General features: G+C 44.8%; 53 protein-coding genes (2 of these 53 running past the window's edge). 30 read left to right on the top strand and 23 right to left on the bottom strand.

Features of this window, described 5'->3' with window-relative positions; genetic code table 11:
• Positions 1-9, top strand: the final stretch of a protein-coding gene (locus tag NST58_RS05860) for a carbohydrate ABC transporter permease (RefSeq protein ID WP_038574152.1). 810 nt of this gene lie to the left of the window's left edge; the window shows 9 of its 819 coding nt (coding positions 811-819); its start codon lies off the left edge, out of view; the stop codon is at positions 7-9.
• Positions 10-43: 34 nt separating this feature from the next.
• Entirely contained in the window at positions 44-1,732 is a 1,689-nt protein-coding gene (locus NST58_RS05855; protein WP_076309567.1) for an alpha-glucosidase, read from the top strand.
• A 48-nt stretch (positions 1,733-1,780) separates the two neighbouring features.
• Here the strand turns inward: NST58_RS05855 and NST58_RS05850 are convergent, their stop codons facing one another.
• Entirely contained in the window at positions 1,781-2,311 is a 531-nt protein-coding gene (locus NST58_RS05850; protein ID WP_339246690.1) for an NUDIX domain-containing protein, read from the bottom strand.
• Positions 2,312-2,347: 36 nt separating this feature from the next.
• Positions 2,348-3,823, bottom strand: a complete 1,476-nt coding sequence (locus tag NST58_RS05845; protein ID WP_339246689.1) for an amidase family protein — start codon at positions 3,821-3,823, stop codon at positions 2,348-2,350.
• Between the two features lie 169 nt (positions 3,824-3,992).
• Here NST58_RS05845 and NST58_RS05840 point away from each other — a divergent pair, with 169 nt between their 5' ends.
• The 7 genes from NST58_RS05840 (at position 3,993) to NST58_RS05810 (ending at position 11,239) form a co-directional block, all read left to right on the top strand.
• Positions 3,993-4,838, top strand: coding sequence for an STM4015 family protein (locus NST58_RS05840; RefSeq protein ID WP_076129565.1), 846 nt, complete (start codon positions 3,993-3,995; stop codon positions 4,836-4,838).
• Positions 4,774-6,135, top strand: coding sequence for an STM4014 family protein (locus tag NST58_RS05835; protein WP_339246686.1), 1,362 nt, complete (start codon positions 4,774-4,776; stop codon positions 6,133-6,135). The genes NST58_RS05840 and NST58_RS05835 overlap by 65 nt, the downstream gene beginning before the upstream one ends.
• Positions 6,135-6,917 carry an STM4013/SEN3800 family hydrolase gene (locus NST58_RS05830; protein ID WP_076129567.1) on the top strand — a complete coding sequence of 261 codons (783 nt, stop codon included), beginning with the start codon at positions 6,135-6,137 and terminating at the stop codon, positions 6,915-6,917. The genes NST58_RS05835 and NST58_RS05830 overlap by 1 nt, the downstream gene beginning before the upstream one ends.
• Before the next feature lie 32 nt (positions 6,918-6,949).
• Complete coding sequence (locus tag NST58_RS05825) at positions 6,950-8,299, top strand: STM4012 family radical SAM protein (RefSeq protein WP_076305647.1); 1,350 nt, start codon at positions 6,950-6,952, stop codon at positions 8,297-8,299.
• Positions 8,296-9,162: an STM4011 family radical SAM protein gene (locus NST58_RS05820; RefSeq protein ID WP_339246682.1), complete on the top strand. Its 867-nt coding sequence runs from the start codon at positions 8,296-8,298 to the stop codon at positions 9,160-9,162. Before NST58_RS05825 ends, NST58_RS05820 begins: the two co-directional genes overlap by 4 nt.
• Before the next feature lie 102 nt (positions 9,163-9,264).
• Entirely contained in the window at positions 9,265-10,002 is a 738-nt protein-coding gene (locus tag NST58_RS05815; protein ID WP_076129570.1) for a glycerophosphodiester phosphodiesterase, read from the top strand.
• Between the two features lie 4 nt (positions 10,003-10,006).
• Positions 10,007-11,239, top strand: coding sequence for an SLC45 family MFS transporter (locus NST58_RS05810; RefSeq protein ID WP_339246679.1), 1,233 nt, complete (start codon positions 10,007-10,009; stop codon positions 11,237-11,239).
• A 67-nt stretch (positions 11,240-11,306) separates the two neighbouring features.
• Here the strand turns inward: NST58_RS05810 and NST58_RS05805 are convergent, their stop codons facing one another.
• Together NST58_RS05805 and NST58_RS05800 are read right to left on the bottom strand one after the other, a co-directional pair.
• Positions 11,307-12,125, bottom strand: coding sequence for a GGDEF domain-containing protein (locus NST58_RS05805; protein ID WP_081387703.1), 819 nt, complete (start codon positions 12,123-12,125; stop codon positions 11,307-11,309).
• Between the two features lie 80 nt (positions 12,126-12,205).
• Positions 12,206-12,793 carry a histidine phosphatase family protein gene (locus NST58_RS05800; protein WP_038568983.1) on the bottom strand — a complete coding sequence of 196 codons (588 nt, stop codon included), beginning with the start codon at positions 12,791-12,793 and terminating at the stop codon, positions 12,206-12,208.
• Positions 12,794-13,027: 234 nt separating this feature from the next.
• On the opposite strand from NST58_RS05800, the gene NST58_RS05795 reads away from it, so the two are divergent.
• The gene (locus NST58_RS05795; protein WP_076195197.1) at positions 13,028-14,182 is read left to right on the top strand and encodes a phosphodiester glycosidase family protein; all 1,155 of its coding nucleotides are present in this window, start codon (positions 13,028-13,030) and stop codon (positions 14,180-14,182) included.
• A 6-nt stretch (positions 14,183-14,188) separates the two neighbouring features.
• Complete coding sequence (locus NST58_RS05790; protein ID WP_339246674.1) at positions 14,189-14,323, top strand: hypothetical protein; 135 nt, start codon at positions 14,189-14,191, stop codon at positions 14,321-14,323.
• Between the two features lie 217 nt (positions 14,324-14,540).
• On the opposite strand, the gene NST58_RS05785 is transcribed toward NST58_RS05790, so the two are convergent.
• Positions 14,541-15,446: a GNAT family N-acetyltransferase gene (locus NST58_RS05785; protein WP_076195194.1), complete on the bottom strand. Its 906-nt coding sequence runs from the start codon at positions 15,444-15,446 to the stop codon at positions 14,541-14,543.
• Between the two features lie 1,748 nt (positions 15,447-17,194).
• Here NST58_RS05785 and NST58_RS05780 point away from each other — a divergent pair.
• The 9 genes from NST58_RS05780 to NST58_RS05740 all read left to right on the top strand — a co-directional run bounded on the left by NST58_RS05780 (position 17,195) and on the right by NST58_RS05740 (position 26,083).
• Positions 17,195-17,893 (top strand): response regulator transcription factor, encoded by a 699-nt coding sequence (locus NST58_RS05780; protein ID WP_339246673.1) that lies wholly within the window; start codon positions 17,195-17,197, stop codon positions 17,891-17,893.
• Positions 17,890-18,888, top strand: coding sequence for a sensor histidine kinase (locus tag NST58_RS05775; RefSeq protein ID WP_076309217.1), 999 nt, complete (start codon positions 17,890-17,892; stop codon positions 18,886-18,888). The genes NST58_RS05780 and NST58_RS05775 overlap by 4 nt, the downstream gene beginning before the upstream one ends.
• A gap of 239 nt (positions 18,889-19,127) precedes the next feature.
• On the top strand, positions 19,128-19,898 hold the full coding sequence (locus NST58_RS05770; protein ID WP_036679832.1) for an ABC transporter ATP-binding protein: 771 nt from the start codon (positions 19,128-19,130) through the stop codon (positions 19,896-19,898).
• The gene (locus NST58_RS05765) at positions 19,873-21,819 is read left to right on the top strand and encodes an ABC transporter permease (RefSeq protein WP_339246670.1); all 1,947 of its coding nucleotides are present in this window, start codon (positions 19,873-19,875) and stop codon (positions 21,817-21,819) included. Before NST58_RS05770 ends, NST58_RS05765 begins: the two co-directional genes overlap by 26 nt.
• Positions 21,820-21,966: 147 nt before the next feature.
• The gene (locus tag NST58_RS05760; RefSeq protein WP_076280460.1) at positions 21,967-22,923 is read left to right on the top strand and encodes a YafY family protein; all 957 of its coding nucleotides are present in this window, start codon (positions 21,967-21,969) and stop codon (positions 22,921-22,923) included.
• Between the two features lie 105 nt (positions 22,924-23,028).
• Positions 23,029-23,487: an SRPBCC domain-containing protein gene (locus NST58_RS05755; RefSeq protein ID WP_076303437.1), complete on the top strand. Its 459-nt coding sequence runs from the start codon at positions 23,029-23,031 to the stop codon at positions 23,485-23,487.
• A 226-nt stretch (positions 23,488-23,713) separates the two neighbouring features.
• On the top strand, positions 23,714-23,968 hold the full coding sequence (locus NST58_RS05750; protein WP_036679839.1) for a FeoA family protein: 255 nt from the start codon (positions 23,714-23,716) through the stop codon (positions 23,966-23,968).
• Positions 23,965-24,696: a FeoB small GTPase domain-containing protein gene (locus NST58_RS05745; RefSeq protein WP_076130631.1), complete on the top strand. Its 732-nt coding sequence runs from the start codon at positions 23,965-23,967 to the stop codon at positions 24,694-24,696. Before NST58_RS05750 ends, NST58_RS05745 begins: the two co-directional genes overlap by 4 nt.
• Positions 24,674-26,083, top strand: coding sequence for a nucleoside recognition domain-containing protein (locus NST58_RS05740; protein ID WP_076220490.1), 1,410 nt, complete (start codon positions 24,674-24,676; stop codon positions 26,081-26,083). The genes NST58_RS05745 and NST58_RS05740 overlap by 23 nt, the downstream gene beginning before the upstream one ends.
• Positions 26,084-26,849: 766 nt before the next feature.
• On the opposite strand, the gene NST58_RS05735 is transcribed toward NST58_RS05740, so the two are convergent.
• Together NST58_RS05735 and NST58_RS05730 are read right to left on the bottom strand one after the other, a co-directional pair.
• On the bottom strand, positions 26,850-27,545 hold the full coding sequence (locus tag NST58_RS05735; RefSeq protein ID WP_076305595.1) for a hypothetical protein: 696 nt from the start codon (positions 27,543-27,545) through the stop codon (positions 26,850-26,852).
• A gap of 179 nt (positions 27,546-27,724) precedes the next feature.
• Positions 27,725-29,134: a PLP-dependent aminotransferase family protein gene (locus NST58_RS05730; RefSeq protein WP_076305594.1), complete on the bottom strand. Its 1,410-nt coding sequence runs from the start codon at positions 29,132-29,134 to the stop codon at positions 27,725-27,727.
• Positions 29,135-29,302: 168 nt separating this feature from the next.
• Between NST58_RS05730 and NST58_RS05725 the strand changes: the two genes are divergently transcribed.
• The 4 genes from NST58_RS05725 (at position 29,303) to glpX (ending at position 32,894) form a co-directional block, all read left to right on the top strand.
• Positions 29,303-30,235, top strand: coding sequence for an EamA family transporter (locus NST58_RS05725; RefSeq protein ID WP_076130627.1), 933 nt, complete (start codon positions 29,303-29,305; stop codon positions 30,233-30,235).
• Between the two features lie 155 nt (positions 30,236-30,390).
• Entirely contained in the window at positions 30,391-31,035 is a 645-nt protein-coding gene (locus tag NST58_RS05720) for a helix-turn-helix transcriptional regulator (protein ID WP_081383827.1), read from the top strand.
• A gap of 18 nt (positions 31,036-31,053) precedes the next feature.
• A complete protein-coding gene (locus tag NST58_RS05715; protein ID WP_081391994.1) occupies positions 31,054-31,854 on the top strand; it encodes a pyruvate, water dikinase regulatory protein in 801 nt (266 codons plus the stop codon).
• A gap of 44 nt (positions 31,855-31,898) precedes the next feature.
• Positions 31,899-32,894 (top strand): class II fructose-bisphosphatase, encoded by a 996-nt coding sequence (gene glpX, locus NST58_RS05710; RefSeq protein WP_076278048.1) that lies wholly within the window; start codon positions 31,899-31,901, stop codon positions 32,892-32,894.
• Between the two features lie 89 nt (positions 32,895-32,983).
• Here glpX and NST58_RS05705 read toward each other — a convergent pair whose 3' ends face one another.
• Positions 32,984-33,535: a general stress protein gene (locus tag NST58_RS05705; protein WP_076220788.1), complete on the bottom strand. Its 552-nt coding sequence runs from the start codon at positions 33,533-33,535 to the stop codon at positions 32,984-32,986.
• 200 nt (positions 33,536-33,735) lie between these two features.
• Between NST58_RS05705 and NST58_RS05700 the strand changes: the two genes are divergently transcribed.
• Together NST58_RS05700 and NST58_RS05695 are read left to right on the top strand one after the other, a co-directional pair.
• Entirely contained in the window at positions 33,736-34,584 is an 849-nt protein-coding gene (locus NST58_RS05700; RefSeq protein WP_076220789.1) for an AraC family transcriptional regulator, read from the top strand.
• A 91-nt stretch (positions 34,585-34,675) separates the two neighbouring features.
• Positions 34,676-35,668, top strand: a complete 993-nt coding sequence (locus NST58_RS05695; protein WP_339248751.1) for an aldo/keto reductase — start codon at positions 34,676-34,678, stop codon at positions 35,666-35,668.
• Between the two features lie 96 nt (positions 35,669-35,764).
• Here the strand turns inward: NST58_RS05695 and NST58_RS05690 are convergent, their stop codons facing one another.
• The 5 genes from NST58_RS05690 to NST58_RS05670 all read right to left on the bottom strand — a co-directional run bounded on the left by NST58_RS05690 (position 35,765) and on the right by NST58_RS05670 (position 40,160).
• Positions 35,765-36,496 carry a ZIP family metal transporter gene (locus NST58_RS05690; RefSeq protein WP_076309221.1) on the bottom strand — a complete coding sequence of 244 codons (732 nt, stop codon included), beginning with the start codon at positions 36,494-36,496 and terminating at the stop codon, positions 35,765-35,767.
• Between the two features lie 181 nt (positions 36,497-36,677).
• Positions 36,678-37,481, bottom strand: coding sequence for a phosphonate ABC transporter, permease protein PhnE (gene phnE, locus NST58_RS05685; RefSeq protein WP_036676480.1), 804 nt, complete (start codon positions 37,479-37,481; stop codon positions 36,678-36,680).
• On the bottom strand, positions 37,478-38,269 hold the full coding sequence (phnE, locus tag NST58_RS05680) for a phosphonate ABC transporter, permease protein PhnE (protein WP_036676482.1): 792 nt from the start codon (positions 38,267-38,269) through the stop codon (positions 37,478-37,480). Before phnE (NST58_RS05680) ends, phnE (NST58_RS05685) begins: the two co-directional genes overlap by 4 nt.
• Position 38,270: 1 nt before the next feature.
• Positions 38,271-39,053, bottom strand: coding sequence for a phosphonate ABC transporter ATP-binding protein (phnC, locus tag NST58_RS05675; RefSeq protein ID WP_038568965.1), 783 nt, complete (start codon positions 39,051-39,053; stop codon positions 38,271-38,273).
• Between the two features lie 129 nt (positions 39,054-39,182).
• Complete coding sequence (locus NST58_RS05670; protein ID WP_038568963.1) at positions 39,183-40,160, bottom strand: phosphate/phosphite/phosphonate ABC transporter substrate-binding protein; 978 nt, start codon at positions 40,158-40,160, stop codon at positions 39,183-39,185.
• A 177-nt stretch (positions 40,161-40,337) separates the two neighbouring features.
• On the opposite strand from NST58_RS05670, the gene NST58_RS05665 reads away from it, so the two are divergent.
• On the top strand, positions 40,338-41,915 hold the full coding sequence (locus tag NST58_RS05665) for a bifunctional UDP-sugar hydrolase/5'-nucleotidase (RefSeq protein ID WP_339246663.1): 1,578 nt from the start codon (positions 40,338-40,340) through the stop codon (positions 41,913-41,915).
• Here NST58_RS05665 and NST58_RS05660 read toward each other — a convergent pair.
• From NST58_RS05660 to NST58_RS05650, 3 genes are all read right to left on the bottom strand, one after another.
• Entirely contained in the window at positions 41,912-43,681 is a 1,770-nt protein-coding gene (locus tag NST58_RS05660; RefSeq protein WP_339246660.1) for a M3 family oligoendopeptidase, read from the bottom strand. The two genes, NST58_RS05665 and NST58_RS05660, sit on opposite strands and share 4 nt — an antisense overlap.
• Positions 43,682-43,905: 224 nt before the next feature.
• A complete protein-coding gene (locus tag NST58_RS05655; protein ID WP_076130619.1) occupies positions 43,906-45,117 on the bottom strand; it encodes an MFS transporter in 1,212 nt (403 codons plus the stop codon).
• Between the two features lie 11 nt (positions 45,118-45,128).
• A complete protein-coding gene (locus tag NST58_RS05650) occupies positions 45,129-45,581 on the bottom strand; it encodes a MarR family transcriptional regulator (protein WP_036676493.1) in 453 nt (150 codons plus the stop codon).
• 281 nt (positions 45,582-45,862) lie between these two features.
• Here NST58_RS05650 and NST58_RS05645 point away from each other — a divergent pair, with 281 nt between their 5' ends.
• Positions 45,863-46,402, top strand: a complete 540-nt coding sequence (locus NST58_RS05645; protein ID WP_036676495.1) for an NADPH-dependent FMN reductase — start codon at positions 45,863-45,865, stop codon at positions 46,400-46,402.
• A gap of 186 nt (positions 46,403-46,588) precedes the next feature.
• Positions 46,589-47,497, top strand: coding sequence for a DMT family transporter (locus tag NST58_RS05640; protein ID WP_076305589.1), 909 nt, complete (start codon positions 46,589-46,591; stop codon positions 47,495-47,497).
• Between the two features lie 67 nt (positions 47,498-47,564).
• Here the strand turns inward: NST58_RS05640 and NST58_RS05635 are convergent, their stop codons facing one another.
• The 4 genes from NST58_RS05635 to NST58_RS05620 form a co-directional block, all read right to left on the bottom strand.
• Positions 47,565-48,170 carry a flavin reductase family protein gene (locus NST58_RS05635; protein ID WP_076187301.1) on the bottom strand — a complete coding sequence of 202 codons (606 nt, stop codon included), beginning with the start codon at positions 48,168-48,170 and terminating at the stop codon, positions 47,565-47,567.
• 17 nt (positions 48,171-48,187) lie between these two features.
• Complete coding sequence (locus NST58_RS05630) at positions 48,188-49,165, bottom strand: ring-cleaving dioxygenase (RefSeq protein ID WP_076187299.1); 978 nt, start codon at positions 49,163-49,165, stop codon at positions 48,188-48,190.
• A 297-nt stretch (positions 49,166-49,462) separates the two neighbouring features.
• Complete coding sequence (locus NST58_RS05625) at positions 49,463-50,671, bottom strand: MFS transporter (protein WP_076187297.1); 1,209 nt, start codon at positions 50,669-50,671, stop codon at positions 49,463-49,465.
• A gap of 143 nt (positions 50,672-50,814) precedes the next feature.
• A complete protein-coding gene (locus tag NST58_RS05620; protein WP_339246657.1) occupies positions 50,815-53,397 on the bottom strand; it encodes an S-layer homology domain-containing protein in 2,583 nt (860 codons plus the stop codon).
• Between the two features lie 264 nt (positions 53,398-53,661).
• Here NST58_RS05620 and NST58_RS05615 point away from each other — a divergent pair, with 264 nt between their 5' ends.
• The gene (locus NST58_RS05615) at positions 53,662-54,639 is read left to right on the top strand and encodes a tRNA-dihydrouridine synthase (protein ID WP_076129221.1); all 978 of its coding nucleotides are present in this window, start codon (positions 53,662-53,664) and stop codon (positions 54,637-54,639) included.
• Between the two features lie 137 nt (positions 54,640-54,776).
• Here NST58_RS05615 and groL read toward each other — a convergent pair whose 3' ends face one another.
• From groL to tatC, 3 genes are all read right to left on the bottom strand, one after another.
• Entirely contained in the window at positions 54,777-56,408 is a 1,632-nt protein-coding gene (groL, locus tag NST58_RS05610; protein WP_076129222.1) for a chaperonin GroEL, read from the bottom strand.
• Positions 56,409-56,486: 78 nt separating this feature from the next.
• Positions 56,487-56,768: a co-chaperone GroES gene (groES, locus tag NST58_RS05605; protein ID WP_036676506.1), complete on the bottom strand. Its 282-nt coding sequence runs from the start codon at positions 56,766-56,768 to the stop codon at positions 56,487-56,489.
• 508 nt (positions 56,769-57,276) lie between these two features.
• Positions 57,277-57,671, bottom strand: partial view of a twin-arginine translocase subunit TatC gene (tatC, locus tag NST58_RS05600; RefSeq protein ID WP_038568942.1) — the 3' portion only. Its footprint extends 373 nt past the window's final position; the window shows 395 of its 768 coding nt (coding positions 374-768); its start codon lies off the right edge, out of view; it ends in the stop codon at positions 57,277-57,279.

Here is a 57,671-nt window from a genome sequence, read left to right as displayed (position 1 = left end):
ATTAAATAACTAAGATTTATATAGAGAGATAGGAGAGTTATACATGGATAAGAAATGGTGGAAAGAAAGCGTAGTTTATCAAATCTACCCCCGCAGCTTCAAAGACAGTAACGGGGACGGCATCGGTGATCTGCAGGGCATTATCTCGAAACTCGATTATTTAAATCAGCTTGGCGTCGACGTAGTCTGGTTATGCCCGGTATACGAGTCGCCAAACGACGATAACGGCTATGATATCAGTAACTATCAAAGTATTATGGATGATTTCGGAACACTCTCTGATTGGGAGGAACTGCTAGCTGGACTTCACAGCCGTGGCATGAAGCTGATTATGGATCTCGTGGTCAACCACTCCTCTGATGAGCACGCTTGGTTCGTGGAGTCCCGCAAATCGCAGGATAATCCTTATCGTGATTATTATATCTGGCGGCCGGGCCAGGACGGACAGACGCCTAACGACTGGGGTTCCTTCTTCAGCGGTTCGGCTTGGGAATTCGATGAGAAGTCGGAGGAATATTACCTCCATCTCTTCTCGAGAAAGCAACCCGACCTGAATTGGGATAATCCTAAGCTGCGCCAGGAAGTCTACGATATGATGACCTGGTGGCTGGACAAGGGCATTGACGGATTCCGCATGGATGTAATCAACTTGATCTCCAAAGTACCGGAATTACCTAGCGTTGCCCCAGAAAATAACGGAGAGCAACCTACGTACCACTTCGGAGGAGACTATTTCGTTAACGGACCACGCGTACATGAGTATATGCAGGAAATGAACCGTGAGGTCCTGTCCAAGTACGATATCATGACAGTAGGCGAAGCCGTTAATGTCACTCCCGAGGAGGCTTCGTTGTACGTTTCCGAGGATCGCAACGAGCTGAACATGGTATTCCATTTCGAACTTATGGACGTCGATTCTGGACCTGGAGGCAAATGGAATGTGCAGCCTTGGAAGCTGGCGGACATCAAGTCCATCATTTCCAAATGGCAAATCGCGCTGGACGGTAAAGGTTGGAACAGTCTGTATATGAACAACCACGATCAGCCGCGTATGTTATCCCGCTTCGGAGATGATAAGTTATATCCGAAAGAATCTGCCAAGATGCTGGCAACACTGCTGCACACGCTCCAAGGCACACCTTACATCTATCAAGGCGAAGAAATCGGCATGACGAATGTACAGTTTGATTCCATCAACGATTACAAAGATATTGAAATCTTGAATATGTATAAAGAATACTTGGCTGCCGGACATTCGGAAGAAGCTATCATGAACTCCATTTACATTAAAGGCCGGGACAATGGCCGTACGCCGATGCAATGGAACGCCGAGCCGCAGGCAGGCTTCACGACGGGCTCTCCTTGGCTAGCCGTAAATCCTAATTACAAGGAAATTAATGTGGAGCAGGCGCTGGCTGATCCTGATTCTATTTTTTACTATTATAAGAGACTTATTGAGCTGCGCAAGCAGCATGAAATTATCGTATACGGAAATTATACAATTCTGGCTGAGGAGAATGAACAGGTATATGCTTATCTGCGTACTCTTGGAGAAGAACAGCTACTGGTTGTATTGAATTTCTTCGGAGAGCCTGCGACCTTCGAACTTCCTTCTACTGTGAAGTTCCAAGCGAAGGCATTGCTTATTGCCAATTACGAAGTAAATCCAGAAGAAGAACTAAACACAATTCAGCTTCGTCCTTATGAAGCTCGTGTGTATAAGCTTAAATAAACTAGACCCCCTACATGAAACAATAAAAAGGAGCCTCACGGCTCCTTTTTACTTTCCTCCAACAGCTACCGGATTGACCTGTACCTGTCCCGCGTTCAATTTCTCAATAATCGCCAGTAAGAAGGTTTCGGCTAGGCTGTTCTTTTTAATCGCTCTGGCGGCTTCTTCCAAAGTAAACCATTCAGCATGATCAACCTCAGTACTCACCTGGCTCAAGTCCTCCGAGTCTGCAACACCTATAAAATTCAGCATTAGCGTATTGGATGGTGCGAAGTACAAGCTGCGCATATATTCATAAGCGACAATATCAAGTCCTACCTCTTCTTTTACCTCACGTACGAGAGTCGTTTCCGCATCTTCACCTTTGTTCACGTATCCTGCGAGTAATATGTAGTCTGGCCGATTATATTGCTGAATTAATAAAATCTTGTTTTTCCCCCTGTTTAATACTGCTGTACTAATCGCCGTGCTGAAAATAGGGAATCGGAACATTTCACACGCATTACAATAAGGTACCTGCCCTTCCCCTTCATTTTCTTTCATTACTAACTCTGTCCCACATTCCAGGCAATACTTCAAACTGATCGCTTCCTTCTATTCTAAGTTAGCCTAATTCTACTCCAATTGAGGTGGAATCCGGTGATACGTAGCTTGTTCAAACCCGTATGCTAAGGCTATGAGCGTAGGCTCGCTATAAGCTTTTCCGGAAAAAACAACACCAAAAGGTCCCTTGGTCGAATCCCCATCCGCATCAATAATGCCTTGAGTTACATATCCCGCCGGAACAGTAACTAATGGATAACCTAAGCGTGCCGCAATATACATGCCATCTACATCACCAGGCAGCAATAACGCGTCTAAAATATATTGTTCCAACACATAATCTATTCCTTGCTCAAGCGCTAATTCCTTGTATTCTTGTCTCTTCTCTTGATAGGCCTCTTCAGTTAATGTTACTTCTTCTGATCTTGTCAGGGTGTCTTGCCCATATTGCAAGGCAATCTCAGCATGTCTTACATTATAGGCTATCAATTCTTGCAAAGAGTGAATCGGAACGGAATCATCTACTTGTGCTAAATACTGGTTGAGCCCTTTTTTAAATTCATAACAAATCACATCATTATTCCAATTCTGTTGTTCAACATGTACTGTGACAGGATCTATAAGGGTAGCCCCTTCATTCTTCAAGGTCAAGATAGCTGCTTCCATAATTGCAAGCCTCTCAGCGTCTAAATGCTTATGATAATGCCGTGGAATACCTATTCTTGCTTGTCGTATAAAGCTTTTATCTAAACTTGAAGTATAGTCTGTATAAGCGTATTTTTCGCTTGAAAATGTTGCTGAATCGTTGTCATCCACTCCGGTTAACGCCCCTAAAATAATTGCCGCATCTGTAACCGTTCTAGCTATAGGCCCAGGGGTATCCTGGCTTACTGAAATGGGAATGACTCCAGAACGGCTCACTAATCCCACCGTAGGTTTGATTCCGACAAGAGCATGTTGGCTGGCTGGACCGACAATGGATCCTGCGGTTTCCGTTCCGATCGCTGCTGCTGCCAGATTCGCTGCTACGGCTGCCGCAGGCCCAGAGCTGGAACCACTGACAAATACCGTCCCAGGTCCATACGGATTCAGTACAAGCCCTCCCCGCGAGCTATATCCCGCAGGCATTGTACTAGACATAAAATTAGACCACTCCGACATATTCGCCTTCCCAAGTAAAATAGCCCCCGCCAATCGAAGCTTGGCCGCTACAAATGAATCTTTTGCCGCAATTGATCCAGCTAAAGCTACAGAACCGGCACTCGTATGCATCTTATCCGCGGTGTCTATATTATCCTTCAATAAAATAGGAATACCGTGCAGGCTCCCGCGGCTCCCTTTTTCTGCTCGTTCTTTATCGAGTGCTCGCGCGATTTGTATAACCTCTGGATTTATTTCTAAAATAGAGTTTATGTCTATATCGTATTTATGGATCCGCTCCAAATATACTTGAACTATATCCTCTGAGGTAATTAAACCTGCTTCCAGAGCCTCTTGCATTTTAATTATATCCGTCTCAATAATCCATTCCTGAAGTTTATTCTTCATACGAATAACTCCTTCCAAAAAAATAAAATTGCCTCTAGTATAAACCTACCACAAAATTTCACCTCAATAATATGGAGAGTTTAACTATAGTTATATTCAGCTATTTGACTCCCTCGGCTACAGATGATAGGGTATTTTCGAAGTTAAATTTTTCCGGGAGGGAACACCCATGACGGAAGTAAAGCTTAGTATTGGATACGACGAATTCGAAGAAGGTCAAAGAATTGGCGAAGCAATTGAGAAGTTAAGCAGCAGCCCTGAAGGTGCGTCGCTGACCAGCCTAATTATCGGTGATTGGGGGCAAGCCTACGAGAATAGCTCGGAAGAGGTTGTAGAGGCACTGGTTACGCATAGCGCCAGCTTCCCTGCTTTACGCAAGCTTTTTATTGGTGAGATGGGCTATGAGGAATGCGAGATTTCATGGATTACCCAAAGCGATCTATCACCGCTGCTCCCTGCTTTTCCAGAATTACAATCACTCACGATTCAAGGCGGGAATGAGCTGAGCCTCTCAGAGCTAAAGCATGACAAGCTGGAGGAACTGATAATTATTAGTGGCGGCTTAAGTAAAGCCGTACTTGAAAATATTGCAGCCAGCCAATTGCCGAATTTACGTAAGCTGGAACTATATCTTGGCGTAGATAACTACGGCTTTGACGGAAGCCTCGCAGATATTCTACCTCTTATAGAAGTAGGAAAGTTCCCTAAACTTACCTATCTGGGATTAAAAAATAGCGAAATACAAGATGAAATCGCCGGTGCAGTAGCAAATGCGCCTATCTTAGATCAGCTGGATACGCTAGATCTATCTCTGGGTACCCTCAGCGACGAAGGTGCTGAATTGCTTCTTGCCAGCGAGAGAATCAAGGGACTAAAAGCATTGAATCTAAGCCATCATTTTATGTCCGACGAGATGATCAGCCGGTGGCAGCAGAGTGGATTACCTGTCGATGTCAGCGACAAACAGGAAAGCGATGATGAGGAAGACTGGCGTTATCCTTCCATCACAGAGTGAGCCCCCTATGCGGCCGATGATCGTTATCGGTATTCCTGGGGATAAACGGACTAGCGGCATTCAGCAAGCACGTTCCGATCTCGGAATGCCACCTGCCATCATTTTATCGTACGCTGAATTTCTGCAAGGCCAATCGTTAGGTGATCTGCTGGAAGTGCAGAAGCAGCAGTTATCCAGCCAGCCGGCTGTTTATAACGGAATAGATCTCAGTGCGGCTCCCCCGCTGCTGAGATTGGAATCGCCTGGCAGCAGCTTTGAAGTAGAACGTGCCTTAATCGCTCTTGGCGCACCTGATGCCGTTGATGTTGACGATTCGCTGCATCCCTACGCTGAAAGACCTGATCCGCGCCCACTCCGTGTGAAGGTAGCCCATCAATTGAAGGAGATGCAGGGTGTCCTGCATCATCCTTCACAATGGTTCCGCGGTTATTGCCGCATGCTGGCTAGACTGCAGCGCGAAGCCAAAGAGGTTTGTCCAGGCTCGCTATGGTTAAATGACCCCGCTGATATTGCGGCCATGACCGATAAACGGCGGGCACAACAGATTCTGAGTGGGGCAGGCATCACTATTCCTCGTCCATTAGGCGAGGAACAGCAGCCTACCGACTATGCCTCTCTCCGTGAGATGATGATCTCCCGGCGAATGCACCGGGTATTCATTAAGCTAGCCTTCGGCTCTGCCGCTTCCGGGGTGATTGCCTATCAGCTCCATCCCGTTACAGGTGCCGAAATTGCCTTAACTACAGTGGGGGTCGAGAATTACATCACCCGACCGCCCATTTACTATAATTCCGGTAAACTGCGGCGATACACAGATACCGCCACGATCTCCGGCATTATTAACTGGATTTATCGGCATGGTGGTTATGCCGAGCAATGGATCCCTAAGATCGGCCATAACGGCAAAGCCTTCGATATCCGCCAGCTCGTGGTTCTCCGTGAGGCCTGTCATACAATTGCTCGTGTAAGTTCCACCCCAATTACGAATCTGCATTTACGCAGCCAGCGGATGTCTCCTTCAGAAGCCGGTTTATCAGAATTCATACAGGAGCAGGTACGAAATACCGCGTTGCAAGCGCTGGCGGCATTTCCCCGTTCTGGAGTTGCCGGGATAGACGTGCTGATATCTGGAGGATCGCAGCAGTGTTTTGTCGCCGATGTTAATCCTTTTGGCGATTTGCTGTACGATGTGAAATACCGTGGCTGCAGCACCTACGAATGGGAAATGAAGGTATTGACCGCCAGAGACTATATTACTCATCCCTCAACACCGCTTATAAAGGAAGGATCCTCTTAATGGATATGAACACTATCGTTGGCACCCATGACATTCTAATGATCACACTTGATACCCTTCGATACGATGCAGCTACTATGGAGGAAGCGAACTGCCCGAACCTGTGCGGAACGGGATCCTGGGAGAAAAGACATACTCCCGGCAGCTTTACTTATGCGGCCCATCACGCTTTTTTCGGCGGCTTCTTGCCTACTCCAGCTACAACGGATAAGACTGAGCATATCCGTATGTTCCATTCCCGAAATACCGGAATGAAGACGCATCCTCATACATGGCTGTTCGATACGCCGGATATCGTGTCAGGACTTGCTGCCGAGGGCTATCGCACGGTTTGTATTGGAGGTGTTATTTTTTTCACCAAAAAAAATCCACTCGCTCGTGTGTTGCCAAGCTATTTCCAGCAAAGCTACTGGCGGATGACCTTCGGTGTGACCAATCCGCGTTCCACAGAGCATCAGGTGAACCATGCCTTGAAGCTGCTAAAGGATACTCCTAGCGAGCAAAGATTGTTTATGTTCCTCAACGTCTCTGCCATTCACGGACCAAATCATTATTTTGTACCTGGTGCTAAAAAAGACTCCGTAGACAGCCAGCGCGCCGCTCTTCGTTATGTGGACGGTGAACTGGGCCGGTTGTTCGATGCGTTCCGGGAACGCGGCAATCCTGTCTTCTGCCTGGCTTTTTCAGATCATGGAACCGCTTATGGGGAAGATGGCTATCAGGGGCATCGCCTTGCCCACGAGACGGTATGGAACGTCCCTTATCGGGAGTTTATTTTATAATATTTATAACAAGGAAAGGATGGAGAACTGATATGACGTTATCGTCCTTCTCTTTAGAAGAGCTTCACAAGTGGAAAGACAGCATTACTGCTCACCCTTACCGTTCTTATCTGTATTCCTATCCACACAAAACGGCTTACAGGGATTTGCAGCCTCCGATGCCGCTAGAAACACTCTGGCGTGATGAGCCTGCGGAATCTTTCTTTCTATATATGCATATTCCGTTTTGTGGCGCACGCTGCGGATTCTGCAACCTATTTACCCTGCCTGATAAACGCGCAAATGTTCATGCCACATACGTGGATGCCCTGGAACGCCAAGCAAAGCAATGGGCGGAATTCACCAGACATAAACCTTATGCGCGTTTTGCGATCGGCGGTGGAACTCCCACCCTGCTGGCAGCAGATCAGCTCCGCCGCTTGTTCCACATTGCCGTTGATACGATGGGACTGGACACAAATACAGCCTCCATCTCAGTGGAAACTTCACCGGAGACGATTACCGAAGAGAAGCTGAATATTCTAAAAGAGTATACGGTGGATCGGGTCAGCATGGGCATCCAAAGTTTTGTCGCTGCTGAATCGGCGGCCATCTATCGCCCACAAAATCCGGATGAGGTATATCGGGCACTAGAGCTGCTGGGGAAATATGATTTTCCCATACTGAATTTAGATCTGATCTACGGGCTTCCGGGGCAGACGGTCGACTCTTGGCTATATTCGCTCAATCAAGCGATCAGCTTTGAGCCAGAGGAAATTTTCATCTATCCGCTCTACACCCGTGAGCATACGATTGTGAAGCCTGGTGATATCCAGCGTCAGGACGATATTCGCCTAGATTGCTACAAAGCCGCTGGGCAGCTGCTTAGAGCGAGAGGATATCGCCAATACTCCATGCGTCGTTTCGCCAAGGAAGACGCAGGAACAGCTAAACCCATTCTCGATTATAGCTGCCAAGAAGAAGGAATGGTCGGATTGGGCTGCGGAGCAAGATCCTACACCCGCCATGTGCATTACGCTTCCCGTTATGGGGTAAGCCGTAAAGCAACCGAGAGCATTATTGCTGATTACGTGGCGACGGATCGTTACGATACTGCGGATTACGGGATTGTGCTGAGTCTTGAAGAACAGAAACGCCGCTTTATTCTGAAGGCGATTCTACATAGCGAAGGGCTGAAGCTTGAAGATTACAGCCAGCGTTTCGATCAATCGCTCTGGAGCGATTATCCTGAGCTGTCCAACCTGCTTCATTCCGGTCTTGGGCAGGAGGAAGATGGCATCCTGCGCCTTACCACCGAAGGGATGGGTTACTCTGATTCGATTGGGGATTGGTTTATTTCTGGGGAGATCCGAGAGCAGATGGAAAGGTTCGTATTGCCATGAATGCGGTCCTCTACTACCGCGGTTCCCTCACGTCCTGCAACTATGATTGCCCCTATTGTCCTTTTGGCAAAACAAGAGACAGCGCAGCTACGCTCGCCAAGGACCGCCAGGGGCTGGAAGCCTTTGTAGCGTGGGCCTCTGAGCAAGGTGCGGCAGGTCATCGGCTTTCTATATTTTTTAATCCCTATGGCGAAGGGCTGATTCATCGCTGGTACAAAGAAGCAATGATTGCCCTCTCCAATATGGACCATGTAGAGAAGGTAGCGATTCAGACCAACCTATCTGCCAACCTGGATTTCATCTCCCAGCTGAATCGTAAAAAAGCGGCCTTTTGGGCCACCTACCACCCCGGACAAGTGCGGGAGGATAAATTTCTGGCGCAATGTTTGACTTTATATGAGAACGACGTTCCATTTAGTGTGGGAAGCGTTGGAATACGCAGTGCTTTTTCAGCTATAGCTTCACTTCGTTCTGCGTTACCAGAGAACGTGTACTTATGGGTCAATGCTTACAAAGATAAACCTGATTATTATACAGCTGAGGATTTTGTCTTCCTTAGCGAGATTGATCCACATTTTTCTGTGAATGCTATGGATTATGAAAGCCTTGGCCAAGCCTGCAATGCAGGAAAAGATGTTTTTTACGTACAGGGCGCTGGGCTTGTGAAACGCTGCTATAAGGACAGAAGGGTCATAGGCAATCTTTACCGTGATGGGCTAGAGGGTCTCTCTGCGGTTAGAAGCTGCCGAATGAAGGTATGCGATTGTTATATCGGTTATATTCATATGCCCGAGCTGAAGCTGCGGAGCATCTATGAAGCTGGACTTTTAGAACGAATCCCGTATGGCGCTATGAATAACTGATTTAAAATTCCAGACAGGGTTTCTTTACTCTCTGTGGAATATGACAAGTAGCCCCCATCTATAGGGGCATAGCAAACACTAAAGTTGGAGGGACAATAACTTATGAACAACATCATTAATTTTGCGCATCGTGGAGCGTCGGCAGTGTGTCCAGAAAATACTATGGCAGCATTTCGCAAAGGTCTTGAGCTGGGTGCAACCGGAATAGAAACTGATGTACAAATGACCAAGGATGGCGGCCTAGTCCTCATTCATGATGAAACTCTAAACCGCACAACAAGCGGAACCGGCTATGTGAAGGATCATACACTCGCAGAACTACTGGAAGTGGACGCAGGCTCATGGTTCGGACCTGAATTCAAAGATGAGCGCCTTCCATTGCTGGAAGATTTATTAGATCTGCTGCAAGGTAGAGATACCATCCTAAATATCGAGCTTAAAAATGGCACTTTTTTATATCCGGGTATGGAGGAAAAAGTGATTGCGGCCGTACGTGATTTCAAGATGAGCGATCGCGTCATTTTTTCGAGCTTCAACCATTATTCACTAGCTTACTGTCAGTCGCTGGCACCGGAGATCAGAACAGGAATTCTATACGGGGAAGGCTTGTATCGTCCTTGGGACTATGCTGCTACACTTGGAGCGACTGCGTTGCATGCATATCATTTTGCAGTACTGCCTGAATTCGTCGAAGAAGCGGCGAAGCATGGCGTTGTCTACCATCCTTGGACCGTTAACGATCCCGAGCGGATGAAATATTTAATTGAAGCTGGTGTATCAGGCATTATTACCGATCATCCAGACCTACTCGCTGGACTTCTGGCTGACAAGGGAGTGTGATGGTGTGAAAAAAGTCTGGCTGCTCGGATTCGGCTTTTTCAGCATCAGCATTACATGGAGTCTGTATAACGCATTTGTACCTTTTTTCCTCGAAAAATATGTACATAGTGTAGCCCTAATCAGCTTCATGATGACGATTGATAATTACTTCGCCTTATTCTTGCAGCCTTGGATCGGCAATCGGAGTGACCGCACGACCTCGCGTTTTGGACGCAGAATGCCTTATCTTATGATCGGTATGCCCTTCGCTGCCGTGCTGACTATGCTGATTCCGTTTCATACCGGACTATTTACACTGCTTTTATTTATGATGCTGATGAATTTAGCCATGAGTTTATACCGTTCCCCTACCGTCGCTCTCATGCCCGACATAACACCTGAAGAGCAGCGTACAAAGGCTAACGGATTAATTAATTTCATGGGTGGATTCGGATCAATTCTGGCTTTCGGCGTGGGTTCGATCCTCTATAAATCAAATCCTGCGCTGCCATTTCTCGTTGCTGGACTGATTACCCTGTTATGTCTGTTTATCGTATCGCGCTTCATCAAAGAAAAACGGGATGGTGTGAATATAAGCCCTACGCTTCTATCCGATACAGCGGGGAGCCCTTCTACGACGATAGTTAAGCCTTCCAGAGTCTCCTTTCGCGGCCAGCTGGATCGTACTACAGTCTTTCTACTGGCAGCGATTTTCTTCTGGTTTGTAGCTTATCAAGGGGTCGAAACCTTGTTTACATTGTATGGAAAAAACCATCTGGGCCTCAGTGAACAAGCAGCCTCCTTCTCCCTTACCTTCTTCTCCCTTGCCTTTGTGCTGTTCGCTATTCCGAGCGGTTGGCTGGGTGGGCGATTCGGGAAAAAGAAGATCATTATCGTCGGCGTATGTGGCCTGATGACGGTCTTTGCGCTTGTTGGGTTTGCACAGGACCTGCTGGTGCTTCGAGCGTTACTCCTGACAGGAGGAATCTTCTGGGCTTGTATCAACATCAACTCTTATCCTTATGTTGTTGCAACGGGAACTGAGGAGAGTATCGGTACTCGAACAGGGATGTATTATTTGGTCTCTTCACTGGCAGCGATCAGCTCGCCACCTTTGCTGGGGCTAATGATTGATATTTTTGATTACTCCATCCTGTTCTATGTAGCAGCGATTAGTATGGCGGTTGCCCTGCTCTGCCTCTTCTTGATGAAGGGACGCAAGCAAGTCCCCCACAAGTTTCACACACCGGGAGCCTAAAAAAAAGCGTCAGCCTTAGACATCTATTTATGTCCAGGGCTGACGCTTATATTTTACACTTAACAAACTAATTTTTATAAACTGAATAACGACCTGTACCCAGCTGTTTGGCGGTGTACATCGCTGTATCTGCTTCGTGCAGCAGCCTGAAATGATCCACCTTGCCATGACTAATGCTGATGCCTATGCTCGCAGATACAAAGAGGTTGTGCTCTCCCAGCTGATAATGTCTGGTCGTCTTCTCCAGAATCTGCACCGCTAACTGCTCCGCTTCCTTCTGATTGCAGCCTTTAGCTACAATCACAAATTCATCGCCGCCTATGCGGAAAATATGGCGTTTTCTTTTGCTGGAGAATTGACTTAACCTTCCTCCCACCTCTTGCAGCAGTAAATCGCCCACATGATGTCCTAAGCTGTCATTGATTGATTTGAACCGGTTCAAATCCATAAACAATACGGCTAGTTGCTCATTTACTTTGCAGCGATCCCAAAAGTGATCCATTCCATTCTTGTTTAAGAGCCCCGTTAAGCCATCCTTATAGGCAAGTTCCTTAAGCTGCTCTCTTTCCGCCAAAACAAGGTTCAGCCGTGTAAGCAAAAACATTAAAACAGCTATCGTAAGCGCGTATATCAATAACGGAGTGAAAATCCCCCCATTGACCTCTATAGTTTCTTCTAAGGATTTTTTGCCTAGCTGATGCATTGCCCACAATCCAACGACGATAGTTATAATGGAAAGGCCCGTGTAAACTGCTCTTTGTTTTGGTTCCTTACTAGCAACATCCCGGTAAAATCTCAATACTAAATAACCTACAACCCCTGCGATGATAATGGACATTAACGTTTGTAAATAAATCTGAACCTCTACCACCTTTAATTCGCACATCCTTCTGAACTACAAATAATAATTAGCTTACTGTACTGCGATACCAATATATAAAAAAGCTCTGAACATTATCTGAACACTTACTCTTTCTCCAAATGCCGCGCACAATTATATAACTCGCAGTTCCAGGAGCCATCCGATTCGGATTTTGTTATTCGCGTAATTGACGTATTGTTCAATAATACTGTGCCGTCCAGTTCTGGAAGTAGTCTTCTAAGGCTACTGCGTAAAATTGCACCATGGCTAACGATCAGAATATGGCTGCCTGGATGTCTCGCCGCAATTTCTTCAATCACTTCGCTGCCTCTGAGCTCGCTGGCTTCTGGAGTTTCCAAACCCAAATCTAACGTCTTCCAATCGGTTCCCCATCGTTCAATCCGCTCTTGCTGCGTAGTTCCTTCAATAAGTCCCGCATACATCTCTCGAATGCCCGGCGCTAAACCCGTGATCTCAAGGCCTAATCTTTCTGCAATAACCTCTGCCGTTTGCCGCGCTCTGAGTAAATCACTTGAATATATGTAATCCCATTGTTCTGTGCTAAGACGTTCAGCCAGTAGTTGTGCCTGTTGCAGGCCTTCAGCATCCAATGAATTATCCGTATGCCCTTGCACTCTGCCTTCTTTATTCCACGCGGTACTTCCATGGCGAATTAAACCTATTGTAGTCATAAGAATCTCCTTTTAGCTATTGAGTCTAGCGGCAGTTGTGATGCTGGTTATGGTGCTAGTTATAGTGCTAATCTCAGTGCAATTTCAGTGCTAATATAAATAATATAATCTATATTCTATCAGATTCACCCTATGAACATTTAAAAATAAAGGTTATCCAAGTTTTTGAACATGAGGTATAATAAACCTTGTCGTTTTTTACAACAGCTACAAGATAAGGAGTAATTGTTTATGATGAAAAAGCTAGGGTCCACTCTGTTTCTTACCTTCTTACTGCTCGTTCCGCTTGTCGCCACTTGCCCATCCACTGTTGGTGCAACACCAGTTCCTAAAAACACCGTCTATGTGGACAAGAATAACCATTCATACATACCACTGCGTCTCTTAAATAGCTTCACTGGTATACAGTCTGTATGGAATCCTAACGAAAAACGTATAAGCATTACGAATGCAGACACCACCATAACGCTTACATTAGGTCAAACCGCTGCGCTCGTCAATGAAAAGTCGGTTACACTAACTGATCTTGCTTTCAGTGATAATGGCACGGTATATATCCCGTTGTCTTTTATCAGCACAACACTTGGCATTCAATTAACTTGGGATAAGGAAGCCTCTTCATTAACCCTTAAGAGTAATGATATTGCAACCACTGTTCCTGTACAGTCCGGCGCACTAATCAAAGCGGATTCTTCACCAGTTGTCAGCGCTAGTAAAACCTTCAAAGTTGGCGGCAGATCCTTCAAAGCCCAGACGGTTACAGTGTCCCTGCTGCATCCTAAGGTGAAACTTGATGTCGTACTGGCTGGAAATACGGTCGGAAAAGTGGAGGACCTAAGCAGTCTGGCTAAACGTAATAATGCCGTAGTTGCGATTAACGGAACATTTTTTGATGCCTATACAAAAGGAGCATACAAAGCTCCATACGGTTACATTGTCAGCGGCGGAAAAATGCTTAAAAATAGCTCCGGGGATCGCCGGACGATTTTTACCTATGACAGCAACCATCTGGCGTCACTGATTCCTGGGCTGGATTTCACAAGCCGCTTCGCTTCCGGCTCCATGGAAGGAGCTCTTCAAGCCGGCCCGCGTCTTCTTGTGAACGGTAAGGTATCCCTTAATGTCGCGGCAGAAGGCTTCAAGGATCCGAAAATCTTAACCGGCGGCGGAGCCCGCAGCGCGCTCGGATTAACACGTGACCATAAGCTCATTCTACTGACCACTGGTGGAGCCACCATCCCACAGCTGGCAGAAATGATGAAGCAAGCTGGAGCGTATCAAGCCATGAATCTGGATGGTGGTGCATCCAGCGGGCTCTACTACAACGGCAAATATCTTACGTCCCCTGGGCGTCAGATCAGCAATGCAATTGTAGTCAAATATCAATAAAATCTCTTGGCCAGACGGCTAGTTGCGAGTGCTGTGCTTCGTGATTTGGCTTGGCTCAGCCACGCTTCGGCTTCGGCTTCGGCTTCGGCTTCGGCTACGGCTACGGCTACGGCTACGGCTACGGCTACTAAGAATACATGATTCTATTGTACAAAGTGCAATCTGAGGCAGTTTGCAGCGCATAATTGCTATAGCGGTATGATTGCTGTGCGACGTATGAGATTACTTTGCAGCATATGATTGCCGAGCTCAAACCCAAAAATCCCCTTGATGACTTACCCATCAAGGGGATTTTTCATAAAACGTTGCCAGTTTAGATACTGCTGACAGATCCAATGTTAGGGGCAGCCGGTGCAACTTAATCTGTGTGACCTGAATATTCCCACACCTGCAACCAAACTTCTGTAGTAAAGCCCAATTTCTCGTAGAAAGGCTGCATCGAACCTACGTAAACTTTACTAGCTCCGAGTTGTTTTAAACGGTTAAATCCTTCGTGTAGAACCGCCCGTCCCAGTCCCAGCTTTCGATAATTAATGGATGTGCCTACAGGCTCCAGAGCACCAATTCTATTGCTGCTGTCCCAAAAAATATTACAAAAGGAAACCACTTCGCCCGCGTCATTCACAACGCTAAGATCGAGCTGCGGATTATAGCTTGGAGCGTTACTCATATTCCCATAATGCAGCAGCGTGAGCTCTGCCTCCGCCGTTTCTGCATAGTCGAAGGCCATGATATGTCCAAGCGCTTTTGCAGTAACCTCGATCTCATCCCCGCTGCATATTCTAAAGCCAGAGGGGAGCTCCACAGGAAATTCCTTATCCAATCGCAAGGAGTTTACGCTTTCCTTACCACCCGTTTGATGATACCCCCTCTTACGAGCAACCTCCGCCGCAGAGGTCATATTCTCCGGTATTGGCACATACAGCTCTACGTAACCACCGTTCTCTTCCTCAGCTTTTTGTTCAGCAAAAGCAAACATTTCTTCAAGTAATTTTTCCGGAGGATTCATCTCAGCACACTGAAAATAGAACCCATCGTCCCTGCACACTACAGCTGCAAGCTCTCCATTGTCATACTCCCATAAGCCCACTTTTTGTTCCCACTGCTCCAGCGTTCCACTTCTCGTCTCCTGAAAAAAAATAACAAATTCCCAGCGGTCTATAAGCCAGGTATTTGGAGTCTTTAGCTTACTATAACTTTGTATAAGAAAATGACGTACCTTTAGCAGATCTTCAGAACGGTAGCTTCTAAAATTAAAGTTCATTTTCCACGCCCCTCTCTTAAATTTCATATTAAGGGGGAAGCAAAATGAAGCATATATCATAATTAGTTATTATTATTTTATACTACCGAATATGATCCGTACGTTCACAAAACAAACATTTCTTGAGTGAAAATTATGAGCTCCTCACATCCGTTAACTGCATTTAGTGCAACTATTCCTCAGAAAGTTACTTAAAAAGATAGTTAGTTGTATTTCGTGCAGTTAAATTTCTGGTTTTCCTTTAATTGCACTAGATTCACCCTTTTTAGTTGCACGAAGTGCAATTAAATGGATTCTAGGGACTATTTACGGAGAAATAAGTGTACAAAGTGCAATTAGAGAAAGTTTTGGAGTGGGCGATCTTCTTCCGGAGGAAATAGTCACTGATCAAGCTTTTTCAAGCGATAATTATGAGCTCCTCACATCCGTTAACTGCATTTAGTGCAACTATTTCCTCAGAATGTTACTTAAAAAAATAGTTAGTTGTATTTCGTGCAGTTAAATTTCTGGTTTTCCTTTAATTCCACTAGATTCACCCTTTATAGTTGCACGAAGTGCAATTAAATGGCTTATAATGACCAACTACGCAGAAATAAGTGTACAAAGTGCAATTAGAGTAAGTTTTGGAGTGGGCGATCTTCTTCCGGAGGAAATAGTCACTGATCAAGCTTTCTCAAGCGATAATTATGAGCTCCACGCATCCGTTAACTGCATTTAGTGCAACTATTCCTCAGAATACTCCTTCAAAAGATAGTTAGTTGTATTTCGTGCAGTTAAATTTCTGGTTTTCCTTTAATTGCACCCAGTTTACCCTTTTTAGTTGCACAGAGAGCAATTAAATGGATTCTAGGGACTATTTACGGAGAAATAAGTGTACAAAGTGCAATTAGAGAAAGTTTTGGAGTGGGCGATCTTCTTCCGGAGGAAATAGTCACTGATCAAGCTTTTTCAAGCGATAATTATGAGCTCCTCACATCCGTTAACTGCATTTAGTGCAACTATTTCCTCAGAATGTTACTTAAAAAAATAGTTAGTTGTATTTCGTGCAGTTAAATTTCTGGTTTTCCTTTAATTGCACCCAGTTTACCCTTTTTAGTTGCACAGAGTGCAATTAAATGGCTTCTAAGGACTATCTACGCAGAAATAAGTGTACAAAGTGCATTTAGAGAAAGCTTTGGAGTGGGCGATCTTCTTCGGGAGGAAATAGTCACTGATCAAGCTTTCTCAAGCGATAATTATGAGCTCCTCACATCCGTTAACTGCATTTAGTGCAACTATTTCCTCAGAATGTTACTTAAAAAAATAGTTAGTTGTATTTCGTGCAGTTAAATTTCCGGTTTTCCTTTAATTGCACCGAATTCACCCTTTTTAGCTGCACGAAGTGCAACTAAACGGCTTCTAGGGACTATCTACGCAGAAATAAGTGTACAAAGTGCAATTAAGTCTGGATAATCCGCTTGAGCGAAATCTGGATTGCTTAGAGCTAGATCAGCTAAAGCTAGATCAGCTAAAGCTAGTTCAGCTAAAGCTAGATCAGCTAGAGCTAGGCCAGCTAGGCTAGATCAGCTAGAGCTAGGCTAGATAAGCTAGAGCTAGATCAGCTAGAGCTAGATCAGCTAGGCTTAGATCAGCCAAATTTCCCTTCGGTAAATCTAGCTAGATTCTTACGTTGACCACGAATAAGAGTACTCTTTTTGCATAATTTTCCTTGTCCATGTTACTGTATAACTGAACAAAGGAGTGAAAATATGGAGACGATTCTAATCATAGAGGACGATGCCAAGCTGGCAAGCTTGCTGAGCACGTACCTATCGAAATATGGGTTCCATACAATTATTGTAGAAGATTTCAACAGGGTACTGGAGACTTTTAATGAAAGCTCGGCTGACCTTATCTTACTGGACGTCAATCTGCCTAAATACGATGGGTTCTACTGGTGCCGCCAGATTCGTACCCTCTCACTCTGCCCGATTCTGTTCATTTCTGCACGGGATAGTGGAATGGATCAGGTGATGGCGCTTGAGAATGGCGGGGACGATTATGTCACTAAGCCTTTTCACTATGAGGTTGTACTTGCCAAAATCCGCAGCCACATACGTAGAGCATACGGTTCATACTCACAGACTCAAGAAGAGCATAAACTCCAATCTGGAGGTTTAATCCTCTATCCTGAACGATATATGATCCAATACGACGGGCACACGAGTGAGCTAACCCAGAAGGAAGCGGTTCTACTGGAAGCTTTACTGCTTAAGGAAGGACGAGTGGTTAACCGGGAGCGTCTGCTCGATCTCATGTGGAAGGATCAGCATTTCATAGATGACAATACATTAAATGTCTACATAACCCGTGTCCGCAAAAAGCTCAAGGATCTCGGTCTTGGCGACATTGTGGAAACCGTAAGAGGCGCTGGCTATCGGCTTAATGTTTCTAAGGATACGCCATGAGGCTTTTTTGGAGAGACCAGATCTCACTGATCCTATTCTATCTGCTTCAGATGCTGCTTATCCCTTTGCTGTATTGGCTGTCTGGTGAGAACAGACCGATCTCTATCATGCTTTATGGAATCGCCTTGAGTACCGTAGTTCTATTGCTATATCTAGGCTACCGATACGTTCAGCACCGGAGATTGTATGCAGCATTAAGCGAACCTATGGACATGCTCCAAAAACATCTTGTTTCCTTAGGAGACACTCCTCTTTCAGAAGCTATCCATGAGTTATTGCAGCTGATTGACCGCCAGTATCAGGAGCAAGTGAATGCGCATGCGCGCCAGATGGATCAACATATCGTATTCATGAATCGCTGGGTTCATCAAATGAAGACCCCGCTCTCTGTAATTCAGCTTACGCTAAAGGATCTTGAAGAGGAGGCTGCCGCAAGTATTCAGGAGGAACTGGAACGTCTGCGCGGAGGGCTGGAGATGGTTATCTACACTTCAAGACTTGACCGATTTGAAAATGATTTTCAAGTTGAACCGTTACTTCTGCGCAAAACCGTTAGTGAGGCGGTAGCCGAAAATCGCAGACTATTCATACGCCGGGGTATAAAAGTAGATGTACAGGTGGATGACAATCTCGCGGTATATAGCGATGCTAAATGGTTAATGTTTATGCTGGCCCAAATCTTAACCAATGCCGTAAACTATACCTCCGGTACTGGCAAGACCGTTACCCTCTCAGCTCAGCGTGTAGGCACCGACACGATTCTGGATATTACCGATCAAGGGATCGGCATTTCTCCTGAGGATCTGAAGCGGGTCTTTAATCCCTACTTTACGGGTGACCGCGGACGACATTATCATGAATCGACAGGGATGGGGCTGTATCTCGTCCGGGAGATTTGCAACAGGCTCGAACACAAGGTGGATATTCAGTCCCGGCTCGGGAAAGGAACCCGTGTGCGACTTATTTTTAGCAACAGTGATCATCTACAGAAATAATATTGAGGGGACTTCGTCGTCATTATTCATGGCTTTGAAGCCTCCTTCTTCTTTATAGGCTACTTATCTCTCAACCCATTCTCCACAAGGAGAAAGGCGAACATAACCTTAACGTCTCTGTAAGGAAACCTTAAGGTAAATCCATAGCAGCTAATCTCTCGATCTTATAAATTATATACATAACCCGTTCCCCGAATAAGGCGGATGAAATCATTTTTGTATTGGAAGGAATGAATGATATGAACGTATTGGAAGTCAAAGGACTTCATAAGGTATACCCCGGCAAAATAGTGACCCAAGCCCTCACCGATATTCATCTTAATATTGAAAAAGGTGAATTTGTCGGAATTATGGGACCGTCTGGTAGCGGTAAAACAACACTGCTCAATATGGTATCCACAATCGACCAGCCGTCCTCTGGCGAAGTGAATATCAATGGCAGCAACCCTTATCTTTTGAATAAAAAAGAGCTCGCTCACTTTCGCCGAAAACAGCTAGGCTTTGTGTTTCAGGACTTCAACCTGCTTGAGACGTTAACCGTCGCCGAAAATATTGTGCTGCCCCTGACTTTGGATAACCGTAAGCTCTCACAGATGGAAATCTTGCTTCAAAGAGTCGCTGAACGCTTAAACATTACCGATATTCTGAGCAAACGCACCTATGAAATTTCAGGGGGACAACGTCAGCGGACCGCAATTGCCCGGGCGATCATCACCTCTCCTTCGATTATATTGGCCGATGAGCCTACGGGTGCGCTTGACTCCAATTCTTCGCGGATGGTGATGGAATCGCTGGAGGATATTAATCACAAAGAAGGCACCACGCTAATGCTCGTAACACATGATCCACTGGCAGCGAGCTACTGCAACCGAATTGTTTTTATAAAAGACGGCAAACTAGCAGCGGAAATTCACCGGGGAGATAACCGTCAGGCCTTCTTCCAAAAGATTATCGACACACTTTCGTTCTGGGGAGGGAATAGTCATGAACTTTCCTCAATTCGCGTTTAATAATGTACGCCGTAATTCGCGCGCTTATTTTGCTTTTTTCTTAAGCAGTGCTTTTATGGTCATGATCTTTTTCTCTTATTCAGTCTTTATTTATCACCCTAGTATTACGAACATCGCGCTGGGTGCGAATTCAGCCTCCGGCATGCAAATTGCTTCTTACATTGTGTTTATCTTTGCGTTCTTTTTCGTACTATATTCGATTAGTGCGTTTCTGAAAATGCGTAATCTGGAGTTCGGCATACTGATGATTTTAGGCGCACGCCCTGGCCAGATCAACAAGCTGATTCTTATAGAAAACATGCTGATCGGACTGCTCTCTATAGTAACAGGTGTGTCTTTCGGCATGCTTTTATCCAAGTTATTCTTGCTGCTAAGCACGACAATTATGGGCATGGAGCCACTACCCTTTTATTGGCCAATGAAGGCGTTAATGATTACTTCTATCTCTTTCATTTCATTATTTCTAGTCATTTCGATCTTCACATTATTGTTCATTCGTAAACATCAAGTTCTTGAACTGCTTAAGGGAAATGTTAAACCTAAAAAAGAACCCCGTGTCTCCTTGTTGTTCTCGCTCTTTGGGCTTCTACTGTTGACCGTCGGCGCTCTCGCGATTCGGAAGCAATTGTCCCCGTCCTCACTGTTAGTCGCCGCTGTCACAGGTATCGCTGGAACCTACTTTTTCTACTCTCAGTTATCTGTATTGGGCATTCGCCTACTAAAACTAAGACGCAAACAGTTGTGGCGCGGGACCAATCTGCTGTGGATTTCCGAGATGAGTTATAAGATTAAAGACAATGCAAGAATGCTGTTCCTTGTAACTGTGGTTACCTCGCTTGCCTGCATGGCTTCGGGAATTCTTTTATCGATTAATCAAGCGAACTCAGACCTCTATAAAAAATCCCCATTCGCTGTGAGTTATACGATTTATGATCCGAAGGATGAAGCACCAGATTTAGAGCCCATTCACACTAAATTAAAGAATGCTAAAGTCGAGTATACAGAGAATAAAGTAGATCTAATCTCTGCTTCCATTCAAGGAATCGATAAGGAAATAATACTTGGAATTGATCTGATCTCCCGCTCACAGTTCAATCAACTGGGCTTACAGATGGATGTATCCGAGGTTGGACCCTTGTCTGAAAAAGAAGCTGTATTACTGCTGAACCCACATATGGATTCACAGAATTATGCTGCTAATCGAGCGATTCATTTGAAGGTTCAAAAAGATGAGGAACTGATGTTAAAAGAATTACGAACACCAAAGGTGCATCCAGTAGATCCAATGGCCACCTCACTTCTAATCGTAGATGACAACTTATATCATAAGATTTCTAATTCAACAGAGAAGTACACGAGACCTTATGTGAAATATCTATACAAAATCCCTGCATGGGACGGTCCTACACCTAATGACAGCTCAGCTGAAGCTGTTGTCACCAGAGACCTTATCCAATGGAATAAAGCCGCTAACAAGGCTAACCATCAATACAGCTCTATACTGGGATCGCGAGCAGACAGCTATCTATCTACCAAACAAGGGGCCGCCATGCTTAGCTTTATAGGGATTTTTATCGCACTGATCTTCTCGCTTTCATCAGCCAGCTTTCTCTTTTTTAAGCTTCATACTGAGCTCAATACAGATAAGCAAATGTATAATGCTTTGTCCAAAATCGGTTTAAGTACTAAAGAAATGTCAGCTTCTGCTACCAAACAGATTTCTGTGCTTTTCTATATTCCGATTATTATTGCCACCATTCAGACCCTTGTCGTGATACGCCCGATACTGAAACAGATTAATATCACAAATGTAACTGTGCCCGTGCTTACTACATCTGCTGTATTTCTGGTTGTGCAAACTATCTATTTCCTTATTGCGAGATCACGGTACATTCATAGTCTCAAGAAAATAATGGTGTAACACCATGTTGAAAAGAATCGTAACCCTGGATGTACTTCGCGGCTTGGAACTTATGGCAGCACCAAAAGGTTCTCTAGCTGATCAATAGGCAATTTGCTATAGTTAGTAAACTATTACTAATTAATGAGGCAAGGAGGTTCCTGATTTATGTCCAAGGCTGATCACATGTTATCCATTCTCTGGATGCTCAAGCAACGGGGAAGAACCGCCGGGGAACTAGCAGAAGCGCTAGAGATCAGTGTCCGCTCTGTCTATCGTTACATCGACGCGTTATGCATCAGTGGCGTACCCATTATCGCGGATAGTGGACCTGGTGGTGGCTATAGCCTTCCGGAGCATTTTTCCGAGGTCCCGTTATTCTTTGACTCCGACGAACAACGTTCCCTCCTGCAAGCCGCCTCCTTTGCGCGGGGAACTGGATATCCTTATGTAGAAGCTCTAGATCAAGCAATCGCCAAACTGAAACGGTACAGCAATGCGCAGCAATTAGAACAGATGGAGCGTCATGAGAGCGGGATAGAAACCATCCACTCCCCTGCTGCGCCGCTTCCCCACCTACTGCAAGAGCTTGAATTAGCGACGGCGAACGGACATACCCTCCAGATGGAATATCGGAAGGGAAACGGGGAGACGATTTCTTCCCGCGCTATTGATCCTTATGGACTTGTCCTGTGGAAAGGGCAATGGTACACCGTTGCTTATTGCCATCAGAGGCAAGAAATTCGGTCTTTCCGAGTCGATAGAATAACTGAACTGCACCGCACAGAAGCTCTGTTTGCCCGTCCTGCTGACTTCTCTGCACGTGATTTTTTGTTAAAAAGCTTGCTGCCCACACCAAATACTCCAGAGAAACTCATAGCAGTAGTCATCGCCGCCGATGAAGGAATCCTGAACGATCTATGCAGTCATTGGCTGTTTGGACATGCGCTGGTGCAGCGCATTGACGGACAAGCCCGTTTTCAAGTCGATGAGACCTCCTTACTGACTTATGCGCCTTACTTCTTGTTGCCTTATGGATCAACACTACGAATCCTAGAGCCTTTAGCTCTGAAACAAAAGCTGTCCGCTATAGCTACCGATCTGGCAGCTTATTATAAAACTTAAAATGATTATTTTAGGATCACTGACCGTAGTTGTCAGTGATCCTTTTGTATAGTGTAAATAAGTCTAAGGGAATAAATGATTGTACAAACCAAGGAGGAATAAGGAATGAAAGAACTTCACTATGAATTTTATATTGGCGGAACACCTGAGCAGGTATGGGAGACTTTGATCTCTCCCGAAGGTACTAAACAGATTTACTACGGGAGCGTAATCCAATCCACTTTTAAAGAAGGTGAATTGCTGGAATATGTTGGTCCCGGTGCAGATGGCGATGAAACGATACATGTATATGGGACTCTGCTGGAGTTCACTCCACAAAAAGCGTTTCGTTTCACGCATAAGGTCGGCCCCTCCTATCATAAGGGTACAGAAAGATATGAATCGCGTATATCTTGGCTGCTTGAACCGGTGGGTGGAACTACTAAGCTTACGCTTATCCACGATGAATGGCATCCTGATGATCCTTCATATGCTGGCAGTATCAACGCCTGGTGGCAGGTTCTGAGTAATATTAAAACCTTGGTCGAGACCGGACGTAGACTTGATTTTGGCAGCTGGTCGTAATTTTTATGTTAATTAGGAATTAAGCTCAACCCTGCGGAAAAGTGCGTACAAGCCCTCTTTCGTCAGGGGCTTTTTTTGCTTAATTTTATTTTGCCTAAGGGAAACATTCTTGTTGCAGGGACAAAGTTGTTGCCATATACTAATGTTGTGCCAGACTACAAGAAATGTTCTAATACACAAAATAAAAACCATAGGCGGTAAAAATATAAATGAAAGAAGGGATCTCATGACTGGAACAACTATTCCTTTATCAGAGGCTGCAAAGGGTAGCACGCTGCGCATCAGCGACATTGAAGTTCAAGGTGTGCTTAGAAGAAGATTACTGGACCTCGGGTTCGTAGTCGGGAATATCGTAGAGGTGTTGCGGCGTAGTCCATTAGGAGATCCTATAGCTTTTCGGGTAAGCAATACGACCATTGCATTGCGTAGAGAAGAAAGTTCTTTAATATTCGGAGAATTAATTGGAGGTGTAGAAGCATGAGTCAGTTCACCGTCGCTTTTGCAGGCAATCCTAACACCGGAAAAAGCACACTATTCAACCTGCTAACCGGCATGCGACAGCATACTGGAAACTGGGCAGGTAAAACCGTCATTACTGCCGAAGGCGAATTCAAACACAATAACCATTCATACCTCGCGGTAGATTTACCAGGAACGTACTCCCTATACTCAAATTCCGCGGATGAAGAAGCGGCTAGAGATTATATTATTTTTGAACAGCCAGACGTGACACTTGTAGTGCTTGACGCTACTTCGCTGGAACGTAATCTCAATCTTGCCTTGCAAGTACTGGAGATTACCGGACGGGCGGTTGTCTGCATCAACCTCATTGATGAAGCACGTAAGCTGGGCATCGACATCAACCTGAAGAGTATTTCCAAACGTCTCGGCGTACCCGTCGTTGCGATATCGGCGCGCAATAAAATAGGGATCGATGCCTTATTGGATCAAGTGGAGCGAGTGGCTACAGGCTCATTCACAGCGCAGCCGCTGCGGATTAGTTACAACGAAGAGATCGAACGGGGAATTGCCGAGCTTACACCATTGGTAGAGCAAACCATCGGTACCAAATATCCTGCTCGCTGGATTGCACTGCGCTTATTGGACGGTGATGACAGCCTGCTTACTTCACTTAAAGAGCATATGAAAAGCAAGGATTTACCCGAAGCAAAGGAGGTCATCGGCCATGGAGTCACTGCCTATCACTAAGGGATCTGACGCTCTAGATTCCCTATTGTCCACCGCAAAAAAGCTCGCTGACGGCGGAGCCATTCGGGATGAGATTGTCAGTGGTATATATGGCGTATCCGCAGGCATCTGCGGAGATGCAGTTACTTATCGGGATAAGAAGAAACTGAACAGCACTTATAAGCTGGATAATATCGTGACCTCCAAAATTTGGGGTTTTCCCATCATGCTCGCCATTCTCGGTGTCGTATTCTGGATTACGATTGCCGGGGCTAACTACCCTTCTAGCTGGCTCGCTTCCTTCTTTGGCTTCATCGAAGGATATCTGACAGCGGGATTTGAGGCTCTCCATGCCCCAGCTTGGCTGCACGGCGTGCTTGTGCTTGGCTTGTATCGAGGCACCTCATGGGTAATCAGTGTCATGCTGCCACCGATGATGATCTTTTTCCCCGTATTCGCTCTGCTTGAGAATTTCGGGTATCTGCCACGCGTTGCTTTTAACATGGACCGACTGTTCAAAAAATCAGGTGGTCATGGCAAGCAAGCTTTAACCATGTCCATGGGCTTCGGCTGTAACGCGGCCGCTATCCTCTCCACACGAATCATCGAATCGCCGCGTGAACGAATGCTGGCTATACTGACCAACAATTTTGTCCCTTGCAACGGCCGCTGGCCCACGCTGATTTTATTGTCTTCCTTATTTATGGCAGGAGCCGCTACGACAGGCGCGCTTCGTACATTCACCACTGCCTCCGTCCTAATGGGAATGGTTCTAATCGGCATCATTGTTACCTTAACCGTTTCCTGGGTCATGTCCAAAACTGCGCTGCGTGGGGTTCCCACACATTACACACTGGAGCTTCCTCCCTACCGCCGTCCACAAATCTGGAAGACCATACTTATTTCCTCCAAAGATAAGTCCCTTAACGTACTTACTCGGGCTATCGTCGTTGCTGCCCCTGCCGGGATTATCACTTGGATTCTAGGCAATCTGTTTATTGGCGGCGATTCTGTACTGAATCATATGGCTGCATTCTTTGATCCGTTCGCACATTTGCTTGGCATGGATGGCTTTATCATCATGGCCTTTATTCTTGGACTTCCTGCGAATGAAATCGTATTGCCTATCCTGCTTATGGGCTATATGTCCTCAGGCGCTATGGTTGATATCGACAGCTTAGGCAGTATCAAAGATGTCTTTCTCTCACATGGCTGGACCTGGCTGACCGCACTCAACATGATGCTGTTCTCCCTGCTCCACTATCCTTGTGGTACGACACTCGTGAACATTTACAAGGAAACAAAAAGCATGAAGTGGGCCGTTCTCTCAGCAGTCATTCCGCTGGGTATCGCCATCGGAGTAACCTTTGCTGTCGCTCAGCTTGCCCGGTTATTTGGGTGGGTGTGACGAGGGTGAGGTAGGCTTGCGATCTAAACTCAACTGACTTCAACTGACTTCAACTGATTTCTACTTACATCGCAAAAATTCATCATTAACTCACTAAATTCACCTTAATCACATCACCCAAATTAACCTTGCTACACGGAATTCACCTTACTTTACCTTACAATCTAAAGTTCAACTTGCTTCACAAAATTCTGCCCTCCTTGAACTGATATTTAAGGAGATTCTCCCTCAAATTCGACTTTATAGGCGCGCGTTAAACTTTTTGCGGAATTTCTCCCTGATAATCGATCTTTATAAGCACACATTGGACTTTTTGCGGAATTTCTCCCTAATAATTAGCCAATTATAGGCAAAAAGGGCAATTTCCGCAGAATTTTAGGGAGGAATTCCCCAATTATCGCTAATAATGAGTAAAACACGATAAAATCAGGGAGGATTTCCCTAATTATTGATTCTAGATGATTCCGAGCTACACTTGAGCACCAGCACTAGACCTGCATCGCCCTTCCACACATACCAACTCTAGACCGCCGCCCTTCAGCACACACCAGCATTAGCATCAGTACCTTTTTCGCCCACCAACATACTCCACCACTGGTCCACCAACACAGCCCAACACTAGTTACTCAAGGTCATCTCAAACAAATAAGCGGTCGCTCGGATGTTTATCCCGAGCGACTGCTTATTTTATCACAACCCCTTATATATTCTTACGTCCTAACTTGATCCCACCATTACATTACATGACGTGACTCTACAGTTAGAGTCATTTTTTGCGCGTTCCATCATTTCTACGACGGTATAGAACAGCCCCAGCTATAGCTACTAGAACGATAATTATTCCACTAATCCCCACATTAACAAGTGGAAAGGAATCACTGTCCCCAGCCGGGTTCCCCGTTTGATCAGGCTCATTACTCCCAGCTTCTGACTCCGGTGAATTATTCGGGGTTACCTCCGGAGAAGCGGTAGGCGTTGTAGGCGAAATACCCGGTCCCAGCTCTTTTAGATCCACTGAGTCAGCGGTTAGCCGCTTAGTTCGACTGCATAAACTAGCCTCCAGATTACCAGAGTCTCCGCCGTCTCTAGCATAAGCATAGACAATGTAACTTTCCCCTTCCACAAATTCAAAGCCGCAGCTTGCAGAAGATAAAGCCGTAGTTAATGTAACTTGATTCCCCTTGACCCCTTTCCAGCTGGAATCCACCTCAAAGGTTATCTTTACTGGATCAGCAGAAGAAATTATGTTCCCCTGTGACGGCTCCTTCATATCCACTACTTTCCCGACAAAAACAGCTGTACTTTTCTCAAGAGCTTCCAGTGGCTCCGCAGGCATAACACAGGAACAGGCGTAAGTGACCGAGGGCCGTACCGTCAGCAAAGCCGTAAATATTAATAGGACACCTAGAAATATCATCATTGGACTTCGGAAATTGATCTTTCGGAAATTGATCTTTCGCACTTTGATAACCCCCTTCTTTACCTTACAGACGGAGCAAATGTGGAAAGTGTTACAGGAATTCCCAAACAAGTGATACAAGTTTATCCGGTAGCAACTCCTCTAATCCTCTTCTTTAATTACCCTAATCTTCTTTAACTCCTCATATCCTCTTCTTTAATCCCCCATACCTGCTGTACCACTCACAAACTGTGCGCGATCCCAATCAAACGCTGTATTCCTTCGCGCAGCACCCCTTCGCTTGCAAAGGAATAACTTAGGCGAAGCCTTGACTTCATTTCCCCCAGTGGATCAAATAACTCCCCAGGAACAAAAGCGATAGACTGCGCCATACTTGAAGCAAACAGGCGATCCATCGTAAGATGCTCCGGTAGTTTCACCCATAGATTTAGTCCGCCTTGCGGAGTCGTCCATTCCCAGCCAGTCCCCGCCAGCTCCTCTTCTACAATTTCCTTATGCACTTGAAGTGCAATGCGCAGCTTACCGAGATGCTGTTGCAAGCGTGGGGAGGTGTAGTAATGTAGAAATATTTTTTGATTCAGCAGCGGAGTGCCATTGTCCGCGAGTGATTTGGCCGTGATCAGACGCTCCATAAATGGATATCGGCAGGCCACCGCACAGATTCGTAAGCCAGGGGCTACATATTTACTGAAGCTGCTGATATAGATCACCCACCCCTCCGTATCATAAGCAAAAAAGGGCGGCGGCGGCTCCTCATCAAAATACATATCGCGGAACGGGTCATCCTCCACCAGTAAACAGCGATAACGTTCGGCCAGTTCTACCAACAGCTTGCGCTGTTGCACAGGCACCGTGTATCCAGTTGGATTGTGATGCGTTGGATTAATGTAGAACATACGCGGCTTATGCTTTTTCATCAAAGTTTCTACTTCCTCCAGATCATATCCCTCCGGAGTGATCTCTACCGGGACCAACCGTGCCCCCTCCCGGCGAAAAATATCCATAGCAACACTATAAGTAGGCCGCTCCACAAGCACCGTATCCAGAGGACCAATCACAATCCGGGCAATCAGATTGATCGCCTGCTGCGCACCCGAGGTAATAAGCAGCTCTTCCGAAGTTAACTGCAGCCGATGTTGCTTCCGAAAGTGGTGGCTTAACGTCTCACGCAGCTCGTTATCCCCCTGGACCGAGGCATACGTTCCCATTACCTTGGGATATAGATCGAACACTTTTTTGACATAGTCAGATAGAAAAAGATTCGGCAGCAGCCCCGGATCAATCAGCGCCTGCGAGAACTGATACTTAACTGGCACTCTCTGAATATCAGACAGCGGATTAGTGAGCGCATAAGCCGATACTGCGGCTCCTACTTCAATAGCAGGAAGCGAGATTATGGGTGCCACGTAATATCCTGATTTATCTTTTACATAAACCTTTCCATCCTCCGTCAACCGTCTGTACGCTTTGAATACGGTCAGTCGATGTACCTTAAGCTCCTCCGCCAGCAGCCGTATAGAAGGAAGCTTATCATGTGCGACCCACTCCCCTCGCTCCATGCGATTTAATAGAAATTCATAGACCTGCCGAAACAAAGGATGATTATGCTCCGCTCCCACAACCTTTTTCATCTGGCTACAACTCCTCTCCGAACAACCTTGTAATCATATTGTACACGATTTCCGAATTAATCTGTTCTACACAAGGCAATCTGTTCTGTCCTCTCCCCTATATGATTAACAAAATGCCAGCTTATAAATTCTTATATTTTATAAAGCACACAAAAGGGGACTTTCAAAATGATCTTATTTGCTTATGCACTTGTATGTCTGATCTTCGGCACGACCTTTCTAGCTATCAAAATCGGCGTAGATGCCGGTGCGCCTCCTTTCTTTTCAGCGGGCTTAAGATTTTTTGTCGCAGGCGCTGTTCTATTCCTATGGATGGTCTGGAAACGAAAAGCCAGCTTCTCCTTGCTGTTGCGCAAAGAAATGTTGTTCACCGGGTCTGCTCTAACCTTTGGCACCTTCGCGGGTCTCTACTGGGCTGAACAATATGTTTCTTCAGGGCTTGCAGCTGTACTCTCTGCCACTGGACCGATCATGATCCTGCTGCTCCAAACCTCTATTCTTCGGCAAAAAGCACCCGCCATCTCCCTATATGGCTGCATCATCGGCTTCACTGGCGTACTGCTGCTGGTTCTCCCCAATCTCGCCGTTGATATTTCACCACTGTGGCTCATCGGTTGCGCCGTAGTCCTAATTGGAGAGTGTTGCTATGCTGTAGGTGCGATTTACTCCAAAAAAGTAATTAACAGTATGCCTGAGGTCTCACCGATTGCGCTGAATGCGGCTCAAATGATGTATGGCGGTGCGCTGTTATTCATTCTTTCTTTTGCCACGGAAAAAGTACATCCTGCATTTCTCTTCTCATTCGAGACAGCAGGTTCACTGCTCTATCTCACAGTTATCGGCTCCATGGTCGGCCATACCTTGTTCTACTGGCTCGTAGCTAAGACCAACCCAGTGTTTCCTTCTACCTGGCTTTATATTTCTCCACCGATTGCCGTGGGTGTAGGCTTTTTCTTTTACAAGGAGTCCGTATCTTGGATTACAATTCTTGGAGTGTTCACCATCATTGCCGGAACAATCCTAGTGAATGCTGATGCTCTAAAGCAATTACTGCAAAAAAAGAAGATCAACACTGTTGCGTTAAAAAAATCAAATATATGACGTACTATATATTGCATTTATGACCACTATTGCGTATTATATAAACAAGTTAAATTAAACACAGCTAAATATGACTCATATATGAAAGGAGGATTCGCTTAACGGCGCTTCTTTTCTAAAGAGGAATGCCTTTTTTATCGGAAGTGGAGGGAATTGTGATCGAACTGACATCACGTCAAATAGAGATTATCGATATCGTTAACAAAAGAGCTCCGATTACCGGCGAACAGATTGCCGAAAGTTTGAATCTTACCCGGCCAACAATTCGCTCGGATCTGTCTGTTTTGGTTATGCTCAAATATATCGACGCCAAGCCGAAGGTCGGGTACTTCCCAGGATTGAAATCATCCAGTCGTCAGGGAAGCGGTTATCTGCTGCAGGAAACGATGGTCAAAGAAATTCAAAGTGTACCTATAGTTATCCGTGAGACCACAACTATTCAAGATGCCGTAGTTACGCTTTTTCTACAGGATGTAGGCACTCTTATTATCTGTGACGAAGAGGGTAAACTCACAGGCGTTGCTTCACGTAAGGATTTCTTAAAGGTAACCTTGGGTAACCCCGGTGCAGTCTCCATGCCCGTAAGCATGGTTATGACGCGCCAGCCCAAAGTGGTCACAACTTCACCGGATGAGCCGGTGCTTGAAGCTGCACATAAGATGATTTTTCACGAGGTAGACAGTTTGCCGGTGGTTGTTCCCAGCGCTGCTGAAGACGGTGGTACAAAACTGGATGTGGTAGGACGTTTAACAAAAACCTCCATCATCAAACTTCTCCTCGAACTTGAAGCCAAAGGATAACAGGAGGAACCCATGAGCATCGAGCAATCTTCCAACTTAATAACGATATGCTCGGATTCTATAGGAGATACGGCAGAGGCTGTCGTGCAGGCCGTTATTCACCAATTTCAGAATCAGCAGGTCACCATTAAAAGATACGGCAATATTAGGCATGAAGACGAGCTACGCAAGCTTATGGAAGAAGCAGCTCAGCATAAAGGTTTTGTCGCCTATACATTAGTGCAGCCAGAATTAAGAGAAATGATCCGCGAGGAAGCGGTACGTCTTGATTTACGGATCGTTGATATCATGGGCCCTATGATGCAGGCCTTCATTGATACCTTCGACGATGCTCCTCAGCAACGGCCAGGTCTTCTCCACCAGCTCGACGAGAATTATTTCCGCCGCATAGAAGCTATAGAATTCACCGTCGCCTGTGATGACGGCCGTGATCTGGGTGCCATGCTCAAAGCCGATATCGTTCTGCTGGGCATGTCCCGTACTTCAAAGACACCGCTTAGCATCTTTTTGGCCCATAGAGGAAAAAAAGTCGTTAACTATCCGATTATCCCGGAGATTGGTCCTCCGCAAGAACTATTAAGCTTGCCGCCGAACCGGCTTATCGGATTAACCATGAAACCCGAGTACATGCTGAAGGTCCGCTCTGAGCGGCTTAAGGTTCTCGGATTACCGACAGGCTCCCAATATGCAAGTCTGGAGCGGATCACCGAAGAGATGGAATACGCCGCTTCATTGTTCAACAAGCTGGGCTGTCCTGTAATTGATATTACTGACAAGGCTATAGAAGAAACCGCTGGTATTATTATGGGTTATATCTAAATTTCAGTTTACAAAATATATAGAATGCACTGGAGGGAATTAGAATGGAGCGCGAACTGGCCCTTGAGATTGTACGGGTAACTGAACTAGGTGCTTTATCCTCGGCTCGTTGGATTGGACGGGGTGATAAAAATGCGGCAGATGATGCAGCCACGACTGCGATCCGTTCCATGTTCGATTCTGTGTCCATCGACGGAACTGTTGTGATAGGTGAAGGAGAGATGGATGATGCTCCAATGCTCTATATTGGTGAGAAAGTCGGGAACCAAAAAGGTCCCTCTGTCGATGTAGCCGTCGATCCTCTCGAAGGAACTGAGGTTGTTGCCTGCGGCCTGCATAATGCGCAATCTGTTATTGCTATAGCAGATAAAGGTAGCCTGCTGCATGCCCCGGACATTTATATGGAAAAGTTAGCCTGCGGGCCTGAACTTGCCGGTAAGCTTAGACTCGAGGACCCTGTAGAGATCACTCTGCAAAAAGCCTGCCATTACACTGGCAAATCCCTCTCCGAGTTAACCGTAATGGTGCTGGATCGCAAACGGCATGAGCAGCTGATTAATAGCCTGCGTGAAGCCGGGGTACGAATTAAGCTGCTTGGTCACGGAGATGTCGCTGGCGCTATTGCGGCTGCACTGCCAGACAGCGATGTCGATTTATATATGGGTTCCGGCGGAGCACCCGAAGGTGTTCTTGCTGCCGCTGCACTGAAATGCCTTGGTGGTGAAATGCAGGGCAGATTGCTCCCGGATGGACCAGTAGAGCTACAGCGCTGTGTACGCATGGGAATTGCCAATCCAACGCGAGTGCTATACATGGAAGACATGGTTGGCACGGGCGACGTCCTCTTTGCCGCCACGGGTGTAACGTCAGGTGAGTTCCTGAACGGCGTCCGTTTCATCGGTAAAGAACGCGCGGAGACACATTCGGTAATTATGCGGGCACAGAGCGGGACGATCCGCTATATCCGCAGCATTCATTTCCTGCCAGGAAAAGAAATACCGGCTGCGCTAACCGTTAGGCAAAATGCTGTCTCTCTATAAAACCACAAAAAACAGGCTATCTCACTAGCAGTATCCTTTGCTAGTGAGATAGCCTGTTTTGTTTTTTTACACTGAATGCTAATTGCTTCTTATTTATTTCCAATACGTTCACTCGCTAATGGATCTATATTAGCAACTTTCTCAAAGCGTTCTGCGTTCAGGCTGTTATACTTTGCGAAGATTTGTTTCACTTCTTGCTCCTTCTGCTCGCCTTCCACATCCGCCATTACTAGAATATGACCTTCATCCACGTAATTATCGTAGCTCTCTGCTTCCTCTTCAGGGATGCCAAGGCCAATAAGTCCGCCGACTAACCCGCCACTGCCTGCGCCTATCGCCGCTCCGGCTAGTGTTGCCGCAAGAGGGCCGGCTGCAATAATAGGTCCAATACCAGGAATAGCCAAAGCGCCAATTCCCATCAGCAGCCCCGTTACTCCACCCAGCAGGCCACCAGTAGCTGCACCTGTAGCCATACCTTCCGGGGCCACGGTTCCTGACTCGTCTCTAAGAGTTTCCTCATCCGCTTTATTTCTCGCGATAATCGAAATATCCTCTGTCCTACAGCCCTGACGCTTCAACTCCTCAATAGCTCGCGAAGCTTCGTATTCGGCAGCAAAGACACCCACTATTCTCTTATTCATCTCCATTACCTCCTATTGATGTAGTTAGCTCATACGTTCAGCTTCATAGCTTACTTAACCAAACTGGACAGGGATAAACTACGATCTTTGAATTGTCTGCAATTACGAGTTAATATTCCTTCTAAAATATGCTGTATAATAAAAGTAAGCGGGTACAACTACCTTGATTAACTCTATAGAAGAAAGAGAAGGAATCATCCATGGCGATATTTAACTATAATTCTGAGCGTCCCTTCCGAGGCAATCCCGACCTGCATCTCCATTACTGGGGGCGGGAGCAGTGTCTTCCCGGACATTTTTTTGGACCTGGGGTCCGTGACGTATATAAAATACATTTTATCCATGCAGGAACAGGTGAAGTTACTGTGGGTGAACAGACCCATTATCTTAGGCCAGGACAAGCTTTTCTCACCTATCCGCATATCGTAACTGCCTACACAGCAGACACTGCAAATCCATGGACCTATTCTTGGGTAGCTTTTACCGGGGAGCAGGTTGATTATATTTTGGCCAAAACCGCCTTGTCACCTGAGCACCCGATCTTTCCAATGGATGAACAGCTTATGCCGAAATTATACGAGCTCCTGACACAAGCAGCTGAAGCTTCGGACAGTCTGGATCTACCTCTAAAAGCAATTATGTATGAGTTCTTTTCTCTGTTACTTCGAGCGGTGCCAGCAGTTCCAGATGTACTTCCTTTACCACGTCAAAAGAGTATTTACGTCGAGCAATGCCTGCACTTTTTGCATACACATTATTGTGAAAATATTTCGGTTGAGATGATGTCCTCTTCGCTCAAGCTGGATCGCAAATATTTATCCTCCTTGTTCAAACGGACAATAGGTATGCCACCACAGCAGTATTTATTAAATTTCCGCATCGCTAAGGCATGCGAGCTGCTGACAGAGACCTTATGCACGATTGGTGAAATCTCACGTTCTGTGGGCTATCAGGACCCCTTACTCTTTTCACGGATGTTCAAGAAGGTGAAAGGTTGTTCGCCAAAAGAATACCGTAGCCGTCATCTCGAAAATGACATTGTACTATAAACTTCTTCCTTGCTGACATACGTTTGTCCGCGATCTTTCGCTACAATAAGGACGTAACGTACTAAGTAATAAGTGTTTATAGGAGGAATAAATCATGTATAACGCAAGCGCTACCAGATATGACAATATGAAATATAATCGCACCGGAAAGAGCGGTCTACTCCTGCCAGCGATCTCGCTTGGTCTATGGCATAACTTTGGCGGCAACGACTTATTTGAGAATGGCCGCGCCATGGTAAGAAGAGCTTTTGATCTTGGAATCACTCATTTTGACCTTGCCAATAATTACGGTCCACCCGCAGGCTCCGCCGAAGAAAGTTTTGGCCAAATTCTTAAAAAGGATCTGACCCCTTATCGTGATGAGATGGTTATCTCTACTAAAGCTGGTTATTATATGTGGGCTGGTCCTTATGGTGAATGGGGCTCCAAAAAATATCTCGTCTCCAGCCTAGATCAAAGCTTAAAACGTATGGGACTGGATTATGTTGATATTTTCTATCACCACCGCCCAGATCCAAATACACCACTGGAAGAAACCATGGCTGCGCTGGACCTCGTGGTACGCCAAGGTAAAGCGCTGTATGTCGGGATTTCGAATTACGGACCTGAACAAACACGCGAAGCGGCACAAATTCTGCGTCGACTTGGCACGCCATGCCTGATTCATCAGCCAAACTATTCCATGATGTCCCGCTGGATTGAAGATGGCTTGCAGGATGTATTGTCTGAAGAAGGCATCGGCTCCATTGTGTTCTCCCCGCTACAAGGTGGCATACTGACCGATCGCTATCTAAACGGAATCGCTCCTGATTCCCGTGCCGCTGGTCCAAGTGTATTCCTGTCTGAGAATGCCATTACCGAAGAGGCGATCGGCAAGGTTCGCAAACTGAACGAGATTGCTGCTGCACGTGGACAAAAAATGTCTCAGCTAGCGTTATCTTGGGTACTCCGTGGAGGCAAAGTAACTTCTGCATTGATCGGCGCAAGTAAGGTAAGCCAGATTGAAGATGCCGTCGCTTCCTTAAATGCCCCAGAGCTTAGCACTGAAGAGCTAGAGCAAATTGAGGCAATTCTGCGGGGATAAAGCTTAGTTATAACAGCAAAGACCAATGAGGTCAGGCAGCTTAAAGCTGCTCTGGCATTTCATTGGTCTTCTTTTTTATAGATTAGAGTTAATTGCTCACCCAAATATCTGCGTGATGTACACCATGATCAATAATCCAAAAATAAAAGAATACGTCGAAGGCCGCTCATAACCATGGCCATGACTCTCCGGAATCAGCTCCTTGTAAACGATAAAGAGCATAGCCCCGGCTGCAAAAGCTAGACCATAACCCACAACATTATGCAGGTAACTGGCAGTAAAATACCCGATCACCGCAGATACCATCTCCATCAAGCCGGTAAGTGTAACGATTCCTAAGGCTTTTAGCTTGCTAGTTCGCGAATTCATCAGAAAGACCGCAAGAATCAAACCTTCCGGCATATTCTGTGCGCCAATGGCAATCGCCACGGTAGGACCTAAACTGGACTGTTCGCTGGCATAACTGAAACCTGTACTGAGGCCTTCTGGTATGTTGTGGATGAACAGCGCAATCATAACAAGCAGCGCTTTTGAATCCATATTGGTATAACCGGGCTTATTCTCCACATCGATATGTGGGATGTTATTTTCAATTAAATCAAGCAGCAGCACTCCGGTAATCAAGCCCAAGGTTAAAGCGATAATCCCCGATTCTTTGATCGATTGCGGCATGAGTCCAAACGTGGAGGCGGACACCATAATCCCCGCAGTGAAGGCTACGAGGATATCTTTCCACTTCTCGGATAACCTCTTCACGAACAGGATCGGAAATGCTCCAAGAACGGTAGCCATTGCCGATACAAAGCTGCCAATAAGCGCAGATTCCAAACCTTCAACTCCTTTGGTACAAGTCGGATAGACCAACATATGTTTCAGAAAAAATAATTATTACTTTTTCATACATTTTCGAATGGTCCAATATAGTATGGATCATATCATAAAAGACCTCCCCTAGGTTCGGTTCATACCCTAAGGAGGTCTTTGTCTTACATATCATTATGCAACTCGGTTACACCAGCTTCTTCCGGATCTTGCCGGAAATCAAATCAATAATTGTGATCATCGCAATGATACCTAGCAGTATAATCCCCACGCGGTCCCAATTCCGTGAACTGAGCGCGAAGATTAACGGTGTGCCGATCCCCCCTGCTCCAATCACACCTAGAATCGTAGCCGAACGAACGTTAATTTCGAATCTATATAAGGTATAGGATAAGAATCCCGGCAGCACCTGCGGCAACACCGCAAACCACAATACCTGCATGCGGCTGGCACCAGAAGAAATTAAAGCTTCGAGTGGACCGTTGTCGATATTCTCAATCTCATCCGCGAACAATTTGCCGAGCATGCCCACCGAATGTAGTCCCAGAGCCAGCACACCTGCAAAAGAACCCGGTCCAACAGCCTTGATAAATAACAAAGCCATAATAATCTCAGGGAAGGTTCGTATAAAGCTCAACATCAGCTTGCCGGAACCTGAAATTACCTTTCCCTTGCTCATGTTAACTGCAGCCCAAAATGCAAAAGGAATACATAAAAAGGTCGAGATAAAAGTGCCTAGGATTGAAATAGCTAACGTCTCGAGCAATCCCCGCAGGAGATCCTCCCCATCTGGTAAATAAACGAAGGCCCAGTCAGGTGAGAATATCCCGGCAAAAATTGCTTTAGTAATGATCCCGGCGGTTTCTTTGAATCCATTAAACGGCACTCCCGAAAAAGCCCAAATATATAACGCGGCTAGGGCTACATAAATCAGCCAACGAAAACGATTTTTACGGGGTTTAGGGACAAGGGTATTCCATGATTTACTCATATTAATTTCTCCCGCAGCTTAGTGCTTACATAATCAATAATCAGTACTACTGCTAATGTGAACAAGATGATGGTGCAAGTCTTATCGTATTCCAAAAAGCCTAGGGTAACTTCATAATAGTGGCCGATCCCACCCGCTCCTACCAGACCTAAAACCGCCGCAGCACGAACATTAATCTCGAAGGCATATAGGACATAAGACATAAAATGAGCCTGTACCTGTGGAATGACTCCGAACATAATGCGTTGAATCTTATTAGCCCCCACTGAAGTCATTGCTTCCAAAGGTCCTTGATCAATCGTCTCCATCGTTTCATAGGTAAGCTTAGCGATCAGCCCCAACGAAAATATCGTCAATGCAAATATCCCAGGAAGCGCACCGAGGCCGAAAATAGCCACAAAGATAGAAGCCAACAGCAGATCGGGAATCGTACGGATCAGGTTCAGCAGCATACGAACCGGATAATGAAGCCAACGGCTTTGCGTAATATTGCTTGCACACAACAGCGCAACCGGAACCGCAAGAATGGCACCAAACGTTGTGCCAACCAGCGCCATCCGGATCGTCTCCAGCATCGCATCTATAATGTTGTCAAAATACCCCCAGTTCGGGGGAAACATTTCCTTAAGCAAATCAAGCATATTCGGCAGACCGGAGATCAGCTCCCCGAAGGATGAATCGGTTAAGACAGCACTTCTCCACAGTAATACTACTAATATAATGGCTGTGAAATAATGTTTTATCTTCCTTGGCGGTTTGGGATGTAGCTTCTCTGCATTCACACTCATCTCACACGCCTCCGAGTACAGGCTCACCTAACAACTCATCCTGATGAATCGGTCTGCCGTAAATCTCAGCAAACCTCTCATCGGTTGCCTCTGATACAGGACCATCGAAGACAACCTCTCCTGCCCGGAGCCCGATAATCCGGGTAGCGTATTCTCTAGCCAGATCAATAAAATGCAAATTCACAATGGTTGTAATCCCGAGTTCCATATTAATCTTCTTTAGATCATCCATAACCTGCTTGGTTGTGAGCGGATCTAGTGAAGCTACAGGTTCATCTGCGAGGATAATCTGTGCCTCCTGCGCAAGAACACGGGCAATAGCTACACGTTGCTGCTGACCTCCAGATAGCTGATCTGCACGTGTATAGGCCTTCTCGGCGATATTTACCCGATCAAGGGATTCGAAGGCTAAATCGATATCCTTTTGTGGGAATCTGCCAAGTATCGTCCGCAGTGTGGAATGATAGCCCACCCGTCCTGCCAAAACATTACGAAGCACCGTCGTACGTTTCACTAAGTTGAAGCTTTGAAAGATCATTCCGATATTCCTACGGATCATTCGTAGCCGGCTTCCTTTTGCATTCGTGATGGACTGCCCGTTAATAAGAATATTACCTTCGGAAATATCATGAAGCCGGTTAATGGAACGCAGCAAGGTCGACTTCCCTGCTCCCGAAAGACCAACAATAGCTACAAATTCTCCGGCTGGAATGGTCAGGTTAATGTTGTTTAATCCTTTGGTTCCGTTTAGATACGTTTTGGATACATTACGAAGCTCTATCATGAAATCATCCCTTTATGTGTTTTCGTATATTCGTATAAAAGAGATAGCCAGATCCGGGGGGAAATCCGGAGCTGGCTATCCTTAATGCCTGTTATACACCAACATCGTTGTATCCTTGAACGGCCTGTTCTACTCTGTTTTTACTTTACTGTTGTATTCGCGAACAATGTCAAAGTTGCTGTCTTGTGATTTCACATAACCTTCATGAGAGTAAATGTCTTTGATAATCTCATGGCCTTCTGTGTCAGCTGCGATATCAATGAATGCCTGCTGGATTTTTTCTATCCATTCTTTATTCATATCTGAACGGACCGAAATCGTATCGTTAGGAATTTTATCAGTAAAGGCGAGAACTTGAGTATCTTCAAATACTTTTGGATAATCCTTAACGACCGTGTTCCGGGCATCTTGGAAAATAGCTGCTGCATCTACGTCACCATTCAGCACAGCAAGCACGCCTTGATCATGACCTTTAACCGTAATGGCTTGTACATCCTTCAACGGATCAAGTCCTGCATCCATTAGTGTTGCAGCCGGCCATACAAAACCTGCTGAGGATGTAACGTTTTGATAGGCAATTTTTTTACCTTTCAAATCGGCAACCGATTTGATCGCAGAATCTTTCTTGACGATAATCATAGATTTATAGAAATCCGCTAATTCATCTGTTGGACCACCGGTTTCATCATTTACACCAAAACGTTGAGCCTGAAGAATAACCTCAGCTGCTCCTTTTTCTTTAGCTAACACGTAAGCAGTTGGAGGAAGGAAACCTACATCCACTTTTTTAGAGGCCATAGCTTCGATAACGGTGTTGTAATCAGTAGAGACACTTACTTCTACAGGAATACCGAGCTTGTCACCCAGTAATTTTTCAAGAGGTTTCGCTTTAGCTTCGAGCGTATCTGCATTTTGAGAAGGAACAAATTGTACAGTAAGCTTCTCTGGAACATAACCCTCTGCTACAGGAGCTGCCGTTTCCTTCGGTGCATTTGCCCCGTCCGTCGATCCTTGGTTTGCATTATTTGTAGTGTTGTTAGCGCCACAACCACTAAGCAATGTAATAGACATCATTAGCGGCAATACGAATTTACTGATTTTTCTCAAACGAAAGACCTCCACTGTTTTCTATTTTTATTTTTGAGTACTTCTAAACTATAGATGTGTTTTATTAAATCAATAGCAACCAAGCATCAAATATATGTAAAATTTATTCCAATCTCTTAAAGTTACCAAATTATCTGCTAGAATGAGGTCTGAACTTATTATCAGGAGGGGCTATCTATGAATAAAGAGAATTCAATAACCTGTGAAATCCTCGTAACAAGTGATCTACATGGACATTTTGGGCCCGTCGATTACCGCACGGGGGAGAAACGACCAGCAGGCTTAGCAACAATTGCTACCCTCATTAAACAAGAAAGATCCCATACTCCTGAGCTGATCCTTATAGATAACGGTGATCTTATTCAAGGCACACCGTTAACTTATTATGCAGCTACACATTATAGTAATGAGCTGAATCCGGGCATAGCTGCACTAAATGAATTGAAATATGACGCTGCAATTATTGGCAACCATGAATTCAATTTTGGCAAAACTCTGCTGAATAAAGCCGTTCAGGATTCCTGCTTTCCTTGGTTATCAGCTGGAATTATAGATAACACGACAAATCAACCCGCCTTTGGTAAACCCTATATCATCAAATGGGTAGATAAAATCAAAGTAGCCGTTCTAGGGGTTACGACGCATTACATCCCCCACTGGGAGAACCCTAGCCATATTGAAGGGCTTCAATTTGAGGATTCGCTAGAGACTGTAAAGCATTGGTGTGCCATTATACGGGCAGAAGAGCAGCCTGATCTGCTCGTTGTAGCTTACCACGGCGGATTCGAACGCGATCTAAGCAGTGGAGAACCTGTAGAAAGACTAACGGGGGAGAATCAAGCCTACGCCATGTGTACAGAGGTAGAGGGCATAGATGTGCTAATTACCGGACATCAGCACCGCTCCATAGCTGGAGAGTTAAACGGTGTTACAATCATACAACCTGGTTGTAATGGACTTTCCCTCGGTAAAATCTCGGTTATTTTCCAAAAAGAAAATACACACTGGAAGATTCAGCGTAAACATGCCGAGCTCCTTAACGTTAATGAGACAACAGCTGCAGATGAAATAATCCTAGAGCTGAGCAGTACTCTTGAATCAGAAACACAAACTTGGCTGGATGAGAGAATAGGAACGGTTATCGGGGACCTGTCTATTTCCAGTGCTGATGAATGCCGCTTAGCTGACCACCCTTTTATAGAATTTATGAATAAGGTACAAATGGAGGCTACTGGCATAGATATTTCTACAGCAGCCTTACTCAGTAACGATTGCAAGGGTTTCAGCGAAACCATCACACGCAGAGACATTTTATCGAACTTCATTTATCCCAACACCTTAACCGTCCTAAGACTGACAGGACAAGATATTAGAGAGGCCTTAGAACAAACCGCTAACTATTTCCAACAAGACGAGAACGGAATAATAATCGTTAACCCCGCCTACATCGAGCCTAAACCGCAGCATTACAATTATGATATGTGGGAAGGAATACAATACGAGCTTGATACCGCTAGACCTGCAGGCGAAAGAGTCCTCCATCTGCTGTACCAAGGACAGCCTATAGAGGACTCTAAAGAATATGAGGTTGTTATGAACAATTATAGAGCCAGCGGTGGCGGAGATTATGAGATGTATAAGGGTAAAGCGATTGTTCAAGAAATTATGATCGACATATCTGAAATTGTCACGGACTACATTGAAAAGCATGGCCAAATTGAAGCTACCTGTGACCATAATTGGAGAGTTGTTTAGGCTTTAGCGATGAACACCCCAATATCGCTCTCTATCAGCTTCAACGCACTTCTCCAGAAGTCGACGGAGTGAACATCTAGATCCATTGTTTTTGCTACATCAACAATATTATGTTTGCTGGTATCCCTAAGGAACTGGCGATACTTAGGGGCGAACTCTTCGCCCCTCTTTAAATATTCCGCGTACAGCCCTTTAGAGAATAACAAACCAAAGGAATACGGAAAATTCAAAAATTCATTACTAGCCATAAAATATCCAGCTTTGTTCATCCACATGTACGGATGGATTGTACCCGGGTCAATGCCCTCACCATAGGCTTCCACCATACAGGCAATCATCAATTCATTTAGCTCTTGAACAGACAGCGGGCCTAATGCTCTTCTCTCATATAATTTGATCTCAAATAAATAACGGGCATAAAAGTCTACAAGATAATAACCGGCATCAGAAATACTTCTCTCCAGAATAAGCAGAGCTTCCTTCTCCGTTGAATTTGTAATTATGGCATGGTTCACTATCGTCTCACAAAAAATCGAAGCCGTTTCAGCAATCGGAATCGGGTAATCCGTATTCAGCATCGTTTCATTAGCCAGACAGGAGCTATGATAGGCATGGCCGAGCTCATGGGCAAGGATACTAATATCTATGGCATTTCCGGTGAACTGGGTCATAATTCTGCTCTCGCCAATCGGGAAAATATCAATGCAAAGTCCATACCCCCCTTTGCCTGATCTAGGTTCTGCATCAATCCATTGCTGATCAAAAGCCTTCTGAGCAAAACAAGACAGTTCCTCACTAAAGGTTGCGAAGCTCGAGAAGATTGTATCTTTGGCGTTAGCGTATGTAATTTTCCCGTTTTCTACACCGACTGGTGCAAAAATATCGTAAAAAGGCAGCTTTGCCGGATGTCCCAGCAGCTCGGCTTTCTTTTGATAATAGGTATGAAAGGCTGGCAGGCTCTCCCGAAGAGCAGTGAGCATAGCGGCTAAAGTCTCACTGTCCATTCTCGAAGCGATTAACACTTTTTCCAAAGAAGATTGATAACCCCGCATGCCATAAATCGTCAGCGCCTCACCACTAATGCCATTTAAGCTGGCTGCGCAGACCTCAGCAATACGACTACAGGCTTCTGCCTCCGCTTCATAAGCAGCTTTTCTTAAGCTGGCATTATTCTCATAAGCCATACTTCTTAGCTCCGCAAGTGTCACTTGTCTAGTTTCCCCATCTACCACTAGATCTGCAAGTGCACTTGAAGTCCTCTCCATATACAGTCTGCTCCATGCTTTGGATCCTGTACTCTGCATTTTGGCTATGGCCATTTCAAGTTCTTCGCTTAACTCATAGCGGGATTGTAACAGGAGTTCTCGCAAATAAAATTGATGCTCCATTAGATAAGGTGAGCTAACGATAAGCTCATCCATATGATCACAAGTGCTAAACCAGCGCTTAAAAGCCACAACTACCCCGATGATTTCTGAATTGGCCTCCTCAATATCATCAGCAAGATTCATGCCTTCCTCGGAGCCACGATCTGCGCTGAGTGTTAACTCTGCATAAGCTAACAAGCATACATATATGCTTTTATAATCATTATAAATTCTTAAAAAGCCCTCCACAGGCATGGCTGTAACGTCTTTTACATTCAAATGGTGCTCAGCCCACCGCTTTAAATCTTGTATATGCTGGGCCAGTAGCTTGCGATCCCTTTTTAACTGCTCCGATTCAAAGGAAGGATATAAACTATCTAAGTTCCATGTCATATTCATCCGCAAATCTCTCCCCCTTCGATTCCTATTCTTCTAAGCATAATCCATACCACCAGAAAAGTGCATCGACATAATTTACTTCTTCTCTTCATACACAAAAAAAGGACCCTGCCAACGTCCGGCAGGGTCAAAGTCTATATTATAAGGGGGTTATGTGATTACTATAACCCTCTTAGCTTAAAATAATATGAATAGCAGATAAAGATTGGCTTAATCTCCGAACCCTATTGACTTAAGGTTGAAGGATTCACTCTAGCCTTGTTAATCTGAATCCCCACATACACGATAAGGAACAACACCATAAACCCAGCCGAATAACGATACATTATCCCATAATCAGTTGCTGCCGAGATTGCCCCCAGAATAATGGCTCCGCTGGCTACACCCAAATCCGTTGAGTTATAGAACATACTGTTGGCCATACCATATTGTGCAGGTGTTGAGGTGCGAAGCATCCAAGCCTGGATCGTTGGCTGAATAGCACCGAAACCAAGTCCATACAGCAGTGCAGAAACGATGAGCATTGGCATAGAGGTCGTATAAGAAAGCACAGTTAAGCTTGCAACGACGCAAACCGCCGCCGGAATTAGGACAGAAGCTGGTCCTCTTTTATCAAATAATCTGCCGGAGATAGGTCTTATAATGATGATCGTAACCGCATTAAATAAAAAGAACAAACCCACTTGCTCCAGATGAACTGATTCGCCGAATAAAGCGATAAAGCTTAGCAATCCCCCGTAGGTAATTGCCAACATGACATTTAGAATGGCAGGCAATACTAACTTTGTATTAAACGGAACCTTGAGAGGTTTGGTGGATTCGCTTTGAGTTGGGGTAGGCTTTTTTTTCGGTTGCGCTGGAAGTGAACGAGAAAATAAAAGTACTGGAAAAGCAAGAAGTAAAGTTACCATACCGATCATAGCCAGTGTTCCAAAACCCGATTGTTTCATCACATTCAAGCCAATCATTGGACCGATCGACATCGCCAGGCTGGTGGATAAACCGAAATAACCTATCCCTTCACCCATTCTTTTGCTTGGAATAATCTGTGAAACAATCGTTGGGATAATCGTGCTGGCAATCCCGAATCCAATCCCATAGCCCACACGCATCAGCAGCAGTGATCCGATAGAATCTGCTACAACATAAAGGCCGGTAATAGCGGCGGCAATTGCTAAGCCAATATATAATAATACATTGCGGCTAACCTTCCGCATCAGAAAAGCGGTCATAAAACGTGAAGCGATCGCAGTTAATGCAAAGACGCTGGTAACGAGGCTGACCATAATATCTCCGGCCTGAAATTCGCTTTTTACGTAAGACGGAAACGAAGATAACAACATCTGTAAATTCATAAATAAAAATAAAGCACTAATCGTTAAAGCAATAAAAGATTTGGTCCATAATTTCGTACGTAGTTCTTGTTGTTCTAACATAACTTGCCTTCCTACTCTCCATCTGTTATTTGATCTACATGATTGTTTATTCTTAGCAGCAATTCCATGAGCAACTCATATTCCTTACTAGAAATACAGTTCATAATCTCTTCTGTCACCTTATCTTCAATAGGAACGGTTTCCTTCACCAGAGACCTTCCTTTTTCCGTAATATAGACTTTAAAAGAACGCCGATCGTTCTCACCGGTTCTTTTATAGATCAGTCCCTTTCCTTCCAAATGATCCAGAATTCGCGTTGTAGTTGGCTTATCCTTACCAGAGCGCTTAGCAATGTCCTTCTGAATCAAACCTTCCGTTCTGTCAATATGAAAAAGGACTGACCATTGCTCCGGTGTTATATCATGTTCTTTCAGCCCACTTTGAAATAACATGCTTAATTTACGATAAGTCGTGCCCATCATAAATCCTAACGTAAGCTCGGATTGGTTATGCTTTGTCGTCATGATCGTATCCCTTCTCAATTAACACTGTTTTAATAGTTGCTTAAACAATTATATTCCTAACAACTAATTTTGTAAAGGTGAAGCAAAGCTATAGACTAACTATTATAAAGTTGCTTGACAAAGCACACTATGTGCGGTATTATTATCTCATCTTAAAGATACTTAACTTAAAGACAACCAGAGTTTACTACTCTTGAGATAAATAATTTTTAAAGGTTGTGTACTTCATGGGATTTCTAGACAAACTATTTGGTAGAACAAAAATTGAGGAGGAACAAACAATGTCAAAATTAAACATCGGTATTATTCTCGGAAGTACTCGTCAAGGTCGTTTAAGCCCGCAAGTAGGAGAATGGGTTAAAAAGATTGCGGATGCACGCGGGGATGCTAATTATGAGATCATAGATATTGCAGATTTCAAGCTTCCACTATTGGGTGAGGCTGATGCAACTGAACAAGCAACAGCATGGAACACTAAACTTGCTACACTAGACGGTTTCGTATTTATCGTACAAGAATATAACCACAGTATTTCTGCATCACTGAAAAATGCGCTCGATTATGCCCGTGAAGCTTGGAATAATAAAGCAGCAGGTATCGTAAGTTATGGTTCCGTAGGGGGCGCTCGTGCAGCTGAACATCTACGCGGAATCTTGGGAGAACTATCTGTAGCAGACGTTCGTGTACACCCTGCATTGTCACTGTTCACTGATTTCGAGAACGGAACTGTGTTTAAACCAGCGGATCTGCATCTTACCAATCTTAATGGGATGCTGGATCAAGTCTTGGCTTGGAGTGGCGCATTGAAAACTCTACGTTAAGATAGCGCCTTACCCCTCTGTTATGTTATGAAGTACACCCTTTAGAATAGACATTTGATAAACCTTTGGTTTGTCCGGTCGATTCTAGAGGGTGTATTTTTTATGTGTGATGAAATGAGCACCCTGTGTAGAATCTAATCTGGTATAATCGGCGGGGATTTTAATCTACAGCAAGGAGCAATGATTATGTGGTTTATGTTTGCATTATTAACAGCCTTCGCTTGGGGAGGGGCTGACTTATTTTATAAAAAGGGGACCGATAGTCAGGATCGGTATAGCCATATTAAGATTGTCATTATCGTGGGGATAGTCATGGGTATTCACGCAACAGCTTATATGCTCATTCAAGGATTAACCTTTGATCCTATGGACTTAATCCGATATTTCCCTGTGTCTGCACTCTATATCCTGTCGATGGCAGTTGGTTATATTGGACTCAGATATATTGAGTTATCCATTGCCTCCCCCGTACAAAATTCATCTGGCGCTGTAACGACGATATTATTATTTATCTTTTTCACCCATGAGCTAGGGGCGCTTGAAATCGTTGGTGTTGCCGTTATCACCTTGGGCATTATCGGGATCGCCATCTTGGAAAAGAAAGCAGAACACCAAGCGCTTCAAAAGAGCACCACACAGATTGATAAAAAATATCAGATTGGCGTGATCGCCATCATTTTTCCAATCCTATACTGCCTAATCGATGGACTTGGCACCTTTGCCGATGCTATTTATTTGGATGAACTCAGCCTGATTAGCGAAAAAGCAGCTCTGCTCGCGTATGAATACACCTTCTTTATATGTGCTATCTTGTCTTTTACATACCTGAAATTTTTTAAAAAGGTAAAGTTCAACCTATTTAAAGAACGGGATAAGGGCTTCGCAGCCATTCTGGAAACGACCGGACAATTCTTCTACGTATTTGCTATGTCCAGCAACGCGATTATCGCGGCACCACTTATTGCTTCATACAGCATTTTTTCCGTAATATTATCGCGAATCTTCCTCAAAGAAAAACTAAGCAAGGCACAATATGCCGTTATTATCGTTGTGATTCTAGGGATTGCTTTGTTGGGGGTTGCGGACGAGCTGTAGCTTCGGTACACAAAAAGACCTGCTAAGTAGGCTTCATTGCTTACTAGCAGGTCTATTCTATAGTTGCTTATTCCGGCCTATCTATTGTAAAAATCTCTCCAAGGGTTGCGTAATTATTTCCCGCCAAACGGCTCACAGCGTTTAGAACTCTCGGGTCAATATGCCCTTCCTGATAGATCGATTCATCGATATGGAATTGAACAATTTCGCCAATAAACAAGTCACTCCCAGGTTCTTCGCCCCCTAGAGGAATTGCTTGAACAAGCTTGCACTCCATCCGCACCTTCGCTTCCAAAACGCCAGGCACAGCTACACTTGTACTTTGAATCGGTGTAAGATTCGCCAATTCAATTTCACTTTCAGAAGCAGGTAATGTGGCTGCAGTCTGATTGATCTTCGCAACATTCTCCTCATCTACAATATGCACAACAAACTGTTGATTATCGTAAATATTACGGGCTGTATCTTTTAAACGACCTGCCGGTCTTTGAATAGCCAATGAAACCATTGGAGGATTGGACGAAACGATATTAAAATAGCTAAAAGGTGCACCATTTAAGAGACCCTCTTCTGATTGTGTTGTGACAAAGGCTATTGGCCTAGGAATAATAGTGCCAATTAATAATTTGTAATTTTCCCGTTCACTGTTGTGCTTTGGATCCATTGAAATCAATTTCCTCAGCCCCTTCTTCACTCTTTCACAAAGTCGATCGTACTTCTAACGGTATCAATAGGACGGACTAACTTCTCAATTTGCTCACGTTTAGGTTCCAAGAAAGGTGGCAAAGAAAGCTTCTCGCCAACGGTCTCATATTCCTCATCTCCCATAAATCCTGGCCCGTCAGTGGCAAGCTCAAACAATATTTGTGGTGCAACACGTGTATACAACGACTCGAAGAAGTGACGATCTACATATCCTGAAGTTTGGAATCCAAAGCCTTCAAAACGCTCTGTCCACTCGTCCAGCATCGCACGATCCTCTACACGGAAAGCAGCATGGTGAACAGTCCCAAAACCTTGGCGTGAATTCGGTAAGAACTCGTTATGCTCTACAATAATTTGTGCACCGTTTCCGCCTTCGCCAACTTCAAATAAATGATACGTCTCTTCCTGAGCAATTTCTTTAAACAACATCACTTTCTCCAATACTTCTTTGAAGTAGTTGAAATCAGCAATTCGTACAAAGATCGGTCCCAAGCCAGTTATTGCATACTCCAAAGGGATAGGTCCTTTTTGCCACGGTGTACCTGATACGACACCTTTATTCAATTCATCTGAAATAAGTTGATACTGTTGATCATCGAAATCTACGAAGGATAATGTCTTTTTGCCGAATTGCTCTTTAATGCCGGTATGCTTCACTGCAAGCCGATCAAAACGCTTAACCCAGTAGTCTAATGAAGCATCTGTTGGTACCCGGAAGGATGTTTTCGCAATCTCGTTAGTTCCATGAACCCCTTTAGGGATGTTAGGAAAATCAAAGAAGGTCATATCTGTTCCGGCGCTGCCCTTATCATCTGCAAAAAACAAATGATACGTCTGAATATCATCTTGATTAACTGTTTTCTTCACTAGACGCATACCTAACACGTAAGTAAAAAACTCGTAATTTTTCTCTGCGCTGCTTGTGATGGCTGTAACGTGGTGAATCCCTTTTAAGTTTCTCATTGTTATACACTCCTAATGTTTAGTTGATTTTGACTCGTAATATAATTCCCAAGAACAAAAAGGTTTAGTTTAATTATCTTAATGTTAAGATATTACTTAAAAAAAAGATCTTTTTCTACTGTACAAGCTCTTTGGTGGATAGCATCGAGTTTTTATCTTCACTTTAAATATCTTTAACTTAAGATAAGTTTAGCACTGAATCTGTAGGAAGTCAACGCTTTGAAGCTTTCCATATAAAAAAGGCTCCACACAAGTTCAATGAACTCGTATGAAGCCGGGATATTTTATATCATCTCATTAGGTTAAGTTATGATGCTGAGTGATGACCGCTGCTTGGCTTTGATGATCCATCTTATAACATATCAACGTAATCACACAGGCCAATATCGCCAGGATGGCAGCAGCTATAGGAAGAGAGATTAATCCTCCATGCCCGGCAACCACTCCACCGATCGCGGACCCGCCTGCAATTCCCAGGTTTGAGGCTACTGGATTCAATGAGGCAGCAAGATCCTTCGTTTTTGGTGAGAATTGCTTAGCTAAGTCAATCAAATAGAGCTGCGCAGGGGCGCTCACAATACTCGACATCATGGCTAGAGCCATTAGCACAATCATTCCTAGAATGGAAACAGATGCGGTCATACTAAAGATAACATAGACCACAGCTTGGATAAGGAACACGAATCTCAGCTTACTAACCGCATTCCCGGTCGCAACCTTGCCACCAATCCAGTTGCTGACAATCGTGGCAATTCCGTATACAAACAGCACACCGCTAACTGAGCTTTTAGGAACGTTCATGACTTGCTCCAGTATAGGTGTAATGTAAGTGTACATTACAAATACGGCTCCCACTGCCGTAACCGGAATGAGAAATGCAAGAATAATGCGGCCGTTTGTGAGCAATCCGATCTGATCCTTGAGTGAGCTAGGCACAGGTTTCGGTAATTGGCGTGGAATATAGATATAATTTAGGACTATGGCAACTCCAGCTAATATCCCATTCAGAACAAACGCTGCTGGCCAATTAAAAAACTGCCCGACGAAAGTACCGATCGGCACACCAAAAACATTCGCAATAGCAAAACCACTCAAAATTGTAGCAATCGCTTTGCCTCTCTTCTCCTGATCAACCGCTTCATTCGCTACCGTAATGGCTACAGAAAGAACAAAGCCACATAGTATGGCAGTAACTATTCTAGTCACCAGCAGCATACTGTAAGTTCCAGTTACAGCACTCCACAAATTTAGCAGTAAAATCAATACAAGTGATACAAGAATCGTAATCCGTTTCGGAACACGGCTGCACAAGGACATCATAATTGGTGTGCCAATGGCATAAGAAATCGCGAAACCAGATACCAATCCCCCGGCTGTCGCAAGCGTAACTCCGAGGCTTGAGGATATTTCAGAGAGTAAACCAACAATAATATACTCCGTCGTACCCAGAATAAAAGCCATAAAAGTAAACGAGAAAATCAATGCGTTCTGACGTGTTGTTTTCATGGTGCTCTCCATCCTGTTTATCTCTATTTTTATATGAACATACCTTACTCATAATACTCATTTAGACTATATTGAGCAATCCTATTTTTTCATAAAAAAAGAAGCTTCCCACAAGTTCAAAGAACTCATGAGAAGCTTCTAGTTTAAGCCGGTGGCAAAATAATTAAGGTAATGACTTGTTCCTCGGAATAAGATCTGGCTGTTCCAGGTCCATCCGCATCTGCTTTGAACTTAATGAGATAGGTCCCGGGTGCCGGCATCACTTTATTATGAAGTTCAAAAGCGATATCCGAAACACCTATGTTACTTCCTGTGAAAGTTAACGTATGCCCATTATTGCTAATTTGATCACTCGTCGGATGTGTCCATCCACTAATGGTATAATAGTCGTTTGTGGTAAAGGTAATGCCTTCCATCGTTACCTGAATTTCAGCATTCGTAAAGCTTTCTCCGGAGAAAAAGTCGAAGCGAATGCGCGATTGTGTAGAACCCGTTATCAGTTGTTTTGTTTTTGAACCGCCGCCTCCGTCAAAGCCATATATAGAGCTAGTAACCGTAGGTGTGGTCAGAACACCATTAACAAGCTCAATCGTAACCGCATGTACAGCGTTCTTCGTTGATTCATTATTGGATGAATCCTTAGCGGTAATCACGAAACGATACGTTCCTGCGTTCAGATCCCCAATATTGGCCGCACTCACAGCTCCGTCTGCTGCACTAGTGCCTAATGCGATGTCTGTTCCTAATTCGTCGGCATCTACTTCGCCGTTCTCATTCGCATCCGTCCACAGGTAGGCTTGTACCGCTGCTCCTTGCTCCCCGATGGCTCCCGCTAACCCGCGAAGCTGATCTTGTGTCCCGTTGTAGTTGTCGATCGCCTCGAACTTGGCTGCGTCCACTACCGGTGCAGTCGTATCCGGAACTTCGTTTTTGCTTAAGGTCACTGTAACCGCATGTGCAGCGTTCTTCGTTGATTCATTATTGGATGAATCCTTAGCGGTAATCACGAAACGATACGTTCCTGCGTTCAGATCCCCAATATTGGCCGCACTCACAGCTCCATCTGCTTCGCTGGTGCCTAATGCGAGGGCTGTTCCTAACTCATCGGCATCTACTTCACCGTTCTCATTCGTATCCGTCCACAGGTAGGCTTGTACCGCTGCTCCTTGCTCCCCGATAGCTCCCGCTAACCCGCGAAGCTGATCTTGTGTCCCGTTGTAGTTGTCGATCGCCTCGAACTTAGTTGCGTCCACTACCGGTGCACTCGTATCCGGAACTTCGTTCTTGCTTAAGGTCACCGTAACGGCATGGGCAGCATTCTTCGCTGATTCATTATTGGATGAATCCTTAGCGGTAATCACGAAACGATACGTTCCTGCGTTCAGATCCCCAATATTGGCCGCACTCACAGCTCCGTCTGCTGCACTAGTGCCTAATGCGAGGGCTGTTCCTAATTCGTCGGCATCTACTTCACCGTTCTCATTCGCATCCGTCCACAGGTAGGCTTGTACCGCTGCTCCTTGCTCCCCGATGGCTCCCGCTAACCCGCGAAGCTGATCTTGTGTCCCGTTGTAGTTGTCGATCGCCTCGAACTTAGTTGCGTCCACTACCGGTGCACTCGTATCCGGAACTTCGTTTTTGCTTAAGGTCACCGTAACCACATGTGCAGCATTCTTCGCTGATTCATTATTGAATGAATCCTTAGCGGTAATCACGAAACGATACGTTCCTGCGTTCAGATCCCCAATATTGGCCGCATTCACAGATCCGTCTGCTTCGCTGGTGCCTAAAGCGATGGCTGTTCCTAATTCGTCGGCATCTACTTCACCGTTCTCATTCGCATCCGTCCACAGGTAGGCTTGTACCACTGCTCCTTGCTCCCCGATGGCTCCCGCTAACCCGCGAAGCTGATCTTGTGTCCCGTTGTAGTTGTCGATCGCCTCGAACTTGGTACTTTCAACCATAGGTGCATTTGTATCTGAATTGCTGCTATGCTCACTTTGCGAAGAGGAAGACCCTCCAACAACAGGAGTAGGCACTGTTACCGGCTCTTTACTCGGTTGAGCAGTTGGGGTGGAGGCGGGCTGCTCAGTGTTTCCGTTCTCCTTAAACTTCAGAAACTTAGAGGCTACTAGAGCTACGGCCTGACGATCTACTTTGGCATCAGGATTAAAAAAATTATTATATCCGGTAATCAATCCATATTCCACAGCAGCAGCTATAAAATCTTTGGAATAATCAGCAATTTGGCTACTATCAGCAAATTGTAAAGTTCCAGCTTTACCCGTAGGATTGACTCCCAATGCTCTCACGAACATGACGACCATATCCTGACGTGATAAATTTTGCCCCGTACCGAAAAGATTACTGCCTGTACCCTTAATCAATCCGGCTTTGACAGCTGCCTCTACATAGCTGTATGCGTAGTTGCTTGTGGGAACGTCCAGAAAGGTTGGCAGTGCAGGAGGGTTTGAAACATCCAGCTTTAATGTCTTTGCTAAAATAATTGCAAAATCCTGCCTTGTAATATTCGACGTAGGATAGAACTTACTCTCTCCGACACCGGTCACTATCCCCTGATCGAATAGCTCAACAATCGCTTTCTTTGCGTATGAGCCATCAATATCAATAAAGGAAGCCGCTGCCGATCCTTTGGTCGGCATAATGATAGGGCTTGATAATACAGCAGCAGCCAATATAGAGCTTATCCATTGCTTTTTGTTCACTTGCTTATCCCCCTGTTCTTTGGATGCGTTATGTCGTTTGTCTATAATCGATTCGTTAACACGATTCGACTTTATATTACAAACTTTTCATCTACAGGATTATAACAAGTATCAATAAACAGATTATAAACAAATAGCCATGGATGAACATTCTCATATCATTGATTCTGTGCATCAAACGAAAAAAAATGATACTATGTATGATGGGTATAGGACTTTGCTATCCTTATATCGTTTTTATATATTACAACAAGAGGAGATAATATGAGTAACGAACAAAACTTTTGGCTTGATTTACCGAAGCCGTTTTTTATATTAGCGCCCATGGAAGATGTCACAGATGTTGTATTTCGGCACGTCGTTAGTGAAGCTGCAAAACCCGACGTATTTTTCACAGAATTCACAAATACAGAAAGCTATTGTCACCCTGTAGGAAAAGACAGCGTACGTGGTCGATTAACGTTCACAGAAGATGAGCAACCGATTGTCGCTCATATTTGGGGTGATAAACCCGTATTTTTTGAACAGATGAGCATTGATATGAAAAAACTTGGTTTTCGTGGTATCGATTTAAACATGGGGTGCCCAGCACAAAACGTTGCATCGAATGGAAAAGGTGCTGGATTAATAAAACATCCTGAAGTTGCTGCAGAAATTATTCAAGCAGCAAAAGCAGGTGGATTGCCGGTTAGTGTTAAAACAAGATTAGGATACTCTGATATTGACGAGTGGCGCGATTGGCTAGGACATATATTGAAACAAGATATTGCGAACCTTTCCATTCACCTTCGTACAAAAAAAGAGATGAGTAAAGTAGAGGCACACTGGGAACTAATCCCTGAAATAAAAAAATTACGCGATGAAATTGCTCCAAATACGTTGTTAACTATTAATGGAGATATTCCTGACCGCGCAACAGGATTAAAATTAGTAGAACAATACGGCGTTGATGGAGTCATGATTGGCCGCGGCATTTTCACCAATCCATTTGCTTTTGAAAAAGAACCTAAAGAACACAGCGCGAAGGATTTTCTCAATTTACTTCTTTTACAGCTGGATCTTCACGATAAATATTCAAATGAACTTGAGCCACGTTTATTTAAACCACTTCTTCGCTTTTTCAAAATCTATGTTCGTGGATTTAGAGGCGCAGGCGAACTAAGAAATCAATTAATGGATACAAGATCAACAGATGAAGTACGTCGTTTAGTAAAAACTGTTTTAGAGCAAGAATTAGATTAAATTATACCCACAAAAAAATGAGAGACCTCTCAAAAGTTCAATGAACTTATGAAAGGTCTCTCATTTTTGTACTATGTGGTCAAATGGTGTTTCCTCTCAAGGAAACTCATCATCGAATTGCTTCGATAATGATTTCCTTACATCATGCCGCCCATTCCACCCATGCCGCCCATATCTGGCATGCCGCCGCCTTTTTCAGGCTCAGGCTTGTCAGCGATAACTGCTTCAGTAGTCAAGAACATAGCCGCTACGGATGCAGCATTTTGAAGCGCGGAACGAGTTACTTTAGCAGGGTCAACGATACCCGCTTCGAACATGTTCACCCATTCACCAGTAGCAGCGTTGTAGCCGATACCTACTTCTTCTTTTTTCAAGCGGTCCACAATTACGGAACCTTCTTGACCAGCGTTAGCTGCGATGGTGCGAATTGGCTCTTCCAACGCGCGAAGCACGATGTTAACGCCAGTTTTCTCGTCACCAGTTACGTCTACAGCAGCAACAGCGTTATATACGTTCACAAGAGCTGTACCCCCACCGGATACGATACCTTCTTCAACCGCTGCGCGAGTTGCGTTCAGGGCATCTTCGATGCGAAGTTTGCGCTCTTTAAGTTCAGTTTCAGTTGCAGCGCCAACTTTGACAACGGCTACGCCGCCAGCCAATTTAGCCAAACGCTCTTGCAATTTCTCTTTGTCGAACTCGGAAGTTGTTTCTTCCAGTTGAGCACGGATTTGGCTTACGCGTGCATTGATGTCCGCTTTGTCGCCGCTTCCGTCTACGATTGTTGTGTTTTCTTTAGTTACGCGTACTTGACGTGCGTTACCCAGTTGTTCAATGGAAGTGCTCTTCAGATCAAGACCGAGCTTCTCAGTGATCACTTGGCCACCAGTCAGGGCAGCGATATCTTGCAGCATAGCTTCACGACGGTCGCCAAAGCCAGGAGCTTTAACAGCAACAGCGTTGAATGTTCCACGCAGTTTGTTCACGATCAGCATAGCTTGTGCTTCGCCTTCGATATCTTCAGCGATAATAACAAGCGGTCTAGCTTGTTGAACGATTTTTTCAAGCAATGGAAGAATTTCTTGAGTGCTGCTGATTTTTTTATCAGTGATCAAGATGTATGGATTCTCCAAAACAGCTTCCATTTTGTCTGTATCAGTAATCATGTATGGGGAAATGTAACCACGGTCGAATTGCATACCTTCTACTACTTCAAGCTCAGTAGCGAATCCACGGGATTCTTCAACAGTGATAACACCGTCTTTACCTACTTTTTCCATAGCTTCAGCGATCAATTGACCTACTTCATCGTCAGCAGCAGAGATAGCAGCTACTTGAGCGATAGCTTGGGAATCTTCGATAGGCTTAGCGATTTTTTGCAATTCTTCAACAGCTGCACGAACCGCTTTGTCGATACCTTTACGGATAACCATTGGGTTAGCACCAGCAGTTACGTTCTTCAGACCTTCGCGGATCATAGCTTGAGCCAGAACCGTTGCAGTTGTAGTACCGTCACCGGCTACATCATTAGTCTTAGTAGCAACTTCTTTAACCAGTTGAGCACCCATGTTCTCGAATGCATCTTCAAGTTCGATTTCTTTAGCGATCGTTACACCATCGTTAGTGATGAGTGGGCTACCAAATTTCTTCTCAAGCACCACGTTGCGGCCTTTTGGTCCAAGTGTAACTTTTACCGCGTTTGCCAGAGCATCTACACCACGAAGCATAGAGCGGCGAGCTTCTTCACTGAATTTAATTTCTTTAGCCATTGTGTAATTACCTCCTAGAATTTTTTGTATATCATATTACTTTAAGTAGTTTAGATTTAGCTTATGATCGACTCTTGCTTAGTCAAGAATCGCGTGAATGTCGCTTTCTTTCATAATCAAATATTCTTTACCTTCATATTTGATTTCTGTACCTGCATATTTTGAGAAAAGAACACGGTCGCCTTCTTTAACTTCAAGCGCTACACGTACTCCATCTTTCAAAGCTCCGCTGCCTACTGCAATAATAGTTCCTTCTTGTGGCTTTTCTTTCGAGGAGTCCGGAAGCACAATCCCGAATGAAGTTGTTTCCTCCTGCTCGCTCGGTAGCACCAATACGCGTTCACCTAATGGTTTGATCATGAAAAAATAGCCTCCTTTAAAATTATGTTATTTTGCTTCAAAACATAGTTTAGAACTTACCGGTCAAACTTAGAATGCTGTGATGTTCTTGAAAAATATCAATGGAACCCTGCTAATCTCCAGCCCATCTCCTATTTTTCAAGAGCGTTAGCACTCAACAGCGTGCAGTGCTAACAACAATTTTTATGATACTCAACTTGAGCCCGGATTTCAAGTCTTTTTACACAAATTCGTATTAGTTTTCGCAAAAAAATACGTTTCAATGCTTGTCCAAGCACACACTCTATTACATTGTATCCACGGGTTTTGAAAATATGCGTAGGATTCCAGCGCTTTCCTCTCACCCCTTATAGATATGAAGGTTGCTAGAATGGTTAGACCTTTGCATCTAATGATCCTGATCGATAACAATTACTTACTAAGTGTATTCAATCCAACTAATGAAATCAACTTATAGCAAAAAAGCTGCCACATTCGTAGAAAATCTACTTAGCGGCAGCCTCTCTCCTCACTCCTGCTTCTGAACATACCGTTCATCCCGTGCCGCGTCCGCAGCAAGTTGCTTGCGATAGACAAATGCAGATAAAAATACACTGAACTCATACAAAATGAGCAGTGGAATCGTCACCAGAAAGTCTGAGATAAAATCCGGGGGCGTGATAACTACAGCAATAAAAACAAGCGTGAAATAGGCGTACCGACGCATTTTACGCAAGCGTAGCGGGTTGAGTACTCTTAGTTTGGTCAGAAACATCACCAGCAATGGAAGTTCAAACAGCAATGCCAGCGGCAATACCAGGCTGAACATGAAGTTAAAATACTGTGCAATCCCGTAGGTCTCTTCCAGTCCCATGCTTCTGGTAATTGAGATCGTGAACGAAAGTGCCATTGGAAAAACAATAT

It is taken from the genome of Paenibacillus sp. FSL R10-2796, assembly GCF_037965315.1.
Classification (GTDB): Bacteria; Bacillota; Bacilli; order Paenibacillales; family Paenibacillaceae; genus Paenibacillus_AQ; species Paenibacillus_AQ odorifer.
This window is presented reverse-complemented; position numbering and strand designations above follow the sequence as displayed.

Excerpts from the sequence above, each read along its gene's own strand:
- NST58_RS05855 (WP_076309567.1), top strand. The coding sequence starts at position 44 with ATGGATAAGAAATGGTGGAAAGAAAGCGTAGTTTATCAAATCTACCCC.
- NST58_RS05845 (WP_339246689.1), bottom strand. The coding sequence starts at position 3,823 with ATGAAGAATAAACTTCAGGAATGGATTATTGAGACGGATATAATTAAA.
- NST58_RS05840 (WP_076129565.1), top strand. The coding sequence starts at position 3,993 with ATGACGGAAGTAAAGCTTAGTATTGGATACGACGAATTCGAAGAAGGT.
- NST58_RS05835 (WP_339246686.1), top strand. The coding sequence starts at position 4,774 with ATGTCAGCGACAAACAGGAAAGCGATGATGAGGAAGACTGGCGTTATC.
- NST58_RS05830 (WP_076129567.1), top strand. The coding sequence starts at position 6,135 with ATGGATATGAACACTATCGTTGGCACCCATGACATTCTAATGATCACA.
- NST58_RS05825 (WP_076305647.1), top strand. The coding sequence starts at position 6,950 with ATGACGTTATCGTCCTTCTCTTTAGAAGAGCTTCACAAGTGGAAAGAC.
- NST58_RS05820 (WP_339246682.1), top strand. The coding sequence starts at position 8,296 with ATGAATGCGGTCCTCTACTACCGCGGTTCCCTCACGTCCTGCAACTAT.
- NST58_RS05815 (WP_076129570.1), top strand. The coding sequence starts at position 9,265 with ATGAACAACATCATTAATTTTGCGCATCGTGGAGCGTCGGCAGTGTGT.
- NST58_RS05805 (WP_081387703.1), bottom strand. The coding sequence starts at position 12,125 with ATGTGCGAATTAAAGGTGGTAGAGGTTCAGATTTATTTACAAACGTTA.
- NST58_RS05800 (WP_038568983.1), bottom strand. The coding sequence starts at position 12,793 with ATGACTACAATAGGTTTAATTCGCCATGGAAGTACCGCGTGGAATAAA.
- NST58_RS05795 (WP_076195197.1), top strand. The coding sequence starts at position 13,028 with ATGAAAAAGCTAGGGTCCACTCTGTTTCTTACCTTCTTACTGCTCGTT.
- NST58_RS05785 (WP_076195194.1), bottom strand. The coding sequence starts at position 15,446 with ATGAACTTTAATTTTAGAAGCTACCGTTCTGAAGATCTGCTAAAGGTA.
- NST58_RS05780 (WP_339246673.1), top strand. The coding sequence starts at position 17,195 with ATGGAGACGATTCTAATCATAGAGGACGATGCCAAGCTGGCAAGCTTG.
- NST58_RS05775 (WP_076309217.1), top strand. The coding sequence starts at position 17,890 with ATGAGGCTTTTTTGGAGAGACCAGATCTCACTGATCCTATTCTATCTG.
- NST58_RS05770 (WP_036679832.1), top strand. The coding sequence starts at position 19,128 with ATGAACGTATTGGAAGTCAAAGGACTTCATAAGGTATACCCCGGCAAA.
- NST58_RS05765 (WP_339246670.1), top strand. The coding sequence starts at position 19,873 with ATGAACTTTCCTCAATTCGCGTTTAATAATGTACGCCGTAATTCGCGC.
- NST58_RS05760 (WP_076280460.1), top strand. The coding sequence starts at position 21,967 with ATGTCCAAGGCTGATCACATGTTATCCATTCTCTGGATGCTCAAGCAA.
- NST58_RS05755 (WP_076303437.1), top strand. The coding sequence starts at position 23,029 with ATGAAAGAACTTCACTATGAATTTTATATTGGCGGAACACCTGAGCAG.
- NST58_RS05750 (WP_036679839.1), top strand. The coding sequence starts at position 23,714 with ATGACTGGAACAACTATTCCTTTATCAGAGGCTGCAAAGGGTAGCACG.
- NST58_RS05745 (WP_076130631.1), top strand. The coding sequence starts at position 23,965 with ATGAGTCAGTTCACCGTCGCTTTTGCAGGCAATCCTAACACCGGAAAA.
- NST58_RS05740 (WP_076220490.1), top strand. The coding sequence starts at position 24,674 with ATGGAGTCACTGCCTATCACTAAGGGATCTGACGCTCTAGATTCCCTA.
- NST58_RS05730 (WP_076305594.1), bottom strand. The coding sequence starts at position 29,134 with ATGAAAAAGGTTGTGGGAGCGGAGCATAATCATCCTTTGTTTCGGCAG.
- NST58_RS05725 (WP_076130627.1), top strand. The coding sequence starts at position 29,303 with ATGATCTTATTTGCTTATGCACTTGTATGTCTGATCTTCGGCACGACC.
- glpX (WP_076278048.1), top strand. The coding sequence starts at position 31,899 with ATGGAGCGCGAACTGGCCCTTGAGATTGTACGGGTAACTGAACTAGGT.
- NST58_RS05705 (WP_076220788.1), bottom strand. The coding sequence starts at position 33,535 with ATGAATAAGAGAATAGTGGGTGTCTTTGCTGCCGAATACGAAGCTTCG.
- NST58_RS05700 (WP_076220789.1), top strand. The coding sequence starts at position 33,736 with ATGGCGATATTTAACTATAATTCTGAGCGTCCCTTCCGAGGCAATCCC.
- phnE (WP_036676480.1), bottom strand. The coding sequence starts at position 37,481 with ATGAGTAAATCATGGAATACCCTTGTCCCTAAACCCCGTAAAAATCGT.
- phnE (WP_036676482.1), bottom strand. The coding sequence starts at position 38,269 with ATGAGTGTGAATGCAGAGAAGCTACATCCCAAACCGCCAAGGAAGATA.
- phnC (WP_038568965.1), bottom strand. The coding sequence starts at position 39,053 with ATGATAGAGCTTCGTAATGTATCCAAAACGTATCTAAACGGAACCAAA.
- NST58_RS05665 (WP_339246663.1), top strand. The coding sequence starts at position 40,338 with ATGAATAAAGAGAATTCAATAACCTGTGAAATCCTCGTAACAAGTGAT.
- NST58_RS05660 (WP_339246660.1), bottom strand. The coding sequence starts at position 43,681 with ATGAATATGACATGGAACTTAGATAGTTTATATCCTTCCTTTGAATCG.
- NST58_RS05655 (WP_076130619.1), bottom strand. The coding sequence starts at position 45,117 with ATGTTAGAACAACAAGAACTACGTACGAAATTATGGACCAAATCTTTT.
- NST58_RS05650 (WP_036676493.1), bottom strand. The coding sequence starts at position 45,581 with ATGACGACAAAGCATAACCAATCCGAGCTTACGTTAGGATTTATGATG.
- NST58_RS05645 (WP_036676495.1), top strand. The coding sequence starts at position 45,863 with ATGTCAAAATTAAACATCGGTATTATTCTCGGAAGTACTCGTCAAGGT.
- NST58_RS05640 (WP_076305589.1), top strand. The coding sequence starts at position 46,589 with ATGTGGTTTATGTTTGCATTATTAACAGCCTTCGCTTGGGGAGGGGCT.
- NST58_RS05630 (WP_076187299.1), bottom strand. The coding sequence starts at position 49,165 with ATGAGAAACTTAAAAGGGATTCACCACGTTACAGCCATCACAAGCAGC.
- NST58_RS05625 (WP_076187297.1), bottom strand. The coding sequence starts at position 50,671 with ATGAAAACAACACGTCAGAACGCATTGATTTTCTCGTTTACTTTTATG.
- NST58_RS05615 (WP_076129221.1), top strand. The coding sequence starts at position 53,662 with ATGAGTAACGAACAAAACTTTTGGCTTGATTTACCGAAGCCGTTTTTT.
- groL (WP_076129222.1), bottom strand. The coding sequence starts at position 56,408 with ATGGCTAAAGAAATTAAATTCAGTGAAGAAGCTCGCCGCTCTATGCTT.
- groES (WP_036676506.1), bottom strand. The coding sequence starts at position 56,768 with ATGATCAAACCATTAGGTGAACGCGTATTGGTGCTACCGAGCGAGCAG.